The organism is Nocardia flavorosea NBRC 108225 (genome assembly GCF_001613385.1).
GTDB classification, from domain to species: domain Bacteria; phylum Actinomycetota; class Actinomycetes; order Mycobacteriales; family Mycobacteriaceae; genus Nocardia; species Nocardia flavorosea.
In genome coordinates this window covers 56952-112893 of the sequence record NZ_BDCG01000017.1, presented here as the reverse complement: position 1 = coordinate 112893, position 55942 = coordinate 56952, and the positions used below count along the sequence as shown (strand labels likewise).

49 protein-coding genes and 11 pseudogenes (2 of these 60 only partly in view) are annotated in these 55942 nt (G+C 67.1%); 26 read left to right on the top strand and 34 right to left on the bottom strand.

Translation table 11 applies throughout. The annotated features are described in order from the left end of the window. Positions 1 to 563, top strand: the 3' portion of a protein-coding gene (locus NFL01S_RS22765) for an FAD-dependent oxidoreductase (RefSeq protein ID WP_062978331.1). The gene continues 493 nt to the left of window position 1, outside the view; only the last 563 of its 1056 coding nucleotides appear in the window; its start codon lies off the left edge, out of view; the stop codon is at positions 561 to 563. Positions 564 to 639: 76 nt separating this feature from the next. Here NFL01S_RS22765 and NFL01S_RS22760 read toward each other — a convergent pair whose 3' ends face one another. After that, positions 640 to 1098 (bottom strand): SRPBCC family protein, encoded by a 459-nt coding sequence (locus NFL01S_RS22760; RefSeq protein ID WP_062978330.1) that lies wholly within the window; start codon positions 1096 to 1098, stop codon positions 640 to 642. Positions 1099 to 1302: 204 nt separating this feature from the next. Continuing rightward, positions 1303 to 3558, bottom strand: a complete 2256-nt coding sequence (locus NFL01S_RS22755; protein WP_062978329.1) for an MMPL family transporter — start codon at positions 3556 to 3558, stop codon at positions 1303 to 1305. Between the two features lie 175 nt (positions 3559 to 3733). On the opposite strand from NFL01S_RS22755, the gene NFL01S_RS22750 reads away from it, so the two are divergent. Further along, a complete protein-coding gene (locus tag NFL01S_RS22750; RefSeq protein ID WP_084493164.1) occupies positions 3734 to 4363 on the top strand; it encodes a TetR/AcrR family transcriptional regulator in 630 nt (209 codons plus the stop codon). A 187-nt stretch (positions 4364 to 4550) separates the two neighbouring features. Here NFL01S_RS22750 and NFL01S_RS36150 read toward each other — a convergent pair. Both NFL01S_RS36150 and NFL01S_RS22745 read right to left on the bottom strand, forming a co-directional pair. Beyond that, positions 4551 to 4694 (bottom strand): annotated as a pseudogene (locus NFL01S_RS36150) (hemin transporter); the annotation flags it as partial. 76 nt (positions 4695 to 4770) lie between these two features. Beyond that, positions 4771 to 5223, bottom strand: a pseudogene (locus NFL01S_RS22745) (RrF2 family transcriptional regulator); the annotation flags it as partial. Positions 5224 to 5244: 21 nt separating this feature from the next. Here NFL01S_RS22745 and NFL01S_RS22740 point away from each other — a divergent pair. Further along, positions 5245 to 6243, top strand: coding sequence for a DMT family transporter (locus tag NFL01S_RS22740; RefSeq protein WP_063916019.1), 999 nt, complete (start codon positions 5245 to 5247; stop codon positions 6241 to 6243). Further along, positions 6240 to 7097 carry an SDR family oxidoreductase gene (locus tag NFL01S_RS22735; protein ID WP_062978328.1) on the top strand — a complete coding sequence of 286 codons (858 nt, stop codon included), beginning with the start codon at positions 6240 to 6242 and terminating at the stop codon, positions 7095 to 7097. The genes NFL01S_RS22740 and NFL01S_RS22735 overlap by 4 nt, the downstream gene beginning before the upstream one ends. A 130-nt stretch (positions 7098 to 7227) precedes the next feature. Here NFL01S_RS22735 and NFL01S_RS22730 read toward each other — a convergent pair whose 3' ends face one another. The 5 genes and pseudogenes from NFL01S_RS22730 to NFL01S_RS22710 form a co-directional block, all read right to left on the bottom strand. Then, positions 7228 to 8745 (bottom strand): UDP-N-acetylmuramoyl-L-alanyl-D-glutamate--2,6-diaminopimelate ligase, encoded by a 1518-nt coding sequence (locus NFL01S_RS22730; RefSeq protein WP_307615732.1) that lies wholly within the window; start codon positions 8743 to 8745, stop codon positions 7228 to 7230. Positions 8746 to 8853: 108 nt separating this feature from the next. Continuing rightward, positions 8854 to 10074: an amidohydrolase family protein gene (locus NFL01S_RS22725; RefSeq protein WP_062978327.1), complete on the bottom strand. Its 1221-nt coding sequence runs from the start codon at positions 10072 to 10074 to the stop codon at positions 8854 to 8856. A 50-nt stretch (positions 10075 to 10124) separates the two neighbouring features. After that, positions 10125 to 11426: an amidohydrolase family protein gene (locus NFL01S_RS22720; RefSeq protein WP_157116826.1), complete on the bottom strand. Its 1302-nt coding sequence runs from the start codon at positions 11424 to 11426 to the stop codon at positions 10125 to 10127. Positions 11427 to 11463: 37 nt separating this feature from the next. Continuing rightward, positions 11464 to 12702 (bottom strand): annotated as a pseudogene (locus NFL01S_RS22715) (amidohydrolase family protein). Positions 12703 to 12826: 124 nt separating this feature from the next. Further along, positions 12827 to 13114, bottom strand: a complete 288-nt coding sequence (locus NFL01S_RS22710) for a pyridoxamine 5'-phosphate oxidase family protein (protein WP_245670834.1) — start codon at positions 13112 to 13114, stop codon at positions 12827 to 12829. A gap of 139 nt (positions 13115 to 13253) precedes the next feature. On the opposite strand from NFL01S_RS22710, the gene NFL01S_RS22705 reads away from it, so the two are divergent. The 3 genes and pseudogenes from NFL01S_RS22705 to NFL01S_RS37085 all read left to right on the top strand — a co-directional run. Beyond that, positions 13254 to 13670, top strand: coding sequence for a Zn-ribbon domain-containing OB-fold protein (locus NFL01S_RS22705; RefSeq protein WP_062978326.1), 417 nt, complete (start codon positions 13254 to 13256; stop codon positions 13668 to 13670). Between the two features lie 18 nt (positions 13671 to 13688). After that, positions 13689 to 14837 carry a thiolase family protein gene (locus NFL01S_RS22700; protein WP_062978325.1) on the top strand — a complete coding sequence of 383 codons (1149 nt, stop codon included), beginning with the start codon at positions 13689 to 13691 and terminating at the stop codon, positions 14835 to 14837. Beyond that, positions 14837 to 15182, top strand: a pseudogene (locus NFL01S_RS37085) (SDR family NAD(P)-dependent oxidoreductase); the annotation flags it as partial. The gene NFL01S_RS22700 and the pseudogene NFL01S_RS37085, both read left to right, overlap by 1 nt. Positions 15183 to 15301: 119 nt before the next feature. Here NFL01S_RS37085 and NFL01S_RS22690 read toward each other — a convergent pair. Further along, complete coding sequence (locus NFL01S_RS22690; protein ID WP_062978323.1) at positions 15302 to 16099, bottom strand: SDR family NAD(P)-dependent oxidoreductase; 798 nt, start codon at positions 16097 to 16099, stop codon at positions 15302 to 15304. Between the two features lie 205 nt (positions 16100 to 16304). Here NFL01S_RS22690 and NFL01S_RS22685 point away from each other — a divergent pair, with 205 nt between their 5' ends. The 3 genes from NFL01S_RS22685 (at position 16305) to NFL01S_RS22675 (ending at position 18757) form a co-directional block, all read left to right on the top strand. Beyond that, positions 16305 to 16655, top strand: a complete 351-nt coding sequence (locus NFL01S_RS22685; RefSeq protein WP_062978322.1) for a hypothetical protein — start codon at positions 16305 to 16307, stop codon at positions 16653 to 16655. Between the two features lie 28 nt (positions 16656 to 16683). After that, complete coding sequence (locus NFL01S_RS22680) at positions 16684 to 18180, top strand: acyl-CoA carboxylase subunit beta (protein WP_062978321.1); 1497 nt, start codon at positions 16684 to 16686, stop codon at positions 18178 to 18180. A 217-nt stretch (positions 18181 to 18397) separates the two neighbouring features. Beyond that, positions 18398 to 18757, top strand: a complete 360-nt coding sequence (locus NFL01S_RS22675) for an enoyl-CoA hydratase-related protein (RefSeq protein ID WP_210744849.1) — start codon at positions 18398 to 18400, stop codon at positions 18755 to 18757. Here the strand turns inward: NFL01S_RS22675 and NFL01S_RS37080 are convergent. The 4 genes and pseudogenes from NFL01S_RS37080 to NFL01S_RS37840 form a co-directional block, all read right to left on the bottom strand. Then, a pseudogene (locus NFL01S_RS37080) lies at positions 18718 to 18884 on the bottom strand (SDR family mycofactocin-dependent oxidoreductase); the annotation flags it as partial. The gene NFL01S_RS22675 and the pseudogene NFL01S_RS37080 overlap by 40 nt on opposite strands. A gap of 57 nt (positions 18885 to 18941) precedes the next feature. After that, positions 18942 to 20405: an aldehyde dehydrogenase family protein gene (locus tag NFL01S_RS22670; RefSeq protein WP_210744848.1), complete on the bottom strand. Its 1464-nt coding sequence runs from the start codon at positions 20403 to 20405 to the stop codon at positions 18942 to 18944. A 943-nt stretch (positions 20406 to 21348) separates the two neighbouring features. Next, entirely contained in the window at positions 21349 to 22560 is a 1212-nt protein-coding gene (locus NFL01S_RS22665; RefSeq protein ID WP_062978318.1) for an acetyl-CoA C-acetyltransferase, read from the bottom strand. Positions 22561 to 22793: 233 nt separating this feature from the next. Then, entirely contained in the window at positions 22794 to 22898 is a 105-nt protein-coding gene (locus NFL01S_RS37840) for a hypothetical protein (protein ID WP_503826396.1), read from the bottom strand. Here NFL01S_RS37840 and NFL01S_RS22655 point away from each other — a divergent pair. The 3 genes from NFL01S_RS22655 (at position 22868) to NFL01S_RS22645 (ending at position 27441) form a co-directional block, all read left to right on the top strand. Continuing rightward, complete coding sequence (locus NFL01S_RS22655; protein WP_281181545.1) at positions 22868 to 24025, top strand: NAD(P)-dependent oxidoreductase; 1158 nt, start codon at positions 22868 to 22870, stop codon at positions 24023 to 24025. The two genes, NFL01S_RS37840 and NFL01S_RS22655, sit on opposite strands and share 31 nt — an antisense overlap. Before the next feature lie 61 nt (positions 24026 to 24086). Then, complete coding sequence (locus NFL01S_RS22650) at positions 24087 to 25727, top strand: coniferyl aldehyde dehydrogenase (protein WP_084493159.1); 1641 nt, start codon at positions 24087 to 24089, stop codon at positions 25725 to 25727. A 43-nt stretch (positions 25728 to 25770) separates the two neighbouring features. Further along, complete coding sequence (locus NFL01S_RS22645; RefSeq protein WP_062978315.1) at positions 25771 to 27441, top strand: acyl-CoA synthetase; 1671 nt, start codon at positions 25771 to 25773, stop codon at positions 27439 to 27441. Positions 27442 to 27494: 53 nt separating this feature from the next. Here NFL01S_RS22645 and NFL01S_RS35680 read toward each other — a convergent pair. Next, positions 27495 to 27624, bottom strand: a pseudogene (locus tag NFL01S_RS35680) (acyl-CoA dehydrogenase family protein); the annotation flags it as partial. 69 nt (positions 27625 to 27693) lie between these two features. Between NFL01S_RS35680 and NFL01S_RS22640 the strand changes: the two are divergent. From NFL01S_RS22640 to NFL01S_RS22635, 3 genes are all read left to right on the top strand, one after another. Next, positions 27694 to 28836 carry a class I adenylate-forming enzyme family protein gene (locus tag NFL01S_RS22640; RefSeq protein WP_307615727.1) on the top strand — a complete coding sequence of 381 codons (1143 nt, stop codon included), beginning with the start codon at positions 27694 to 27696 and terminating at the stop codon, positions 28834 to 28836. After that, positions 28836 to 29189, top strand: a complete 354-nt coding sequence (locus NFL01S_RS37480; protein ID WP_307615785.1) for an AMP-binding enzyme — start codon at positions 28836 to 28838, stop codon at positions 29187 to 29189. Before NFL01S_RS22640 ends, NFL01S_RS37480 begins: the two co-directional genes overlap by 1 nt. A gap of 230 nt (positions 29190 to 29419) precedes the next feature. Continuing rightward, positions 29420 to 30073 carry a Uma2 family endonuclease gene (locus tag NFL01S_RS22635; RefSeq protein ID WP_062978509.1) on the top strand — a complete coding sequence of 218 codons (654 nt, stop codon included), beginning with the start codon at positions 29420 to 29422 and terminating at the stop codon, positions 30071 to 30073. An 82-nt stretch (positions 30074 to 30155) separates the two neighbouring features. On the opposite strand, the pseudogene NFL01S_RS22630 reads toward NFL01S_RS22635, so the two are convergent. The 8 genes and pseudogenes from NFL01S_RS22630 to NFL01S_RS22595 form a co-directional block, all read right to left on the bottom strand. Next, a pseudogene (locus NFL01S_RS22630) lies at positions 30156 to 31069 on the bottom strand (alpha/beta hydrolase). 77 nt (positions 31070 to 31146) lie between these two features. Further along, the gene (locus tag NFL01S_RS22625) at positions 31147 to 31494 is read right to left on the bottom strand and encodes a hypothetical protein (protein ID WP_062978314.1); all 348 of its coding nucleotides are present in this window, start codon (positions 31492 to 31494) and stop codon (positions 31147 to 31149) included. 239 nt (positions 31495 to 31733) lie between these two features. Continuing rightward, a complete protein-coding gene (locus NFL01S_RS22620) occupies positions 31734 to 32138 on the bottom strand; it encodes a PaaI family thioesterase (protein ID WP_062978313.1) in 405 nt (134 codons plus the stop codon). Positions 32139 to 32229: 91 nt separating this feature from the next. Next, positions 32230 to 34215: a long-chain fatty acid--CoA ligase gene (locus NFL01S_RS37065; RefSeq protein ID WP_245670833.1), complete on the bottom strand. Its 1986-nt coding sequence runs from the start codon at positions 34213 to 34215 to the stop codon at positions 32230 to 32232. Further along, positions 34208 to 35803 carry a class I adenylate-forming enzyme family protein gene (locus NFL01S_RS22610; RefSeq protein WP_062978312.1) on the bottom strand — a complete coding sequence of 532 codons (1596 nt, stop codon included), beginning with the start codon at positions 35801 to 35803 and terminating at the stop codon, positions 34208 to 34210. Before NFL01S_RS22610 ends, NFL01S_RS37065 begins: the two co-directional genes overlap by 8 nt. 346 nt (positions 35804 to 36149) lie before the next feature. Then, positions 36150 to 37637 (bottom strand): annotated as a pseudogene (locus tag NFL01S_RS22605) (class I adenylate-forming enzyme family protein); the annotation flags it as partial. Continuing rightward, positions 37637 to 38536, bottom strand: a complete 900-nt coding sequence (locus tag NFL01S_RS22600) for an enoyl-CoA hydratase/isomerase family protein (RefSeq protein ID WP_084493146.1) — start codon at positions 38534 to 38536, stop codon at positions 37637 to 37639. The gene NFL01S_RS22600 and the pseudogene NFL01S_RS22605, both read right to left, overlap by 1 nt. 100 nt (positions 38537 to 38636) lie before the next feature. Beyond that, complete coding sequence (locus tag NFL01S_RS22595) at positions 38637 to 39440, bottom strand: enoyl-CoA hydratase/isomerase family protein (RefSeq protein WP_062978507.1); 804 nt, start codon at positions 39438 to 39440, stop codon at positions 38637 to 38639. 124 nt (positions 39441 to 39564) lie between these two features. Between NFL01S_RS22595 and NFL01S_RS22590 the strand changes: the two genes are divergently transcribed. The 3 genes from NFL01S_RS22590 (at position 39565) to NFL01S_RS22580 (ending at position 41885) form a co-directional block, all read left to right on the top strand. Then, positions 39565 to 40242: a PaaI family thioesterase gene (locus NFL01S_RS22590; protein WP_371851841.1), complete on the top strand. Its 678-nt coding sequence runs from the start codon at positions 39565 to 39567 to the stop codon at positions 40240 to 40242. Positions 40243 to 40284: 42 nt separating this feature from the next. Then, positions 40285 to 41181, top strand: a complete 897-nt coding sequence (locus NFL01S_RS22585; RefSeq protein WP_062978310.1) for an enoyl-CoA hydratase/isomerase family protein — start codon at positions 40285 to 40287, stop codon at positions 41179 to 41181. Positions 41182 to 41261: 80 nt separating this feature from the next. After that, a complete protein-coding gene (locus NFL01S_RS22580) occupies positions 41262 to 41885 on the top strand; it encodes a DUF6461 domain-containing protein (RefSeq protein ID WP_157116819.1) in 624 nt (207 codons plus the stop codon). Between the two features lie 340 nt (positions 41886 to 42225). Here NFL01S_RS22580 and NFL01S_RS22575 read toward each other — a convergent pair whose 3' ends face one another. Both NFL01S_RS22575 and NFL01S_RS22570 read right to left on the bottom strand, forming a co-directional pair. Continuing rightward, positions 42226 to 42699, bottom strand: a complete 474-nt coding sequence (locus NFL01S_RS22575; protein ID WP_062978308.1) for an NUDIX hydrolase — start codon at positions 42697 to 42699, stop codon at positions 42226 to 42228. Then, on the bottom strand, positions 42683 to 43408 hold the full coding sequence (locus tag NFL01S_RS22570) for a hypothetical protein (protein ID WP_062978307.1): 726 nt from the start codon (positions 43406 to 43408) through the stop codon (positions 42683 to 42685). Before NFL01S_RS22570 ends, NFL01S_RS22575 begins: the two co-directional genes overlap by 17 nt. Before the next feature lie 241 nt (positions 43409 to 43649). Between NFL01S_RS22570 and NFL01S_RS22565 the strand changes: the two genes are divergently transcribed. The 3 genes from NFL01S_RS22565 to NFL01S_RS22560 all read left to right on the top strand — a co-directional run bounded on the left by NFL01S_RS22565 (position 43650) and on the right by NFL01S_RS22560 (position 44798). Continuing rightward, positions 43650 to 43913: a hypothetical protein gene (locus NFL01S_RS22565; RefSeq protein WP_307615718.1), complete on the top strand. Its 264-nt coding sequence runs from the start codon at positions 43650 to 43652 to the stop codon at positions 43911 to 43913. A 179-nt stretch (positions 43914 to 44092) separates the two neighbouring features. Next, entirely contained in the window at positions 44093 to 44281 is a 189-nt protein-coding gene (locus NFL01S_RS35675) for a hypothetical protein (RefSeq protein WP_157116818.1), read from the top strand. Beyond that, complete coding sequence (locus NFL01S_RS22560; protein WP_062978305.1) at positions 44262 to 44798, top strand: DUF6879 family protein; 537 nt, start codon at positions 44262 to 44264, stop codon at positions 44796 to 44798. The genes NFL01S_RS35675 and NFL01S_RS22560 overlap by 20 nt, the downstream gene beginning before the upstream one ends. Positions 44799 to 44907: 109 nt before the next feature. Here NFL01S_RS22560 and NFL01S_RS22555 read toward each other — a convergent pair whose 3' ends face one another. The 6 genes and pseudogenes from NFL01S_RS22555 to NFL01S_RS22530 form a co-directional block, all read right to left on the bottom strand. Next, a complete protein-coding gene (locus tag NFL01S_RS22555; protein ID WP_062978304.1) occupies positions 44908 to 45612 on the bottom strand; it encodes a TetR/AcrR family transcriptional regulator in 705 nt (234 codons plus the stop codon). Between the two features lie 27 nt (positions 45613 to 45639). Beyond that, positions 45640 to 46440: an enoyl-CoA hydratase/isomerase family protein gene (locus tag NFL01S_RS22550; RefSeq protein WP_371851844.1), complete on the bottom strand. Its 801-nt coding sequence runs from the start codon at positions 46438 to 46440 to the stop codon at positions 45640 to 45642. Continuing rightward, a pseudogene (locus NFL01S_RS22545) lies at positions 46434 to 47703 on the bottom strand (CaiB/BaiF CoA transferase family protein). The gene NFL01S_RS22550 and the pseudogene NFL01S_RS22545 overlap by 7 nt, the downstream one beginning before the upstream one ends. Next, on the bottom strand, positions 47703 to 48467 hold the full coding sequence (locus NFL01S_RS22540) for an SDR family NAD(P)-dependent oxidoreductase (RefSeq protein WP_062978302.1): 765 nt from the start codon (positions 48465 to 48467) through the stop codon (positions 47703 to 47705). Before NFL01S_RS22540 ends, NFL01S_RS22545 begins: the two are co-directional and overlap by 1 nt. Before the next feature lie 25 nt (positions 48468 to 48492). After that, on the bottom strand, positions 48493 to 49704 hold the full coding sequence (locus NFL01S_RS22535) for a cytochrome P450 (protein WP_062978301.1): 1212 nt from the start codon (positions 49702 to 49704) through the stop codon (positions 48493 to 48495). A 192-nt stretch (positions 49705 to 49896) separates the two neighbouring features. Beyond that, the gene (locus NFL01S_RS22530; protein ID WP_062978284.1) at positions 49897 to 50682 is read right to left on the bottom strand and encodes a coniferyl-alcohol dehydrogenase; all 786 of its coding nucleotides are present in this window, start codon (positions 50680 to 50682) and stop codon (positions 49897 to 49899) included. Between the two features lie 157 nt (positions 50683 to 50839). Here NFL01S_RS22530 and NFL01S_RS22525 point away from each other — a divergent pair, with 157 nt between their 5' ends. Next, positions 50840 to 52075 (top strand): cytochrome P450, encoded by a 1236-nt coding sequence (locus NFL01S_RS22525; RefSeq protein ID WP_062978282.1) that lies wholly within the window; start codon positions 50840 to 50842, stop codon positions 52073 to 52075. Positions 52076 to 52325: 250 nt separating this feature from the next. Here the strand turns inward: NFL01S_RS22525 and NFL01S_RS22520 are convergent, their stop codons facing one another. Continuing rightward, positions 52326 to 52739, bottom strand: coding sequence for a hypothetical protein (locus tag NFL01S_RS22520; protein ID WP_062978280.1), 414 nt, complete (start codon positions 52737 to 52739; stop codon positions 52326 to 52328). Between the two features lie 178 nt (positions 52740 to 52917). On the opposite strand from NFL01S_RS22520, the gene NFL01S_RS22515 reads away from it, so the two are divergent. Together NFL01S_RS22515 and NFL01S_RS22510 are read left to right on the top strand one after the other, a co-directional pair. Next, positions 52918 to 54330, top strand: coding sequence for a helix-turn-helix domain-containing protein (locus NFL01S_RS22515; RefSeq protein WP_245670832.1), 1413 nt, complete (start codon positions 52918 to 52920; stop codon positions 54328 to 54330). Positions 54331 to 54333: 3 nt separating this feature from the next. Beyond that, entirely contained in the window at positions 54334 to 55227 is an 894-nt protein-coding gene (locus NFL01S_RS22510) for a phosphotransferase family protein (RefSeq protein WP_062978276.1), read from the top strand. On the opposite strand, the gene NFL01S_RS37060 is transcribed toward NFL01S_RS22510, so the two are convergent. Continuing rightward, positions 55220 to 55474: a hypothetical protein gene (locus NFL01S_RS37060; protein WP_245670831.1), complete on the bottom strand. Its 255-nt coding sequence runs from the start codon at positions 55472 to 55474 to the stop codon at positions 55220 to 55222. The two genes, NFL01S_RS22510 and NFL01S_RS37060, sit on opposite strands and share 8 nt — an antisense overlap. Beyond that, positions 55454 to 55582 (bottom strand): annotated as a pseudogene (locus NFL01S_RS34660) (alcohol dehydrogenase catalytic domain-containing protein); the annotation flags it as partial. The pseudogene NFL01S_RS34660 and the gene NFL01S_RS37060, both read right to left, overlap by 21 nt. Positions 55583 to 55614: 32 nt before the next feature. Between NFL01S_RS34660 and NFL01S_RS22500 the strand changes: the two are divergent. Beyond that, positions 55615 to 55942, top strand: a pseudogene (locus NFL01S_RS22500) (acyl-CoA dehydrogenase family protein); its annotated part runs 752 nt beyond the window's last position; the annotation flags it as partial.

The window sequence follows — 55942 nt, the reverse complement described above, 5'->3', positions numbered from 1 at the left end:
CGGGCGATGTGGTCGTGTACGGCATGACAGAGCATGCGGTGCACTGCCCGACCACCCCCTCCGTCCTGCACTTCGACGCCGCGGCCGGTTCGAGTTCCCGGCCGGCAGCCACTGTCGGGCATATCTGGCGGCCGGGGACTGCCGCGGCCCTGTGGTTCCTGCGGATCACCCGGGCGCCGCTACCGGATGCGGAGACCGGAGTGCGGCCTGTCGGCGAATGGGCCGAAGCCGTCGTAACGGCAGCTCCTGGACCGGTCCGGGAGCTGACCGCGGAACTGGTGGCCGCGACCGGCCGGGTACATGTTTCCAACGCCCGCAATGTCCCACTCGGGCCGGCGCTGCCACCCGCGTCTCCGGTGGTGCTTGTCGGTGACGCCGACCACGCGATCACCCCCGCGGCAGGCGTCGGCGCCCGGGAGGGGATCGAGGATGTGGTGGCCGTGTACCGGGCGATCACCGCGGGGGAGTCGCCCGCCGAGGCCATGTCGGAACGCCGCCGCGCGATAACGCAGGAGCGGGACCGGGTGGCCCGCCGGATGCGCAGCACGGCAGCGGCAGGGTGATACCGGAAATCCACTCGCCGGGTCCGGAACCTCTGCGGCGACCGCCCGGTGCCGACGGCAGAATTCCGGTGCTGCTTCAGTGTTCCTCGGCGAGCCGGGCGAGGTTGTCGAGAGATGCCATCAACTTGCCGGTCGTCGTGGCCCGGGCTCGTTCGAGGCGTTTCGGATCACTCAATTGCGACCAGTCGTAGGTATGGGTCACCCGGCTGCGCGCCTCGCTCATGGGCTCGACCTCCCAGCGCCACAGGTGCCCCGGTGGCTGACGGTCGGGTTCCGCAGGCAGCCAGGCGATACGGCTGCCCTCCTCGAATTCGACCACTCGATTGTGGCGCACCGCGCCGGTCGTCAGCGTCATGGTGAACACCTCGCCTGCCCGCGAGACACGCTGCCCGGTGGGGGCTTCGGCCAGATTGTCGTTACCGTCCCACCGTGACTGCTGTGCCGGGTCGGCGATCAATTCGAAGATCTCGTGTGCCGGTGCCGCGATCTCACGACTCGCCGATACGATGCGCGATTCCGCATTGCTGTCTGTCATGACCCGATCGAATCACACCAGGGCAGTGGCCGACAGGACCGTTATCCACCATGCGGACACGCGGCCCGGGCGACGGGCCTTCCGGATGACTGTGCCGTCCGGTCTCGTCCTCGCAGTACTCACGCCGGCCCGCGTACCCGCGACCACCTCGCCTACACCATGAGGAGATTGCGGTTCGGATACACGGGCCGCGTGGCTACCCGCTCAGCTCCCGGTGAGCACTCGTTCCTCGAGGGGCTCCGCACGCTCGGTATCGAGCCGCCTGGCGAGTCCTTCGCCTTCGATATCGAAGGCGGGTACGAGCGGGGACAGCCATTTCGGCATCCACCAGATCCGCTCGCCCACGATCAGCATGACCGCGGGCACGATGAGCATGCGGACCAGGAACGCATCGGCCAGGACGCCCACCGCGAGGGCGAATCCGATGGATTTCAGGATCACATCGTCGACGAGCGCGAATCCGGCGAAGACTCCGATCATGATGATCGCGGCGGCGACGACCACGCGGGCACTGTGGGCGAACCCGTCGATCACCGCCTGCCGCGCGGGGGTCCCGTGGACGTAGGCCTCACGCATCCGGGTGACGAGGAAGACCTCGTAGTCCATCGCGAGCCCGAACAGGATTCCGGTGAGCAGGATGGGCAGGATGAACAGCACCGGACTGGTGGTGTCCAGGCCGACGAGTTCGTTCAGCCAGCCCCATTGGAAGACCGCGACCGTGGCACCGAGCGCGACACCGACCGAGAGCAGGAAGCCCAGTGCGGCCTTGACCGGTACCCAGATCGAGCGGAACACCGCGATCAGCAGGAAGATCGCCAGACCCACCACCACGGCGAGGTAGATCGGGAACACCTCGGTCAGTTTGCCGGCGATATCGACGCCGACCGCGGTCTGGCCGGTGACCAGGGCGCGGGCGCCGGTGTCGGCCGGTAGATCGGCGACTGTGGTGCGGATATCGGCGACCAGGTCCTTGGTGGCCTGATCCGACGGTCCGGAAGCCGGGACCACGGTGATGGTGGCGAACCCGACCGTTTCGAGCTGCTGGGCGAATATCTGACGGGCCTGGGGGGTATCGCTGGTGACTGCCGGGACGACGGTGGCGATATCGGAGTCCGCCTCGGCGGCCATGCTCTGCAGGTCCTCGGTGACCGTTTGCACGGCCGCCGCGGGATCGGGCGCATTCGCGGTGTCGACGACCACGACGAGCGGGCCGTTGGCCCCGGCACCGAAGTTCTCCGAGATCAGGTCGTAGGCGATGCGGGCATCGCTGCCGGCGGGTTTGCTGGAATCGTCGGGCAGCGCGAGCTGCATGGAGGCCATCGGGAGCGCGGCCACCGCGGCGACGGCGATACCGCCTGCGAGGGCGAGCCCTTTGTGCCGGGCGATACCTTCCACCCAGCGGCGGCCGTGCGTCCGGTATTCCGTTTCGCCGGTCTGCTGCTTCAGATAGCGCGGCTTGCCCTTCATGACCTTGTCGCCGGCGAAGCCGAGGATGGCCGGGAGCAGAGTGAGCGAGATGAATACCGCGATCGCGACGGTGAACGCGCCGGCCAGGCCCATCTGAGTCAAGAACCCGATATTGCACACCGCGAGTCCCACCAGGGCGATGATGACCGTGGCACCCGCGAAGACCACCGCCGAGCCCGCGGTGCCGACCGACCGGCCGGCCGCTTCCTCGAGCGAACGACCGGCGCGGACCTCGCTCTGGTAGCGGGACATGATGAACAGGGCGTAATCGATCCCGACCGCGAGGCCGAGCATGGTGCCCAGAGCGGGCGTCGTGGAACCGAGTTCGACGAATCCGGTGAGGGTGGTGATGGCGAGCATCCCGATACCGACGCCGACGAGCGCGGTGAGCAGCGGCATGCCCGCGGCCACCAGCGATCCGAAGGTGATCGCGAGTACCAGCAGCGCGACGGCGATACCGACCACCTCGGCCAGGGGCATTTCGAATTCGGTCAGCGCGTCACCACCGATGGCGACGTCCAGGCCGGCGTCTTCCGCATTGTGGGCGGCGGTTTCCAGCGCCGATCGGTCGGTGTCGGCGAGTTCGTTGGCGGTTTTGCTGTAGGTCACCGCGGCGTAGCCGACCCGGCCGTCGGGGGAGAGGGTACCGCCGGTGAAGGGGTCGGCCACCGATTGCACGTTCTCGGTCGACAGTTCGCGCAGTGCCGTGGCGACCGCCGAGTTGTACGCCGGTTCGGTGAGTGACCGGCCCGCGGGTGCCTCGAACACCACGCGCGCGGTCGCACCGTCCGGGGAAGCTTGCGGGCTGCGCTGTTCGATGAGCTCGAAGGCCTGGGTGGATTCGATACCGGGCAGTTCGAATTTATCGCTGGTCTTGCCTGATAATGTCGCCGCTCCGACCGCCAGAACGGCCAGCAGCACCACCCAGATCGCCGCCACCGCCCTGCGGTGCACGAACGACCAGCGGCCGAGCCGGAACAACTGCCACGCCATGCGCTTTCCTCCGAGCGATTATGTGGACCTTGTGGTCCGGTTATGCTCAGGGTAGAAGCGAGTGGACCCGAGGGTCCACTTCGCCGAGGAAGTTGTGGAGCAACTCACCCTGCTCCCGGGATGAGACGTGCGTCTCGATCCGGCAGGATGGAGCGGATTTCGTGGAGGCGACACCATGACCGGTCGGACGGCAGCGCAGCCGGACACCACGCGCGACGACGCGCACAACGATGACGCACAGAACTGGGCGGGTCGCCGGGCGGATGCCCGGCTGAACCACGAACGGGTGCTGGCCGCGGCCCGGGAAGTGTTCACCGAGCACGGGATCGGCGCCACCATTCCGCAGGTCGCGGCCCGGGCCGGCGTCGGCAAGGCCACGGTCTACCGCAGCTACCCGACCAAAGCCGATCTGGTGCGGGCGCTGGCACAGCAACATATCGAGTGGTTCCACGAACTCGCCGCCACCGCCGTCGCGGCGGCGCACGACGACGCCTACCACGCGCTCGAGGACCTACTGGAACAAGTGACCGCCCGCCTGGCCCAGGACCGGTTGATGGTCGAGGTGCTCAGCGGTTTCGAAGGACTCGACCAGCGGCTGGGGGATCGGCTCGAAGAGCTGCTGACGCTGGGACGCAGGCAGGGCAGCCTGCGCGCGGACGCCACCGGGATGGATGTGCAGATCCTGGTGTCCGGTGTAGCCCGCGCGCTCATCGAGCTCGATATCCGCGACCCGCAGGTGTGGCGGCGCTACGCCCGTCTCGCCCTGGCCGCGTTACGCCCCGATCCCGCGCCGCCGATACCTTGACCTACTCCGGCGCAGTTTTTATCGCCGGTATCGCGATCCGGCAGATCGGCGATGGTTTCGTGCCGTAGGAATCCCTCGCCGCCGCACAGGTAGTAATTGGCGTCAGTGGGTAGTTCGAGGTCGGCTAAGGTGAGCGTGCCGGCCCGGCCGTCGCCGGTGGGCTGTTCGTCCCAGAGCTCGAGGATGGTGCGAGCATCTCCCGCGGATGTGGCAGTGCCGGATCCACCAGATGGGTGGCGAAGGTGGCTATCGATGCGGCCAGCGCCCGCTGTTGCCCGCCCTGCGCCTGATTGCTGCGGTCGAACAGGCCGGTGAGCAGATCGAGGTGAGCGGTGGAACGTCCCGGGAAAGAGTGTGATTCGATTTTCGGTGGAACTGATTCCTACGGTTCGGCTGTCGACAAGATCGTCGAGGGTGTACCGGTCCAGATCCCGGTAGAAACTCTCCTGGGCGTCGGCCAGCATATGCCGTAACCGGCACGCTGCGGCCGGCGGGCAAGGGTTGGCGCCCACGCACTCCACGACCTCGCCGCGCCCTTCCAGGCCGCGCACGATCTGGCCGACGGTGGCCGTGCGCCCGTGATCGGTGAGGAAGATGCCCCCGGTGCGGCCGCCGTGGGAATCCACCAGGCCCAGTTCGGCGAGTTTGGTCACCGCTTTCGCGATGTGGTGTTCCGTCGCGTTCACCTGGCGGGCGTCGGGTTTGACGGTGACCCGTTCCGCCGCGGCTGCGGCGTGCTCCGGCGCGATCCCATAGGCCGGGCCGCGCCACGGTAACTCTCGAACGTTACGTCCGTTTCCCGCCGGAACCTCACGCCGCTCCGAGTTGAAATCGATGGTGGCGTAATCGCCTGCTACCACTCGTCGAAAGGAGGTCCGCGGTTGTCCGACCCACCGCGCTCACGCCTGCTGCCGCTGCAGTTCGTCGCCTTGTCCGTGGCATGGGGATCGAGCTTTCTACTGATGAAGGTCGGTCTCGACGGGTTGTCCCCCTTCCAGGTCGCGACTGCCCGGATGGTTTTCGGCGGTATCGCGCTGGCGGTGATCGTCGTGACTCTCCGAATCCGGCTGCCGGCGTCGATACGGGCCTGGGGACATATCGGCGTCGTCTCGCTGTTCCTGTGTGTTGTGCCGTTCACGTTGTTCGCCTGGGCCGGCCAGCGTATAGATTCCGGGCTGTCGAGCATCTACAACGCGACCACACCGTTGATGACGCTATGTGTCACGCTGGTGGCGCTGCGCGCCGAACGTCCGCGCCCAGAACAGCTTTCCGGTCTCTGCCTCGGCCTGACGGGAGTGCTGGTCGTGCTCCTTCCGGGACAGCTCGACGGAACACGGGCGGTAGGCGGTTCGGCTGCTCAGTTGGCCTGCCTGATCGCGACCGCCTGCTACGGCATTGCATTCGTCTACCTCCGCCGGTTCGTCTCGCCGCTCGGCCTCCCCGCCGTCTCGGTGGCAGCGGTCCAGGTCGGCGTCGGGGCAGCCTTGCTGCTGGCGATGACCCCACTCGTCGACGCACACTCGGTGGCCCTGACGCCTGCCGTTGTCGCGAGCACGGTCGCGCTCGGGGTGTTCGGAACCGGCCTCGCCTACATCTGGAATACCAATATCGTCGCAGGGTGGGGAGCCCCCTTCGCTTCCACCGTCACCTACTTGACCCCGGTGATCGGTGTGGGGCTCGGTGCACTTCTACTCGGCGAGAACCCGACGTGGTACCAGTTGACCGGCGCCGTACTCGTCGTGATCGGAATCGTTGTCGGTCGCAGGCAAGCCTGCCGGACCCGATCCGATCTCGTCGCCACAAGCACCGACACCGTGCGAACAACCGGCCGGGAAACGCGATACGACGAGGCGAACCGCTCGGGAAGGAGTGAGCGATGACAACAGAATTCCCCGGCGGGACGGGGCAGGCGGTGGGGCGTGAACCGTTCCCCCTCCGGAACAGATCCGTGCTGGTAACGGGGGCGAGCAGACGGGCCGGAATAGGCTTCGCCATTGCGTGCACCATGGCGTCCTACGGTGCGAACCTCGTACTGCACCACTTCCGGCCGCACGATCGGCAACAGGAGTGGGGTGCCGATGATCTGAACACTGTCGTTGGCGGGGTGCGCCGGCACGCACTGCCGGAAGCTTCCGTGGTCGAACTGGGCGGTGACCTCGCTGACCCCGCCGAACCCGAACGGCTGATGAACGCCGCTGTCAACGCCGCCGGTCATATCGACGTGCTGGTCTGCAACCATGCGTTGACCGGGGAAGACGGTGCGCTCGGCGAGATCACCGCCCAGGAACTGGACCGGCACTGGGCCATAGACGCCCGGTCCTCGATCCTGCTGGCCCAGGCATTCGCCGGTCAGCACGACGGCAGGCCGGGCGGGTCGGTGGTGTTCATGACCTCCGGGCAGGCACTCGGTCCGTTACCGGGCGAAGTCGCGTACGCGGCCGCGAAGGCGGCGCTGGCCGGGGTGACGACTACGTTGGCCGACCAACTCGCCGATCGGGGCATCCGGGTGAACACGGTGAACCCCGGCCCGGTCGATACCGGCTATCTCACCGCGGAGATGTGGCAGCTGGTCGAGCCCATGTTCCCGTTCGGCCGGTACGGACGTCCCGAAGACCCGGCCCGACTGATCGCATGGCTGGCAACCGATGAGGCGGCCTGGATCACCGGGCAGATCATCAATACCGAAGGCGGCTTCGGCCGATGGCGGCCCCGCGGACAGGGGCAGGGCGCCTGACCCGCCCCGGACTTCGAACCGACACCGGATCCGGCCTCGGCGCGGACTCCACCTGCCGGGCGCATGGTAGCCGTGAGCGGCGGCCCCGGGCGCGGTGTCGGAGTACCCGGCGGCGGTAATCCGGCGTGACCTATCGCAGTCGTTGGAGGGCCGGGTGCTGTTGTATCGCGCGGCGTAATTCGTCCCGGTCGTCGAATGCATGGGTTGTGTCGCCGAATGTTTGTACGGGGTCGTGTCCTCGGCCGGCGACGACTACGACATCACCGGGTCGAGCGAGTGTGGTGGCCAGGGCGATCGCGTCGGCGCGGCCGGGTTGGACGATGACTTCGGCGTGGCGGGCGGTGCGGGCCCCGGCGGCGATATCGCGGCGGAGTGCGGCGGCGTTCTCGGCGAAAGGGCTTTCGTCGGTGACGACGACGGTGTCGGCGAACAGGCCCGCCGTCATCCCCAGCGGTCGGCGTTTCCCCGGGTCGCGTTCGCCCGTGGCGCCGATGACGACGATGACCTTGCCCGTGGTCAAGGATCGGAGGTAGGGGAATTGCCGCTTCTGGCCCGCCGGATTGTGCATGTAATCGACGAATGCGAGGAAGGGCTGCCCGGCGTCGATCCGCTGCATACGGCCGGGTACGCAGTCCAGGCTTTCCATGCCCCCGATGGCCGCGTCGAGATCTGTTCCCCTCTGTGTGAGTGCGGCGATCGCGCCGAGCGCGTTATCGGCCTGGTGTGCGCCCAGCAGTTTCAGCTCGACCGTGGCGCGGCGACCGGGCGCGTGTAGGACGAACGAGGTGCCGTGCTCGTCGGCACGGATACGGTCGGCGTAGAAGTCGGCGGCCGGGGTCTGTGTCGAGAAGGTGCAGTACGGGATGTTCAATGTGGCTGTGAGGCGTTTGCCGTATTCGTCGTCGATCGAGACGACAGCGCAATCGCTGCGCTCGGGCGAGAACAGCGCGGCCTTCGCCGAGAAGTAGTCGTCGAGGTCGCGGTGGAAGTCGAGGTGGTCGGCGCTCAGGTTGGTGAAGATACCGACACGGAAACGGGTCCCCTCGACCCGATACTGTGCCAGCGCATGACTGGACACCTCCATCGCGACAGCGTCGGCGCCGTGGGCGCGCAACGCCGCCAGTGTGCGTTGCAGTTCTCCGGCCTCCGGAGTGGTCCGTACCGCCGGGTGCGCGCCCTGCGGTCCGCGGATGGTGATACCGCTGATCAGCCCGTTCTCTATGCTTGCTCCGCTCAGGCCGGCGCTGAGCAGGTAGCTCGTGCTGGTCTTTCCATTGGTTCCCGTAACGCCGAAGACGTCGAGGTGCCGGGACGGTTCGCCGTAGAGCCAGGAGGCGAGCGGGCCCAGTATGCGCCGCGGGTCGGTGACCACGAAGGTCGGGAGGTCCGCGCAGGGCCGGTCGCTGATCGCCGCGATGGCGCCGCGTGCGGCCGCCTCACCGGCGAAATCGGCGCCGTGATGGTTCGCCCCGGGCAGCGCCGCGTACACCTCACCGGCCGAGACCAGCCGCGAATCCTGGCTGATACCGGTGATCGTCGCCTCGCCGTCGGGGTAGGTCGTGGGCATGCTCAGATACGCGGCCAGATCGTGCAGTGCCCGCTTCACCGGCGGGTGTGGGCGATCGACACTCCTGAACTGCGAGGTCATGGGCCCAGTGAACCACCTCGCGGCCAGATGCCCGGGCAACCGTGCGGCATCCCGCGCGAACGTCGCCGAAAATCCGGCGGCGGCCCGGGTCGCTGCCGGCGTGGGTGGTCAGTCGGACCCGCCGAGGGGAACCTTCGCTCCGAGCAGTTCGAGAGCGTTGTCGCGCATCACCTTCCGGGTGTCCTCGTACGAGAATTCCGGGAACTGCGGGATATCCGCCGTGAATGTGGTGGGATCGGCGAGTCCCTCGCCGTGTGGCCAGTCGGAACCGAACAGCACTTTGTCGACGCCGATGGTCTCGGCGAGGAGTTTGACATCGTCTTCGTAATAGGGCGCGATCCAGACATTGTTCTTCAGCTGCTCCACCGGATCTTCGGTGAAGTGGTAAGGTGCGGTATTCGCCGCCTTCTTCAATCGTTTGATCAGCCGGTAGACGAAGTACGAGCCGTTCTCGATACTGACCACTTTGAGTTTCGGGTGGCGGGTGAACACCTGGTGCACGATTATCGAGGCCATCGTGTCGTGGATCGCGCGGTCGTCGAGCAGGAGCTGATCCAGCGGATCCTTCTTGCCGAACCCTTCGAAGGTCGCCTTCCCGCCCCACAGTGCCGCGATGGCGAGGTAGCCGCTGTCGGACAGATGGAAACCCACCGGTACGCCGGCTTCCGCCAAGCGCGCCCACACCGGGTCGTGCAGCGGATCGCCGAGGGAGCGGGGCCCGGTCATACCGGGGACCGGCGCGGGACGAACAAGCACCAGTTTCGCCCCGCGTTCCAGTACGAAGTCGACCTCGGCGACGGCGGCTTCGGGGTCGGCGAGGGAGATCATCGGCGCCGAGATGAACCGGCCGTCGGGACGATCGAAGCCCCAGTCCTCGTCCAGCCACAGGTTGAACGCGTGCAACGAGGCCATTGTGGCGGGAATATCGTGTTTGAGTGCCTCCTCCACGCCGCAGGCGAAGGTCGGCAGCATGAACACGGTTTCCAGCTTCTGCCGGTCCAGGACCTTCACCCTGGCCTCGCGGTTCTGGTACTCCGGGTGATCCGGTAGGCGGTCCAGTTTCATCAGTGAACCCGGATCGACGCCCTCGGGAATCTCTCCGCGGAACAGCAGATCGAGGCAGCCCGGTTCGACGATCGGGTCGAATGTCGGGTTGGGGACGAAGTGGTTGACCTTCTCGCCCATCAGCGCGAGCGTGCGTTTTCCGCTGGTCACCATCTGCACGCCGCGAGTTCTGAACTCCTTGGGCAGATGGCGAGTGAAGGCGTCCAGCGGTTCGTAGTAGTGGTTGTCGACGTCTACGGCGAGATAATCCAGCGTCGTCGTCATATTTCGTATCCTTTCGGTCCGGCCGTCGGTCTCGCGATCGCCGGATGCCGCTATTCGGTGGCGGTGTGCGCGGTCGCCGCGTCGATCTGTGAGCGGTAGGCGGCCAGTTTCTCTGTGGCAGTGGTCTGCTGGTGGCTACGTGCCTTGATACTGACGTCGTGGTCGGCCGAGGCGGCGCGCAGGGCGCCGACGGTTGCCTTTTCCTTCGGCACGTGAGTGAAGGGGTCGAACGAGTACCACTTCATGGCATTGAGGTGGGTCATCTTGTGGATCTCGTCGTCGGTGACGTTCTCGCTCTCGAACACCGAGCTGAGTTCTTCCGGTGCGCCCGGCCACATGGAATCGCTGTGCGGGTAGTCCATTTCCCAGGCGATATTGTCGATGCCGATCTCGTGGCGCAGCCGGACACCGATCGGGTCGCTGATGAAGCAGGTCAGGAAGTGCTCACGGAACACCTCGCTGGGCAGTTTGCCGCCGAAGTCCTGCATCGTCCAGGTGGAGTGCATATCGAAGGTCCGGTCGATGCGCTCCAGGAAGTACGGGATCCACCCGGTACCGCCCTCGGAAAGTCCGATCTTGAGGTCGGGGTACTCCTTGACCGGGCGTGACCAGAGCAGATCGGCTGCCGCGGAGACGATGTTCATCGGCTGCAGTGTGATCATCACGTCCGGCGGGGAGTCCGTGGCGGGGATGGAGAGTTTGCCGGATGAGCCGATGTGCACGTTGAGCACGGTGTCGGTGTCCACCAGGGCTTTCCACAGCGGATTCCAGTACGCGTCGTGGAAACTCGGATAGCCCAGCGCGGCCGGATTTTCGGTGAAGGTGAGCGCATGCACCCCTTTCTTCGATACCCGGCGCACCTCCTCGGCGCACAGCTCGGCGTCCCAGATCACCGGAAGCGCCATGGGGATGAAACGGCCGGGGTAGGCGCCGCACCATTCGTCGATATGCCAGTCGTTGTACGCCCGCACCAGTGCCAGCGAGAAGTCCGAATCCTCGGTGGCGAAAAGGCGGGCGGCGAAACCGGGGAAGGACGGGAAGTTCATCTGCGCCAGCACACCGCCGGCGTTCATATCCTTGACCCGTTCGTCCACGTTGTAACAGCCGGGACGGATTTCGTCGAGACCCTCCGGTTCGAGGCCGTACTCCTCCTTCGGGCGGCCGGCGACGGCGTTGAGCGCCACGTTCGGGATCACCCGATCCCGGAACTTCCACATATCGGCGCCGTTCTCCATCCGGACCAGGCGCGGCGCGTCGTCGGCGTACTTCGCGGGCAGGTGGTTGGCGAACATATCGGGCGGTTCGATGATGTGGTCGTCGACGCTGACGAGGATCATATCGTTCTTGTCCACGGAGGTACTCCCTTCGAGCCATTTACTGTAAGAAAAACTATAACGGTGCCGGTGCGGCTGTTGCCGGTGGTTCGGCGGCGGCGGGGTCCGGATTCCCGATCGGCAGCCCCAGGAACCGGCGGGCATTGTCGCCCAGGAAATCCCAGGTCCGCCGGTTGTCCATACCCTCGGCGTATTTCCAGTACGCCTTCGGCTCGGGCAACCCCTCCGGATGCGGGTAATCCGAGCCGAACATCACCCGGTCCCAGCCGACGGTGTCGACCACATCGGCGACCGAGCCCTCCCAGAACGGGCTCACCCAGATATTGCGGCGGAATACCTCGAGCGGGTCCTCCGGGAAGTTCTGCGGCATCTTCTCGGTCAGATCGGCCAGGTCGTGGAACAGCGGATGGATCCACGAGCTGCCGTTCTCGACGCTGGCGATGCGCAACCGGGGGAACCGGGTGAGGGTGCCGTGGCAGATGAGGCTGCCGATCATGTCCGAGATCTCCCGGTGGCCGAGGGCCAGCCAGCGGAACGAGCTCATGGCCATGAAGTTCTTCGTGGCGGGCGGTTCCCATTTGTTGACGTATTCGTCCAGCGGCGGCTGGCTGGCGTGCAGCACGATCGGCAAGCCCGAGTCCTCCACGTCGCGCCAGAACGGATCGAATTCGGGCAGGGCGGGCGAACGTCAGCCGTTCACGCCTTTCACCGGCGCCGGTTTGATCAGTGCGACCTTCGCGCCGTTTTCGAGGATGTACTGCAACTCCCGCCGGGCGCCGTCGACCTCGGCGCAGTTGATGACCGGGGTGCTGAATATCCGGTCCTCGTAGACGTAGCTCCAGTGCTCCAGCATCCATCGGTTCAGCGCGTGGATGATCGCCATGGTCAGCTCGGGGTCGTCGGCCGCGGAATGCTCGACCAGGCTGGCGAGGGTGGGGTAGTTGAGCGTCTCCCGGACGCCCTGGCGATCGAGTTCGGCGATCCGGTCCGCGGGGTTGCGGGTGGCGGCCGGTGCCTCGATGGCCTTGCCCTGCATTTCGCGCAGAGTCAGACCCTCGGTGTTCTCGCCGGCGAAGAACTTCTCGTGCGCGCCGGGTGCGGCGACCCGGTCGAAGGTCGGATTCGGGATGAAATCGGTAATCCGGCCGTTGATCGCGATCCGGGTGTGCCGCCCTATGCGGACGTACTGCACCGCCTGCCGGTACCGCTCGGGCAGGTACCTGGTCAGGGCATCGGCCGTCTCGTACATATGTGCGTCGGCGTCGAAGATCGGAATATCCGGGGTGCGAGTCATATCGGTGTCTCCTGAACGGCTATTTGGCGACGAATCTGGTGGTGTCGAGAATCAGGACGACCCGGTCCTCCACGTCCGCCGGGGGCTCGCCGCCGGTGTTGCCGTAGCGCTCGCCCAGTTCGGCTTAGAACTTTCCGTCCTCGTCGCCTTCCACGGTCACCAGCCAGCCGCGAATCTCCAGGCAGCGCGTCGGCGCATCCGGGTCGGTGAGCAGGAACGAGTAGTTCGGATTGGCCTGCAGGCTGGTGAACTTCCGCCGCGGGATCGTATGGCTCATACGCAGATGTGCGCCGTCCCAGGTGAAGCGCATCGGTGCCTGCTCCGGTGACCCGTCGGGTGGCACGGTCGCGACGACGCCCACGAGGGGCCGGTGCAGCAGGTCCTCGAGGTCACCGGGAATTTTCGAGCTCATGAATCCACCTCGCAACTAGCGGGTCGAAATGGTTACCGTTGATATTACCGTAAGCTACCATTGCATGGCCGGATGCGGTACGGGTCATTGCCCGGACGGCTAAACGGTAAGGCTATCGGCAGAAGCGAGGACGACAACGATGCAGCGAATGATCGCACCGGAGATATCGACGTGGCCGGATGGTGACTTCCGGCTCGTAGGCGGGGCCTGCGGCGACTGCGAGGCGACGGTCTTCCCGGTACAGCAGCTGTGCCCGCGGTGCAGCCGGCCGGCGGTCGAGCCCATCGATCTGCCCAACGAAGGCGTCCTGGTGGCCTGGACAACCCAGGGGTTCCTGCCCGGGCCGCCCTACCTCGGCGACGAGACGGCAAAGACATTCGTTCCGTTCGGTGTCGGGCTGGTGCAACTCGGCGATGTCATCCGGGTGGAGGGCAGGCTCACCGAGAACGACCCGCACAAACTGGAATTCGGTATGCGAGTCGGTCTGACCACCGTGCCGCTCGGCACCGATGCCGACGGCAACGAGGTCCTCACCTTCGCCTTCCAGCCGCTGTAGACGACCAGGAGTTTTCAGATGACCAACGATGTCGCGATCATCGGTGTCGGCCTGCACCCGTTCGGCCGCTTCGAAGGTAAGACTGCGATGCAGATGGGCGCGGATGCCATCCGGGCCGCATTGGGGGATGCCGGGCTGGAGTGGAAGGATATCCAGTTCGCGGTGGGTGGCAGCTGGGAAGTCGCCAATCCCGACGCCATCGTGAGTTTGATGGGGCTCACCGGCGTGCCGTTCACCAACGTGTTCAACGCCTGCGCGACCGCCGCCGGCGCCACCGAGGCCTGCGCCGACGCGATCCGGCTCGGCAAATACGATCTCGGCATCGCGATCGGCCTGGACAAGCATCCGCGCGGTGCGTTCACCGTCGATCCCACCCTCGTCGGGATGCCGAAATGGTACGGCGAGAACGGCCAGTACCTGACCACCCAGTTCTTCGGTATGAAGGCCAACCGGTACCTGCACGATCACGGAATTTCCCAGCGCACCCTGGCCAAGGTTGCAGCGAAGAACTACCGCAACGGCGTGCTGAACCCGAACGCGTTCCGGCGCAAGCCGATCGCCGAAGACGATATCCTGGCGGCGCCGATGCTCAACTACCCGCTCACGCACTACATGTTCTGTGCGCCGGATGAAGGCGCGGCCGCCGTGATCATGTGCCGGGCGGACCTGGCACACCGGTTCACCGCCAAGCCGGTGTACGTCCGGGCGGTCGAGATCCGCACCCGCAAATACGGTGCCTACGAGGTGAATACGACCTATGCGCCGGTGCAAGAGGACGTCGCGCCGTCGGTCTACGCCGCCCACGCCGCGTTCGAGTCCGCTGGTATCGCGCCGACCGATATCGACGTCGCCCAGTTACAGGACACCGATGCCGGTGCCGAAGTGATCCATATGGCGGAAACCGGTCTGTGCGCGCACGGTGACCAGGAAAAGCTGATCGCCGAGGGCGCCACCGAGATCTCCGGCTCGATACCGGTGAACACCGACGGCGGACTCATCGCCAACGGCGAGCCGATCGGTGCCTCGGGGTTGCGGCAGTTGCACGAGCTGGTGTTACAACTGCGCGGCACCGCGGGAGAGCGCCAGGTGCCGAACGAGCCCAAGGCGGGCCTGGCACTGCTCTACGGTGCGCCCGGTACCGCCGGCGCCACGATCGTCACGACCTGATGGGCTCCGGTGACAGCGCCCGGCCGTTGGCCGGGCGCACGCTGCTCATGTCGGGCGGGAGCCGCGGTATCGGGCCGGCCATCGCCGTCCGCGCCGCGGCGGCGGGCGCGAATGTCGCACTGATCGCGAAAACCGATGCACCGCATCGGAAACTGCCCGGCACCATCCACACTGCCGCCGCCGAGATCGAGGCGGCGGGCGGTGCGGTCCTGCCGGTTGTGGGCGATATCCGCGACGGTCGCGCAGGCTGTCGAGCGGACCGTCGAACGCTTCGATGGTATCGACATGGTGGTCAACAATGCCTCCGCGATCGATACGGCACCGACCGCCGAGCTGCCGGGGAAGGCGGTGTTGCGGCAGCTCATGGATCTGCCGGATATCGGACTCGGCTGTCACCACCGAGCGTGGCGCCGGGAGCATCCGCTGGCCGGCGGACCCGGTTCGCTGTGGCCGTACTCCCTCCGTCAGGTGAAATCCGAGCCGCCGTCGACGTTGATGTCGGCGCCGGTCATGTACGAGTTGCGCCGGGAAGCAAGAAAGGCGACCACCGGGCCGATTTCCTCGGGAAGCCCGGCGCGCGGCATCTGGGCGGGATGCCCGAAATATTCGCCGATTGCCGTCATGAGGTGGTAGGGGTCGGCGCTGTCCACGCCGATCGAGTGGGCCCAGTTCTGTAACGCCGGTGTCACGAAGGTACCCGGTGAGACCACGTTGACCAGGATCTCCTCCGGTGCCAGTAGCAGCGACAGGTTCTTGGAAATGCTGGTGACCATCGCCTTGGCGGCGGTGTAGGCCACCAGGCCCGTGCTCTGGCGCTGGGTGGAATGCGCGGAGAAGTGCACGATGCGGGCCCAATCGGCCCGGCGGAGCAGTGGCAGCGCGGCCTGGGCGCAGTGCACCATTGTCATCGCACCGTGGTCGATCGCCTCGCGCCATTGGTCCGGGGAGAGGGTGTCGAACGTGCCCTGGACGTTCGGTCCGACCGCATTGACCAGCACGTTCAGCCGACCGCCCCAGCGGTCGCCCAATTCGTCGAAGAGTGCGGTGACCGCGGCAGAATCGCGTACGTCCGCGGTCAGGCCGAACGCTTGTGGGCTGCCGCGCTCGGTGAGGTGGCGGGCGGCGTCCGCGACGCCGGTTGCCGATCGCCCGATCACCGCTACATGGGCGCCCTCCTCGGCGAGGCAGCGCGCGGTGGCGAGTCCCATTCCGCTGCTGCCGCCCACCACGACCGCGGTGGCGTCGGCGAGTCCCAGATCCATCGTCGTGCACTCCCGTTCGTTTGTCTGTACGCGCTTGTTGTGCGTACAGGTCCAGCGTGCGAAGTCGGGCCCGGCCCGGCCGCGCCCTTCTCAGAAAGAAGACTGTAAATACAACGGTATAAGTTACCGTACAGTGTGAAGCTGCGGCGCGGTATGCGGTGAACCGTCACCGGCCGCCGACCGCGACCGATAGGTGGTGGGTTCGATGGACAGGTACAAACACGGCGAGGCCGTCGGTTCCGAGGCCGCGGCAACGCCACTGCCCCGTGCTTCCGGGCAGGCGCTCGGTGATCTGTTGGCCACCAGTACCCGCGACATCGTGGAACATTTCGCCGCATGCCCGCAGTGTGGCTATTCCGTCCAGGCATCGGAGACGTTGATGAGGTTTTCGAAGGGAAATGTGCAACGGACCCTGTTCCGCACCTGCGGGCTGCCTTGTGGGTGGGACGAAACCACCGTCGAGGCCGCGGCGACAGTACATTCGACTACGACCGGACCCGCAGCCGGGCCGACCACACCGGAACTCGTATCCGCCGATCACAACCTGCTGCGATGAGCCGACCACTGCGCTGAGAGGGATAAGAATGACAGATGCGCGAGGCTGGAAGGAAACGCTGGAGGATCTCGACGGCCGCCGGGAGCGGTCGGCGGCCATGGGCGGTCCCGAGCGGGTGGCCAAACACCGGGCGAAAGGGAAGCTGACGGCGCGGGAGCGGATCGCGCACCTGCTCGATCCCGGGACGTTCCAGGAGTTCGGTTCGCTGGTCGGCGGTGAGATCGCCGCCGACGCCGTCGTCACCGGCTCGGGCCTGATCGATGGGGCGCCGGTCATGGTCGGCGCGGAGGATTTCACCACCGTGGCGGGAACCATCGCGCCGGGCAGCAACGCCAAACGCTATCGTCTGGCCGAACTCGCCGTTCGAAACAAGGTCCCGCTGGTGATGCTGCTGGAGGGCGCGGGGTTCCGGCCCACCGGCGCGCACTACGGACGGACCCCCACCGATCTGCTCGCCCAGGCCCGGTGTTCGGGCCGGGTACCGATGGTCACCGGGGTACTCGGCGCCTCGGCCGGCCACGGCGCGCTCATCGCCCCGGTATCGGATTTCGCGATCATGAGCCGGCAGGGCGCCATTTTCACCGCGGGCCCGCCGGTAGTCCGGGAATCGACGGGCGAGGACATCAGCAAAGAAGACCTCGGCGGCCCGGGCGTCGCGGTGCCGAGCGGCCTGATCCACAACCTGGCCGACAACGACGAGGACGCACTCGACGATATCCGGCGGTATCTGTCCTATTTCCCCTCCAGCGCATGGTCGTATCCGCCCGCGCTGCTCTCCGACGGTTCCACCGAACCGCGGCCGACCCCCGAACTGCTGGACATCATCTCGCGGGACAACCGCAACACCTACGACATCCGGGCCGTCCTCGACGCGGTGTTCGACACCCCGGACTGGTTCGAGGTCCAGCCCGGCTACGGCACCGCGATCGTCTGCGCCCTCGCCCATCTCGGCGGGCATCCGGTGGCGGTGGTCGCCAACCAGCCGCAGGTACTCGCCGGCTCCATCGACGCCGCAGCCGCCGACAAGGCCGCGCATTTCATCTCGGTGGCGGATTCCTTCCACCTGCCACTGGTATTCCTCGCCGATAATCCCGGCATGCTGCCCGGCAGTGAATCCGAACGCGAAGGCGTGCTGCGCGCGGGCGCCCGGATGTTCGTCGCCCAGACCACGGCGACCACGATCAAACTGCACGTTACGCTGCGCAAGGCGTACGGGTTCGGTTCGATGGTCATGTCGCTGATCGGTTTCGACGATCAGACAGCGACCTTCGCCTACCCCGGCGCGACCATGGGGGCGATGAGCGCGGCGGCCCTCGGGCTGGCCTCGGGCGCGGACGAAGATATCGCTGCGCAGTTGCGGGAGAGGGAACTACTGGCGTCCTACCACTCCGCTGAGCATATGGGTTTCGACGAGCTCATCCGCCCGGACGAGACACGCGACGCCCTGCTCACTGCCCTGCGTCGCGGGATCTTCGCGCGACAGGAAGTACCGCAACCGGTGACACGCTCGGCAATCGTTCCGTGAGCCGGATGCGGCGCCGGACAACTCGATATCCCGTCGCCGTATTTCGCCGCGGTGTGGTTATGGCACAGTTTCGGGCAGCGACAAGCTCCTACCGCGAAGGACGAACCATGGCCGACCACCGACCCCGGATGACCGATGCCGCTGCCCCGGGGACCGTGTCGTGACCGGTCTGGACGCTGTCGCTGTCGAACGGCGCGGCCGTGTGCAGATCATCACGATGACGCGGACGGCGAAACGCAACGCTATCGACCCATCGATCACCGCCGGTCTGGACGCCGCGTTCAACGAATTGGAAGACGATCCCGATCTGTGGTGTGCGGTGCCCACCGGCGGTGCGGAGTTCTTCTGCGCCGGCGCCGACTTGGCCACCGGCCCCGGGGAACCCACGCCCCTGGGCGGAATCGCTGGGCTCATCCAGCGCCGCCGCACCAAACCCCTCATCGCGGCGGTCGAAGGTTTTGCGCACGGTGGCGGCTTCGAACTTGGGCTGAGCTGCGATCTCGCCGTGGCCTCGCGGACCGCGCGATTCGGTTTGCCTGCGGTTTCCTCCAGATCCTCCGGTCGCGCCAGCGGGTAGGTGTTGCCCTCGAGATCCGCGCAGATATCGAGCGCGATAACACTCGCCCCGCCGCGGCGAGTTCGACCGCGTGTGACCGTCCCTGCCCGCGCGCGGCGCCCGAGACCACCGCGACCTTGCCATCCAGTTTTTTCCCGGACCGTCCTTCCGATTGTTCTGTGATCGTGTCTGTCTGTGTGAATGGTCAGTCGCGGGCCGCGACCCGATGACCGATGGTCTTCGTTTCGAGGTACTGCTGGAAGCCCTCGAGACCGCATTGCCGGCCCACACCGCTGTTCTTGTAACCGCCGAACGGGGCGTCGGCGCCGTAGTACATGCCGCCGTTGACCCCGACGGCCCCGGTCCGGATCCGGCGCGCGATACCGATTCCGCGGTCGGCCGAGGCGGAGAGCACCGCGCCGGCGAGACCGTATTCGCTGTCGTTGGCGAGCCGTACCGCCTCGTCGTCGTCGGTGAACGGCGTCATCACCAGCACCGGCCCGAAGATTTCCTCCCGCGCGATGGGCAGGCTCGGGTCCTCGCAGACGAATACGGTCGGTTCGACGTAGTGGCCGTCGGCCAGATGGGGCGGCAGATCTTTCGGCGTGCCGCCGCCGATGACCAGGCGGGCGCCGTCGCGGACCGCCCGGTCATAGGCATCGAGTACCTTGGCGCGCTGGGCCGCGCTGATCAACGGCCCGACCATGGTTTCCGGCAGCGCCGGGTCGCCCACGGGGACCGCCTGGAATGCGGCCGCGACACCGCTGATCATCTCGTCGAAAATCGATCGGTGCACCAGCATGCGGCTCGTCGCGGCGCAGGCCTGCCCGGCGTGCACGCAGACACGGGCCGCGCTGCGCAGCGCGGCCCGGGGATCGGCGTCCTCGCAGACGATGAGGGCGGATTTGCCGCCCAGTTCGAGAAATGTCCGCTTCATGGTGTCGGCGCCGCGGCGCATGAGCATGCGGCCGACCGCGGTCGAACCCGTGAAGGAGATGAGATCGACGCGCGGATCGGTGGCCAGCAGTTCGGCCACCTCGTTCGACGGGGTAGGGACGACATTCACCACACCGGCGGGGAAATCGGTGCGCTCGGCGACGAGCCGGCCGAGCCGGGTCGCGTTCCACGGCGTGTTCGGGTCCGGCTTCAGCACCACCGTATTGCCCGCGGCCAGCGCCGGGCCCAGCTTGTTGAGCACCACCTCGACCGGGAAGTTCGATGGGCAGATCGCGGCGACCACCCCCACCGGCTCCTGGACGACCGTGCGTACGTTGCGGTCACCGAACAGTCCACCGCCGAACAGCTCACGCTCCCACTGGAATTCATCGATCAAACCGGCCGGGTAACGCAGCGCTTCGGCCAGCGGCCAGTCCAACTGGGCGATCCGCGTGGTGGCGATGGGGCAGCCGACCTCGGCCACTAGTTCCTCGCGTAGGAATTCGCTCTCGGCTTCCAGCGCCTGCTGTAGTTGTTCCAGGCAGCGCTGCCGCAGTGCCCGGTTCGTGGACCAGTCGGTCTTGTCGAAGGCGTGCCGGGCCGCGGCGATCGCGCGGAGCATATCGCCGGCGCCGGACGCGGCGGTACTGCCGAGCACCTGTCCGGTGGCGGGGCCGACGTTGTCGAACGCCTCGCCCGAGGCGGCCGATACCAGCTCCGCGCCGATGAGCATGCGGGATTCGGCCCGTTCGCCTGCCCGGTGGCCCAGTTCCGTACTGGGGGCGCTGTTCTGCCCATCGACCTCGCTCACATCGTCCTCCTGTCCCGCAGGCGCACCGGGCCCGCGGATTCCATTACCGTATAGGTAACCGTATATATTACGGTATGGCAGCTTCGGTAAGAGTTGTCTCGGCGGATTCCTGGGATAAGACCGCCACTGACAGTGGATTCCCGGTGCGGTTCGCTCTATGTCACGCCTTTTGCGTCGTTTGCTCTCCTGTTTCCGGAACAGGCTCCATGGTCTCAGTGACTGTAAAATCTACAGTAGGTGTGTTCGCCGGTGCGGTGCGGACTCGAGACGTTCGGCAGATGATGATCCGCGTGGGTTCCCGGGCACCGGCCGACGGTCCTGCCGGACGACTTCGCCAACGCGCTGAACCTCCCGGCGCAGGCGAAGGTCCGGCCGGTGACGGTGCGCGGCGTCCCGTCGGGCAGGTCCGCGCGGTGGATCTGGCGCGCGGCGGGGTGGTCGCCGTCGCCGAGCCTGCCCCGCCACGCGCCGTCCCGGGCCGGCTACCGGGAACCGTACCTGTACACCTTCTGCTCGAACAACGACCCGTCCATCCTGGTCCGCGGTGCCCACAACGCGCCCCGCCCACCCGGTGAGCAGGCACCGACCGGTCCGCCACCCGGAGCCCCCGCCGATCGGACGGCGACTGCCGCCCGGACCAGTGGAGCAGGCGACGGGGCGCCGAGCGCTCGCACTGGTCGCAATGATCGACGCTGCCTGCGCCGGCGCTTACCGGTAAATCGCCGGTCCGGGGCCATATCGGGATAGCGCCGGCGCCGGGCGGCAGTTGCCCGGTCAGGGCCGGTTTTGCAGCAGACATATCCGGCGTCCGCTACGGGGCTGTTCGGGTCGATCGAATCGTCGGCCGGTTGCGGTGTGGACACGGTCAGGCCACCTTCTCGAAGATTGCGGCCAGGCCCTGACCGCCGCCGATACACATCGTCTCCAGACCGTATCGCGCGTCTCGGTGGTGCATCTCTCGGGCGAGGGTGGCCAGCATTCGGCCACCGGTGGCGCCCACCGGATGGCCCAGCCAGATTCCGGAACCGTGCACATTGGTCCGTTCGAGGTCGGCGTCACCGAAGTTCCATTCGCGCAACACTGCCAGTGCCTGGGCGGCGAAGGCCTCGTTGAGTTCGATCAGGTCGATATCGGCGAGAGTGAGACCGGCCAGGCCGAGTGCCGCCTCGGTGGCGGGGACCGGGCCGATCCCCATCACCTTCGGTTCCACGCCGGCGGCGGCCCATGAGGCGAGCTTCACCAGTGGGGTGAGGCCGAGCTGTTCGGCGCGGTCACGGGTGGTGACCAGGCACATGGCGGCTGCGTCGTTCTGGCCGCTGGAATTACCGGCCGTCACCGTCGATTCCGGGTCGAGTTTCGCGCGCACCGGTTTCAGCCGGGCCAGCGCCTCGACCGTGGTGTCCGCGCGCGGATGTTCGTCTCGTTCGATGACGTTCTCGCCGTCCCGGGACCGGACCGTGGTGGGCACGATCTGCTCGGCGCCGGCGCCGCTCTCGGCCGCCGCAATGGCGCGCTGATGGGAGCGCACGGCCAGGCGGTCCTGTTCCTCGCGGGGGATTGCGTAGGTGCGGCGCAGATTCTCCGCGGTCTCCAGCATCCCGCCGGGTACCGGATAGTGCTGCCCGCCCGCCGTTTCGCGACCCCGCACCAGACTGTCGTGGATCCGGACGCCCCCACGAGCGCCGCCCCAGCGCATATCCATGGAGAAGAACGAGGCATTGCTCATGCTTTCGGCGCCACCGGCGACTACCAGGTCGTGCGATCCGCTGCCCACCTGCAGCACCGCCTGGATCACGGCCTGCAGGCCGGACCCGCAGCGGCGGTCGATCTGCATACCACCCACCGTAACCGGCAGCCCGGCGTCGAGGGCGATGACCCGACCGATGGCCGGGGCCTCGCTGGACGGGTAGCAGTGGCCGACGATGACGTCCTGGACGAGCGCCGGGTCCAGCCCGGTGCGGCTCAGCAGGCCGCGCAGCGCGGTGGCGCCGAGGTCGACCGCGCTGAGACCGGCGAATATCCCGCCGTAACGCCCGATCGGGGTGCGGACCGGTTCGCAGATCACTACTTCACGCATGGGTTCAGTCTCCAAGAGCAGGGAAATCGGCGTGCAGAACGGTATGGGTCCGCGGGTCGCCGCCGGGGCCGGCTGTGCTGGTGAGGGCGCCGGCGAGGTCGGCACCGGAATCCGTATGACGGCCGATGCGCGCGCTACCGGGGCAGAACAGTGGGAGAGGTGGCGGTGCTTTAACCGTGCCGGCCCGGTACCGGGCCGGTCGAGGCGGATGGTCTCGGCGAGTGCGAGGGTCATCAGCGGGCCGTGCACGGCCAGCCCGGATACCCCTTCGCCCCGGTATCGTACGGCCAGTCGTAGTGGATCCGGTGTGTGTTCGCGGTGGCGGCGCTGGACCGCATCAGCAGTTTCCCAACCGTCGTCGGGCGAAGGCCCGCATCACGCGCACGGCCGCGCCGACCGCGCTGGTTCGGCGAGAAGCCGACTGGAAATACGTATTGTATCTATTATCGTAAGCGCAACGGTATTGTCGGTGAAAGGGTGGGTCTCGCCGGGGTCGGCGTCGAGTTGCGGCGTGTGCCGGTGGAATTCGCGAACTGACCCCCGGGCTGCGCCGACGGTGCTACTGTTGGTGTTACTGGATGTGTCTCTGTCCGGATATCGCCCCCGCCGGGCCGTGCGGTGGCGAGCTCGGGCCGATCGCGAGCGAGGAGCGTCGATGTCGCAGGTCGTCGGGTTTGTCGGGGCAGGCCGTATGGGGGAGCCGATGGTGTACCGGCTGGTTGCCGCGGGCCACCGGGTGCAGGTGTACGCCCGGCGTGACTCGGTGCGGAAACGGCTGCGCGAGGGCGGGGCGACGGTGGTCGATTCCGCCGACGCGGCCGCATCGTCGGCCGATATCGTGATCGCCTGCCTGTTCTCCGATGCCCAGCTCGTCGAGGTCCTCGCCGGGTCCGACGGGGTGCTCGCCGCGGCACCGCGCGAGGCAGTCGTGGTCTCGCACACCACCGGGACGGTGAGCACCGTGACCGATCTGGTCGCAGGCCATCCCGGCGGCCCGGCGCTGCTGGACGGGCCGGTGAGCGGTTCGGCCGACGATATCGCCGCCGGAAAACTCACCGTGCTGCTCGGTGGTGACGCGGACGCGGTCGCGCGGGCCCGGCCGGTGCTCGAATCGTATGCCGGCACCGTTATCGCGACCGGTGCGCTCGGCACCGCGTTGAGCGTCAAACTGGTGAACAACGCCCTGTTCGCGGCGAACGCCCAGATGGCCGCCGCCGCACTCGAACTGGGCACCCGCCTCGGGATCGGGGAGCAGCAGCTGCTGGACGCCTTGGCCGTATCCAGCGGCCGGAGCTTCGCCGCCGGTTCGATCGGCCGGACCGGCGGGCTGACGACGTTCGAACAGGTAGTGGCGCCCTTCCTGCGCAAGGATGTGGCGGCCTGCCGGGCGGCGACGGCGGATCTGGGCATCGATATCGGCCGGCTCGGCGCCGTGATCGACGGCGGTCCCCTGGACCTCGGCTGACAGTGCGTACGTCAATCCTTCTCCACCGCCCGGCGGGCGAGAGCTACCTCGGAGCGTGTCGATGAACCACAGTATCCCGGAGATATCCGTGGCAGGGGCCGAGACCGCACCGGCGGCCGAACGCCGCGATCCGGCCGCGGTCCTGGCGGCCCAGCGGCAGGCGTTTCTGCGCGAAGGCCCGCCGAGTGCCGCGGTCCGCCGGGACCGCATAGACCGGCTGGTCGCCATGGTCCTGGACAACACCGACGCCTATGTCGACGCGCTCCTCGCGGATTTCGGTACTCGCTCCCGGACCGGCACTCTGTTCGCCGAGATCATGGGCATGCTGACCGCCATCGAATACGTCCGTTCCCACCTGGCTCGCTGGATGCGCCCGCGGCGGCCGGACCGGACGGCGCGCCTGTACGGAATCCGCGCGGAGGTCCGGCCGTCCCCGCTCGGTGTGGTCGGGATAGTCGGACCCTGGAACTTCCCGCTCAACCTGGTGATCCTGCCCGCCGCGACCGCATTCGCCGCCGGGAACCGGGTGATGATCAAGATGTCGGAGATCACCGCGCACACCGCGGAACTCACCCGGCGGCTCGCGGAACAGTACTTCGACGAATCCGAGCTCGCGGTGGTCACCGGCGGCCCGGAGGTGGGCGCGGCCTTCACCGAACTGCCGTTCGACCACCTGTTCTTCACCGGTTCCACCCGGGTCGGCCGGCTCGTACAGCGGGCCGCGGCGCACAACCTGGTTCCGGTGACACTGGAGCTCGGTGGAAAGAACCCGGTGGTTGTCGCCGCCGACGCCGATCTCACCCGGGCCGCCGAGCGGATCGCCCGGGCGCGGATGGTCAACGGCGGGCAAGTCTGCGTCTGCCCGGATTACGTGCTGGTGCCGCAGGACCGGATGGAACCCTTCGTCGACGCCCTGGCCGGTGCCTGGCGGCGGATGTTCCCCGAAATCATCGGCAATGACGACTACACCGCGGTGGTGAACACCGCGAACTACGAGCGGGTCGTCGGGCTGATCGACGATGCGCGCGAGCGTGGCGCTCGTGTGGAGTCGATCGGTCCGCCCGGCGAAGCCCTGCCCGATCCGGAGCTGCGCAAGATCGCGCCGACGATCGTCCGGGAGGTGACCGACGAGATGGCCATCGCCTCGGAGGAGGTGTTCGGCCCGGTCCTCACCGTGTTGCCCTACCGGGACCTGAACGAGGTCATCGACTACGTCAACCGACGGCCCGCGCCGCTGGTCGCCTACTGGTACGGCCCGGACCGGGCCGATTTCCGGACCTTCGTCGCGAATACCCGCAGTGGTGGAGTGGCGCGCAACGAATTCGCCATCCAGATGTTCCCCGACGACGCACCGTTCGGCGGCGTCGGTGAGAGCGGGATGGGCGCCTACCACGGCAAAGCCGGATTCGACACCTTCAGTCACCATCGCACGGTGGTCGGCACCGATCTGCCCGTACCGATCACCAGCCTGGCCGCCCCACCCTTCGGCCGGTGGACGGGGCGCCTGGTCGGTCTGGCACTGCGCAACGCGCGCTGGCGCACGCACCGGCGGCTGCGCTCAGCCCCGGTGCGCTCGACGACCGGCAACCCCACCGCGTCGGCTGCCCGCCACCGCACCACACCCACAGCCGACGGCCATGTCACCACATCTCCGGTGGCCGAGCCTGCCGCGGGCAACCCGGCCACCAATCACCGGACGTGATCCGGGCTGCGCCATCGCGCCTCAGACGAACGAGGAGTCACCGTTGTCCCCAACTTCTGCGACCGGAACCGAACCACAGTTCACACTCGTATCCGCCGTCGATACCGCCGCCGCCGTGATCCCGGACCGGGATCTGATCGTGCAGGGCGAGCGCCGGCACACCTACGCGCAGGTCGCCGACCGTTCCCGGCGCCTGGCGGCCTATCTGCACGCCCAGGGGCTGGGATGCAGTACCGAACGGCCGGATCTGGCGAACCACGAAGTCGGCCAGGATCTCCTGGGCATCTACGCCTACAACGGACCCGAATTCGTCGAGAGCATGATCGGCGCGTTCCGGGCGCGGGTGGCGCCGTTCAACGTCAACTACCGCTACGTCGAGAACGAATTGCAGTACCTGCTCGCCGATTCCGGCGCCACCGCGGTGGTCTACCACGCCGCGTTCGCGCCGATGCTCGCCGAGGTACTGCCGGACCTGCCCGGCCTGCGGGTGCTGATCCAGATCGCCGACTCGTCCGATAACGACCTGCTCGACGGCGCCGTCGACTACGAAACGGTGCTCGCCGCCACCGAACCCGAACCGCTACCGGTCGAACCCTCCCCGGACGACCTCTACGTGCTCTACACCGGCGGCACCACCGGAATGCCGAAGGGGGTGCTGTGGCGCCAGCACGATATCTATATGGGAGCCTGCGGCGGCCGCGATGCGAGCAGCGGCGCCACGATCGCCTCCCACGACGAAATCGCGGAACGGGCGCGCGCCAATCCGGGGATGAAACTCATGGTGATCCCGCCGCTGATCCACGGCGCGGCACAGTGGGCGGTGCTCACGGCCATGACCACCGGCCAGACAATCGTGCTGCCCTCGGTCACCGACCGCATCGACGCCGACGAGATCGTGCACACCATCGAGCGGGAGAAAGTTTCGGTCGCCATGGTGGTGGGGGATGCGCTGGCGCGTCCGGTGCTGGCCGCCGTGGAATCCGGTGGCGCGGACGTGTCCTCGATGGTGGCGCTCGCCAACGGCGGTGCGGTGCTCAGCCCGGCCGTCAAAGAACGCTGGATCGCGGCGGTCCCGGGTCTGGCAGTACTCGACGGTGTCGGTTCCTCGGAAACCGGCGCGCAGATGCACCACGTATCCGCCGCCGGATTCGTATCGACCGGGAAATTCTCGGCGGGCGCCGATACTCGGTTTGTCGCCGAGGATCTCGGATCCGTACTCGAGCCCGGCCACGACGGGATCGGCTGGCTGGCGCAACGCCGGTTCACCCCGCTCGGCTACAAGGGCGATGCGGAGAAGACCGCCGCAACGTTCCCGGTGATCGACGGCGTGCGCTACGTCCTGCCCGGCGACCGCGCCCGTCTCCTCGCCGACGGCTCGGTCGAACTGCTGGGCCGCGACTCCATGACCATCAACTCCGGGGGCGAGAAGATCTTCGCCGAGGAGGTGGAGATCGCGATCTCCTCGCATCCGGCCGTGGCCGATGTGCTGGTGGTGGGCCGCCCGAGCGAGCGCTGGGGCCAGGAAGTGGTGGCCGTCGTCGAACTCGTCGAGGGCGCTACAACCGAGGCCGACGAACTGATCGCCCATGCCGGGCAGTCCCTCGCGCGCTACAAACTTCCTAAAGCCGTGGTGTACCGGCCCGAGATCATGCGCAGTCCTGCGGGTAAAGCCGACTACCGCTGGGCCCGCGAGCAGGTGACAGGCCAGGCCTGACCGCCGCCGCCGGCTCGGCCGCCGCATGTCCCGGCGGCGGCCGAGCCGGGGGATCAGGCCGGCGGTGTGCCCTGTCGCCGGGCATTCTTGACCAGGCCGCCACCGATGATCAACCGCTGGATTTCGCTGGTGCCCTCGTAGAGTCGCAGGAGCCGGACGTCGCGGTAGGATCCGCTCTACCGGCCGGTATCGGTCAGCTGATGCTGTTCTACCGGCCGCCCGCGCCGGCCGAATCGTGATCGGGGTCCAGGTATGACCGGCACCCGCCATGAGGAAGACCCCGGCAGCGCCTTCGCCGCCCATCTGGCCGGCCGGATAGCGGAATATGGCGAGCGTCCCTGTATCGAATTCGAACAGCGCTGGTACTCGGGCACCGAGATCGCCGCCTGCATCGATGCCGTCGACCACGCAATGACGCCGGCCGGGAGCGAGCCCGGTGCGCGGGTAGGGATTGTCGTGCGCAATCGGATCCCGCACGCCGCGTCGGTACTCGGTTTCGTCGCGGGGCGGCGGCCGGTCGCGATGATCAATTCCTATCAGTCGCCCGGTTCGCTGGCGGCCGAAGTCGAGCGACTGGGGCTGAGCGCGGTACTGGCCGCCGCCGAGGACTGGACGGAGCCGGTCCGGGCCGCGTGCACCCGTATCGGCAGCGCGGGCATCTCCCTGACGGCAGGGCCACAGTGGGTCGAGACCGTGGTAACCGGTGACCCGTCCGCCCGCCGGCCCTGCCGGGAGGAAGCAGGCCTGCACATCCTGACCAGCGGTACCACCGGTCCACCCGAACGTGTGCCGATCGGCACCGCCGCACTGGCACACACCGTGCTGAGTATGACCGGCGGATTACCCGCCGCGCCCCGCGATCCGCCGGGGTTGATGTTCTGGCCGTTCGGCAGTATCGGCATCTGTCAGTTGCTCGACGCGCCCTACCAAGGAAAAGCGGATGATCCTGCTGGAGAAGTTCGCGGTCGAGCCGTGGGTCAGGGCCGTGAAGAACTACCGGATCCGGCGCACCGGAGTCCAGCCGGCCAAACTGCGCATGCTGCTCGACGCCGACGTGGCGCCGGAGGACCTGTCCTCGCTGGAGTACCTGCCCGGCGGATCGGGCCCGCTGGACCCGGAACTGCGCGCGGAGTTCGAACGCCGATTCGGCGTTGCCCTGCTGTGGCATACGGGGCAACCGAGTTCGCCGGTTCGGTGTGCGCATGGACACCCGATCTGTACCGGGAATTCGGCGCCGTGAAGGCCGGCAGTGCGGGCCGGCCGCTGCCGGGTGCCGAGGTGCGCATCCTCGATCCGGAAACCGGGGACGAGGTACCGGCCGGCGAGCGCGGGGTGCTCGCGGCTCGTGTCGAAGCGGTCGGACCCGATTTCCTGCGCACCACGGATCTGGCGTGATGGATGCCGACGGTTTCGTCACGGTGTACGTCCGGGCGGACGGCGCGATCAACCGTGGCGGTTTCAAGATCCTGCCCGAGTCGGTGCGCGTGGTCCTGCTCGAGCATCCCGCGGTCCGTGATGCCTGTGTGGTCGGCGTTCCGGACCGCAGGCTCGGGCAGGTGCCGTTCGCGGCGGTGGAGTTGCGTCGCGAACGTGGGGAACCGGACTCCACCGAACTACGCGAGCTGGTCCGGGAGGCGCTACCCGGTCACCACATGCCGGTCGACATCGCGATCGTCGACGAGCTGCCGCGAAATGCCGCCATGAAGGTGCGGGCGGACGCCGTCGCCGCCCTCTGTCAGGAGAACTGACCGGACGATCGCCATCCACCCATCCGTATGTCTATCGAGGGCTCGCCATCCGGCTGTCTGCCGCCGGGGAGCTGTCGGCATTGGTGTCAGCCGTCGCCAGACGGGCCCCGTAGTCCCCTGTGGCGGGCGCGACAGGACGCGACAGTATGACGGTACTGGCGGCCAACCGAGGAAAGGTGCACCGGAGCGACCCGCCGGTCGGGCGTGGTGCGGTGGCTTACCATGGCGATATGTCCCTGCCGGAGACCGACCGCCCCGACCTTCCCGAGTACATGACCTGGGAGGAACTGGAGCAACTACCCGAAGAGATCGCGGAGCAGATCGAGCTCTGGGACGGTCGGGTGGTGTGGCTGCGTCGCGGTCCGGGCGAGCATCAGATGTTCACGGCACGTATGCGGAACGAAATCGAACGTTGCGCGCGCAAGCGCATGTCGGAAGATCCCGAGACCTGCTGGACCGTGAACTTCGAAACCAACGTTTTCCTCCGAAGCAGCGGGAAGTCCGATTTCCTGACACCGGATTTTCTGGTGTACCACTGTCTCGAATCACCGTTCGCAGATGTCCGGGCCACCGATACGCTGCTGGTCGGCGAAGTATTGTCGCCGTCGAACAAACAGGCGGATATGGAGGCGAAGAAGGGACGCTACGCGGCTGCGGGTATCCCCTGGTACTGGGAGGTCACCCTGGCGTCCGGGCGCAGTGCGATATCTGCCGTCCGCGCGTACGCCCTGCAGACCGGGTACGCATCCCTGCCCGATGATGTCCATCCGCTGCATCCGACCAATTACCTGCTGGTCGACGAGTGGACACCTGCCGATGAGCACGGCATACATATCGGCCATCCGTTCCCGATCCACATCCCGTGGACCGCGCTCGAATACTGAACCGTGCCGTGACGTGTAGCCGCTGCGAGGTCAGCGAGGCCTGAGGGTGCCCGGAACGAAGACGATGGCGGCGACATACGGGTCACTGTGTCGAGTTCAGGTGTCGGCCGAGCCAGGTGTGGATATCTTCGAGCGCGGCCTGCGCCATCGGGGTCGGATGTCCGGTGAACCCGTGGGGCGAGTCGGGGTAGACGCGGAGATCGATGTCCGCGCCGGAGGCCGATAGCCGAGCGGCCATGGCCAGGTTGTCCTGAAGCAGGATATCGGCGTCGCCGACGACCATGAGGATCGGCGGCAGGCCGGTCAGGTCGGCGTAGATCGGAGAGATGTCGGGGTTCGTTCGGTCCGGGGCCGTGCCGGCGTATGCCTCGAGGAAATACTCGTCGGCGATGAGACGGCCGGCCGGTGTCTGTGCGCTCAGATCGTAGGTGCCGAATTGCAGCACAGCACAATCGAATGCCGCGACGCCCCGATCACGCAGGCGCAGCAGTGTCGTCATCGCCAGTGTTGCGCCGGCCGAAAAGCCCCCGATAGCGAGCTTCGCTGTGCCGAAACGGTGCTGGGCGTGCTCGGCGAGCCAGAGTGCGGCGGTTTCGCAATTGTCCGGCGCGGCCGGCCAGGGATGTTCGGGTGCGAGCCGATAGTCCACGCTCGCGACTGCGATACCGAGTGCGTCGGTGAGCCGGCGGTTGCCGAGGTCGCTTGCGGCGGCTGACCCCATATAGAAACCGCCGCCGTGGATCTCCAGGAAGACGCCTTTCACCGCGTCCTCGGGAGCGTGGAACCGTAGCGGGACGCCGCGTCCGTCGCGGCGACCAGTTCTTCGACAGCTGGGGGACTCGCCGGGGCCGGCTCGGGCAGGCCGGCCCGGATTGCGCGAAGCTCCTCCGGACTGTTCGGACCCCGTCCGGTCGCGCGGTTCTCATGGAAAGCGCGTGACTCGTCGGTGAGAAGCCGGAGGCGAGGGTCGACCAGCTGGGCCAGCCCGAGGTGCATGGATAGCCACGGTAGAGCAAGATCGACGGTCACAGGATGGCTCGACCGGTCGTTGTGAGTGCCGCGCAGTGGGTGATTCAGCCCCAGGTGGCCTGGTCGGGCACGGTCGAGGTGGGCAGCGCATAGAAGAAGTGGCCGGGCGTCAGTTCGTTCATGTCGTGCCAATTGCCCCATGGATCGCGCTGATAGAAGTCCGGCATCCCGGTGCCCCAGTGGTAGCAGACGATGCCGCTGGTGCCGAACGGGCTCCAATAGACGTCGGTGCCGGGGCGTGGTGCCCCGAGTGGTGTGCGGAACAGGTGGTTGCACGGCGTGATCACCGGGTTGTACATGGAGGGCTGGGCGGCGGCGGACGGGGCGAGTGCGGTGAGTCCCGCGGCGGTGATCGCGGCGGCGGCAAGCCCGTTGCGGACCGTAGAACGCATCTATCGTGCTCCTCTACTGGGCGGAAAAGGGTCCACTCTCCTGTGCCGGCAAATACTCAGCTACTGTTACGTGCTGACGGCCGACGTGTAGGTAGCATCCTGCCATCGCCGCCGGAACCGAAGGCGGAGTCGATGACGACGGTGTTGTCCTCGGTGCCGCCGAAGACCTCGCCGGCTGGGCGGTATCGGAAGCGCGATCAACCGTGCTGGGCGTGTGCGGAGAAGGACTTCGGAGGGCGTCAGTTGCCGGTGCGGGTGTTGTACCCGACGATCGCGAAGCTCACCGTGGCGAGGGCGGCGAGGTGGTTCTCGGGCATGTTCCGCACCTCGACCTGTACGACGATCGAGCGCTTCCCGGCGTGCACGATGGTGGATACCGCGCGGGCCGTACCGGTGGTGACAGCGCGGAAATAGCGGACGCTCAGGTCCGAGGTCACCACGCCGCCGACCGGCAGGCTATCCAAAGCCAGTGTGCCCGCGGCGATATCGACGAGGGTGGCAACGAGACCACCTTGCAGGCCGCCCGAGTTGTTGACGACGTGAGGTGCCACAGGCAGTTCCCAGGTCATCGCACCTGATTCGTCCGGTTCCTTCCGGAAGCCGATGTGGTCGAGTAGATCGCCGATCGCCTGGGTGGAAGTCATGGTCGGTCCTTGTCGAGGTATCGTCGAATGCATCCCGTTCCGGGTGCGCGGGTCGATTGCGGTGACGTATGCGGTACCGGAGGAGAAGTGTTCAGTGCGGGGGCGCGGTGGCGGTGCCGGCCTCGACACCGCGGTCGGTCAGCAACTTTCGCAGCGCGGCGAGATCCACCTTGCCTGTGGTGCCGCGCGGGATATCGGCATCGGAGTCGAGCAGCAGCCAGGTGGACGGCACCTTGAACGAACTCAGGATCTCCTTGGTCGCGGCGCGCAGCCGATCGACGCTCGGGCTGCCCGTGACGAGCACGGCCGCGGCCACCCGGGCGGCGTCGCTGCGGTCGATATCGGTGACGAAAGCGCCGGTGACGCCGTCCAGCGAGCGCAGCGCTTTTTCGACCTCACCGGGGTAGACGGTCGCGCCGTTGACCTTGAACATATCGTCGCGCCGGCCGTGATAGAAGAGGAAGCCCGCGTCGTCGAGGTGCCCGAGGTCGCCGGTGGGGTAGTAGCCGTCGGGGGTGAACAGATCCTCGCGGGCGCGGCCGCAGATACCGCGCAGGATATGCGGTCCGCGCAGCTGGATCTCCCCGATGGTGCCCGCGGGCACCGGGTGACCGGCCGGATCGGCGATGCGCACCTGCATCCCGTCGAACGGCCGGCCGCAGCTACCGTGCGCGGATTCGGGCATATCGGTATCCGCGGGGTAGCCGCAGTAGGGGCCGAATGATTCGGTCATCCCGAACAGGTTCGCCCGGGCGCCGGGCCGCGCACGCTGCCCGGGCGGTAGTAGGGCCTCGAGGCTGCCGGGCCGCAGCGCGGACAGATCGGTGCCGAGGGTTTCCGCCCGGCGGGCGAGGGCTTCGGCCTGGTCGGGCCAGCCCCGGAACAGGGTGACCCGTTCGCGTTCGAGTAACTCCAGGGTCGATTCCGGCCGCGGTATCTCCTCGGTGACCAGGGTGGCGCCCGCCGCGAGCGCGGAAAGGATGCCACCGCCGAACCCGCCGACCCAGAAGAACGGCATCGGGAGGTAGAGGCGGGTCTCGGCGTCGATACAGCGGGCGGTGAGCCCGGAGCGCACGGCGGCCAGCGCGTTACCGTGCGAATGGATAACGCCTTTGGGCAGGCCACGGCTGCCGGAGGTGAACATGATGAGCATGGGGTCGGCCGGGCGGACGGTGGCGGTCAGCGCGTCGGCGACCTCGGTCGCTGCCGGTGTTACCGCGAACTGCGCAGACGCACTGTGGATATGGGCAGGTCCGTGCGCCGACCGCGTACCGGAGGAGATCTTCACGCCGGAGCCGGCCTCGATCGGGTTCCGGGCTGGATCGAGGCTGTCCCCGGATAGCGGCGGCGGTGCGGAGGCCGGGTCCGTTCGCATGTGCCGGCCGCCGTCGGGGGTGTCGGCGGATCCGGTGGTGGCCGGCGGCTGTGTGCGCTGACCAGGGGCGAGCCCATACGCAGGCCCGGGGCCAGTGCCGGTGTGCGGCGGTTCACCGGTGCCGGGGTCCTGAGTGAGCTGTGCGCCCAGGTCGTGTTTCGGCTCGGATTCGGCGGGCGTGTGCAGGTCCCGGGTGCTGGTGGAGTCCGCCCGGAGCCCGGAGACGATGAGGTTTCCCAGTGATTCGACGGTGTATATGCTTCGGAGAGCGGGCAATTCGCTGTGGTAGATCGGCGTGGTGTCCACTGATTCGCCGAGTACGGAACGGAGTCCGTCGAGGTAACGGTGGCCGCGGAATTCGACGGTGGTGATGAGTACTTCCACGGCGGCGGCGCGTAGTTGGGCGATCAGCTCCGGTGGTTTCAGCAGTGTGCTCATCGGCACCAGCACCGCGCCGAACCTGGTGAGCGCGAGCGCGATCCGCACCCAGCCGACACTGTTGGGGGCTACCAGCCCCACTCGGGTGCCCTTGGTGATTCCGGCGGCCACGAACACGGCGGCCAGCCGGCGGGCGGTGGCGTCGAGGTCGGCATAGGTGGTGCGCGTATGCGGGTCGATCACCGCCGGATGGTTTCCACGCTCGGCGGCATGACGGCGCAGCAGGGTGTCGATGGTGGCGGTCGCCGCGGTGTGCTCAGGCATCGAAGATCTTTCCGAGTCGCTGGATGTCCACTTTGCCGCCGGGTAGCAGCGGCACCTCGCCGGGCCGCAGGGCGGCGAATCGCCGGGGGACCTTGTAGGCCGACAACTCCTGCCGGAGGCTTTCGCGCAGCGCGGTATCGTCGACGGTGGCGTCGGGGGTGACGAGTACGGCGACCACGATCTGGCCACGGTCGGGGTCGGGCAGGCCGAGTACATGTGCGGGCGTGCCGGTGATCTTCATGATCGCCTTCTCCACCTCGGCCGGCGAGATATTGGCGCCCGCGGTTTTGATCATGGCTCCGCGTCTGCCGAGGAAGTAGAAGAACCCGTCGTCGTCCACGCGCACCAGATCACCGGTAGGGAACCAGCCGTCGGCGTCGAAACACTGCTCCCGGCTGCGACCGTGGTAACCCTGCATCACATACGGTCCGCGGATGTACAGTTCGCCGGTCGTGGCGTCGGTGCCGGTGTCGGGGTCGACGATGCGGGTGTCGAAGCCGGGGGCGGGTTTTCCGAACGAACCGCGCCGGTGTTCCGGCTGATCGGAGTCGTCGCCGCTGAGCAGGACCACGCTGCCCGCCTCGGTCATCCCGAGCATATTGTGCCGCAGCTCCGCGTCGGTGGGTCGCGCGTCGGCGGGCATGATCGCATAGAGGTTGCCGCGGCGCATCGAGGACAGATCGCGGGCGACGAAGCTCGGATGCCGGGCCAGATGCGCGACACCGGCCGCGAAACCGTTGGTGACCGTGGGCGTTTCGGCTTCCAGCAGATCGAGGGTAGCGCTCGCGTCGCCGGCGTCGGAACACACCAGTGTCGCACCGGCCAGCAGGGTTGCCAGCAGCGCGAAACCGAAGCCGCCGATCCAGAAGAACGGTGAATTGCAGAACAGCCTGTCTTCCGCCGTGAGGCATCGGATTTCGTTGAGGTTGCGCTGATGGGCCAAGAGTGCGCCGTGGGTGTGCACGACACCCTTCGGCGCGCTGGTCGAACCGGAGGTGTAGATGATCGATAGCGGATCGGCGGCGGTGACGTCGCGTTCCATCGCCGCGAGGAGGTCCTCGCCGACGGTGTCGGCGAGCCGGTCGAGTTCGCCGATATCGCGCGGTCCGGTGCCAGGGCGGTGGCTTATCGCGATATGTCGCAGCTGCGGGGCCTCCGGGCACAGCATCCGGTCGGCCACGCGCGGTGCCGCCCGGGCGAACGCGCCGGGTAGCGCCTCGGCCAGCCGCGCTACGTAGTCGTGACCGCGATGGCCGTCGATCGACAGGAGGATCCGGATATCACTGTCCACGAGCTGGCGGCTCAGTTCACTCGTGGTGGCGAAGGTGGAGAAAGGTACCACCACGGCCCCGATCCGGGCCGCGGCGAACGCGGCGATCACGAAATCGGCCCCGTTCGGGTACAGCACTCCGATATGCGTGCCCTTACCGGCGCCCACTGCAATCAGCCCGCGGGCGAGCCGGGCGGAACGAGCCTGCGCTTCGGCGTAGCCGAGTCGCTCGTGGTCACAGATCAGCAGCGGGTGCCGGCCACGGACGCTCGCCTGCCGGTGCAGCAGTGGGGCGAGGGTGTCGTTATCGGCCGGCACGGTCGCTCCCGTCGAGGTCGACCGGCCGGTGTCGGGTGGTTTCGGCGTATCCGGCAGCCGTGTGTCCGGCCTGGTTGTGTCCGGAGAAGGCATGATCGGCGACCACGGGCCCGGTGGGGTCGGCAGTCTCGTGGTCGGCCGGACCGGCGGATCTGTGCTCGCTCGGATCGGTGGCTTCGTGCTCGGTGCGGCCGACGGTCCCAGGTTCGGTGGGGTCAGCGGTGTCGTGCCCGGTGACATCGGCCGGCGCGGTGGGGCCGGAGAGCGCGTGCCCGGTGGAGTGGGTGGGCGCGTCGGCCGCCGCAGGAGCGGTCGCGTTGCCGCTCGGGTGAACCTGTGCGTGCCGCGACGCGGCGGTTTCGAAATGATTGCGCACCGCGCGGAGATCGGGCTTGCCCGAGGGAGTTCGGGGAATCGACTGCACCACAACCAGTTCGGTCGGAATCTCGTAGCGCGCCAGCCGAGTCTGCAGGAACGTGGTCAACGCGCCGGGCGAGGCGTCCGCGTCCGGGTGCAGTTCCACCATCGCCACCGGGGTCTCACCGAGCCGTGGGTCGGGCCGGCCGACCACCGCGGCACCGCGCACCGCCGGATGGCTTTCCAAGGCACCCCGCACATCGTCGGGCATGATCTTGAAACCGCCGCGGATGATCGCCTGGTCCGCGCGGCCCAGGATCCACAGGAACCCGTCGGCGTCGATCCGCGCCAGATCGGTGGTGCGGACCCAGTCCGCGCCCGGTCCGAGCTGTCCCGGGATCACCTCGAGCACCCCGGCCTCGCCCGCGCCGAGCACCGCGCCGTGCTCGTCGACCACCCGCAGCCGGGCGCCGCCCGTTGCCCGGCCCACACTGCCGCGCTTCGCCGTCCAGTACTGTTCGTGATCGGGCAGCGTCCAGCCGGCCACCCCACCGCCGAATTCGGTGGCGGCGTACGAGGTCAGCACCGGGATGCCGAATTTCTCGTAGAAGGCGTCGGCGTCGTCGGCCGACAGCGGTGCCGTTCCGGAGGTGACGACGCGGATTCCCGCGAGGTCCTCGCGGCACAGTTCCGAATGCAGCACCATCCGCAACGCCGCCGGTACCAGCGAGACCGCGCCCGGCCGGTGCGCGCGCACCGCGCGCACCCAGGATTTCAGCTCGAACCGGGGCAGCAGGACGAACGGCCGGGCCTCGGTGACGCACTGCAGCACCCGGAAGACACCACCGATATGCACCAGTGGTGCGTTGACCACGGCGACCCCTTTACGGGGCCGTGCCGGGGCGTCGGCCGCTGCCGGATCGGTCCCCATGACGCTGCGCGCCAGCATGTCGTAGCTGATATCCACCCGTTTCGGCGGTCCGGTGGTGCCGCTGGTCAACATGCGGACAGCCACGCCCGGCCGCGCCGCTTCGTTGTTCTGCGTGGTCGCCGTACTCCGGACCTCCGGCAGCGCGTCCGGACCCGGAATCGAGACGACCGTGGCCTCCGGTGCCGGTACCACCAGCGCATCGAGGTCGCCGGGTGCGCCGATGAGCAGCGGCAGCCGGAGTGCGGCGATATCGTCGCGGGTCCGGTCGTCCCCACGCGACGGGTTGATCACCACCACCGTATCGCCGGCGAGCAGGACCGCCAGGAGCGCGGCCACGTGCTCGGGCCGGTTCTGCAGGAGAATCCCGACCGGACGCGGCCCCTGGTCCGATTCGATGATGGACCCGATGCGCTGGGTGAGCCCGCCGATCCCTCCCCACGAATACCAATGCTCGTCGAATTCCAGTGCGGGTGAATCCGGTTGCAATGCCAGGACATGGGCTATCCGCCGGCTCAGCGGGTTGGAGTGTACTGCGGTATCGGTCATCAGCGGATCCTCGGTTCGGTCGCGGTGGGCGAGGAGGCGGCCAGTTCGGATTTGCCGATCGGATTGCCGAGCCGGGTGTAGATGAGTCCGTGGTCGAGCGCCGCCCGGTAGGGCTTGTCGAGTGATTCCCAGATCGCTTTGACCGTGCCCTGGGTGGCGGCGGGGGGTTTGGCGGCGATGGCGGCCGCGATGCTGTGGGCGCGGGCCCACAGGTGTTCGCGGGCGACGACCTCCGACACCAGACCGATCCGCAGCGCGGTCTGTGCCGAGACCCGTTCGTCATTGCCCATCAGCGCCATCCGCAATGTCTCCCCGAGCCCGATCCGGCGCATGAGCCCGACCGGTTCCAGCGCCGACACCAGGCCGGCGGACACATGCGAGTCGAAGCAGGTCGCCTCGTCCGAGCAGACCACCACATCGGATTCGTTGACGAAGTAGAACGCCCCCGCGGTACACATCCCGTGCACCGCACACACCACCGGCTTCCACATCTTCTGCCATTTGGGGCTGAGCAATTCGCCGGGATCCTCGTGATGCCAGACGCTGGCCGGTTGCCCGTAATCCGATTTGACGTCGAGTCCGGCGCTGAATGCCCGGTCACCTGCCGCGCGAACGACGACCGCGTTGACCGAGTCATCTAGTTTGATCGTGTGCCACGCGCGCTGGACTTCCTCACACATCGTCCGGTTGAACGCGTTCAGGCGCTCGGGCCGATTCAGGGTGAGTGTCGCGACGCGGTCGGTCGGGTCGACTTCGAGCAGAATCGTTTCGAACTCGCCGCTGTAGTCGCGTGGTGGTGCGTCGGCCGCCGGACCGTTACTGGGCACCGCAGATGCCTCGGTCCGATCGCCGGCCCGGCCGTAGCCGGAAGCCCCGGCTTCCCGGGACGCGGCGCTCATCGGAAAGGCTCCGAGGAAACGATATAAGGCACTGCTGCCTCCCTCCGAGGTTGTCGGTGTGGTCTGAGTCGGAAATCCCGGCTTCGGCTGCTGGGAAGGGTTAACGGCATTGCCAATCGGGTGTGCGCTTCTCGATGAATGCCTTGGGGCCCTCGAGCGCGTCCTCGGTACGGGTGACGCGTTCCCGGAACGATTCGGCGAGCATTTCGGCTTCGTGCAGCGGGACGTTCAAACCTTTGACGATCGCCAAGCGCGTCCCCCGGACAGCCAGCGGCGCATTGGAGTTGACGATGGCGGCGATCTCCTGGGCACGTTCGAGCAGCCGATCGTGCTCCACGACCTCGGTGACCATCCCCAGTTCGTAGGCGCGCTGGGCACTCATCCGCTCATGTTTACCCATCAGCGCCATCCGCAGCGCGACCGTGCGCGGCAGCACCCGGGCCAGGCGCACGACCTCGCGTCCGGCGACCAGGCCGATACTGACATGCGGATCGAAGAAACTCGCCCGGTCCGAGGCGATGACGATATCGCCCGTGGTCACCCAATCCAGCCCGGCGCCGCAGCACACGCCGTTGACCGCGGTGAGCACCGGTTTGGTCATGGTCCGGAACGGGGGCGTGCCCTCCTGAGGCGCTTCCCACTGCTCGTAGGTGGACAGGTACGGCCGTTCGTTGATCACCTTGCCGTCGCCGGGGATGGCCTTGACGTCGGCGCCGGTGCAGAACGCGCGGCCCGCGCCGGTGACGATGAGCGACCACACCTTGTCGTCGTTCTCGGCCTCGTCATAGGCGGAGCGCAGCTCGGTGATCATATGCGGGCTGAGCGCGTTGAGTGCGTCGGGCCGATTCAGCGTGATGGTGGCCGTGTGTCCGTCGACTGCGTAGCCGATGGTGTCGAACGGCATGGTTCCCTCCTGGGCGGACGGGGCACTGGGATGCCTACTGATATAGATACAGTAGACAATACCGTTGATCTTCTGCCAAGGTTTGTGCAGACCTATCGGCGACGAAAGCAAGGTTTCGATGGCCGTGAACGACAAATCCGACCCCGCCGCCGAGGGTGCCACCACGGCATCCCTGCGCTTCGGCGAACAACCGCTCGCCCAGACGGTGGCCGCGGCCGGTGCCTTGCGCCGCATCGCCGGCTTACTGGTTTCCCTGGAACAGCCGCACCCGGCGGTCGACACGATGATCGAAAACCTCGAGCGGTGGGAGCGCGAACTGACCGTTGCGGCACCCCCGGACTCAGCACCCCGGGTCGGGCCGGACGCGAGCGATACCCAGCGCGTCTACCTGGACCACGCCTTCGATATCGGCGCCTACAACCCCTGCTTTCCCGAGTATCGTTTCGATTTGCTCGGCCCCGAACGCGCTGCCGGCCGGATCGCTTTTCCCCTGGTGCACGAGGGTCCGCCCGGTCTTGTGCACGGCGGCTTCCTCGGCGTGTTCTTCGACGCGGCGGTCCAGCACCACAGCTGCGCCGTCGGCGTCACCGGGAAAACCCGTTCGATGAACATCACCTACCGCCGGCCGACCCCGCTGCTGGTGGAGTTGCGTTTCGAGATCGATCGTGTCGTGGACGAGTCCGGAATCCGATCGAAGGCCCGGCTGCTGCGCGAGGACAAACTGCTGTGCACGGCAGAGGTCGAGACCGTCGCGGCGAAACTGACCGGTACTCGCCTCGGCCGCCGCCACGTGCCCGACTGATCTGCGGCACGTACCGCACCTGTGAAGAGAAGAGGACCCCTGATGACCGACTCCAGCGCCGCAGACGGCCGAGTGCACTACGACGTGGACCCCGGTGGCCGGATCGTCACCATCACACTCGACAATCCCGCGCGGCGCAATTCCTACAACGCCGCCATGCGCGACGAACTGGCCCGCCACCTCGACCGCGCGGCCGAAGACGACGACATTACCGTCGTCCTGCTGCGCGGCACCGAGGGCGTATTCAGCACCGGCGCCGATATGAACAACGCCTACGGCTGGTACGGCGACCGCGCAGGCGCCGACGGCAAACCGGCGAAAAGCCGACCCAGTCAGCGCCGCCGGCTGACCGTGGACCGCAAATCGTTCGGCTTCTACCACAACCTCATGGGCTACCCGAAGGTCACCGTGGGCGAGATCAGCGGTTACGCGCTCGGCGGCGGATTCGAAATGGCGTTGATGACCGATATCTCGGTGATCGCCCGCGACACCCGGATCGGCATGCCGGCCACCCGCTTCCTCGGACCGGCCCTGGGCAGCCTGCACCTGTTCTTCCACCGTCTGGGCCCGGTACTGGCCCGGCGCATGCTGCTGACCGGCGATATCCTCCAGGCGGGCGAGGTGGAACATCTGGGGGTGTTCACCGAGACCAGCGACCCGTCCGGTGTCACGGCCCGGGCCCGGTACTGGGCCGAGAAGGCGGCGAAAATGCCCGCCGACGGCGTGGTCATCGCGAAGGAAGCGTTCCGGTTGGTCGAACAGAGCCAGGCGTACCAGGGGGAAGAGGTCGCGAGCTACCTGTTCCACGCGTTCGGCACCAATCTCCAGTTCGCCCCTGGGGAATTCAACTTCGTCAAAAGCCGTGCCGAACACGGCACCCGCGAGGCCTTCCGGTTGCGTGACGAGCACTTCCACGTCCCGGAACCGGATATCTCCTGAGTTACCCGCACACCCGGGCTGGGTCTTTCCGGCCAACGGCTCATCCTGGTTGTCGGTGACTCATGGCAGTGTCAGCCGCTATGACTACGTCAGCTGATGACGGCGCTGCCATGGCCGGTGGCCTCGGGTGGATGTACGGTAGGGATCTGCCGCTGCTCAGCCTCACCTTCGCTCGTCAGATCAACGCCCGGGAACTATTGGAGCGGATGGGCGTCGACCGAAACACCGTGGCAGTGCGCGAGCAGGATGACTTCCACCACGAACTGCGTGATCTTCTCTACGCACCCGACGGATATGTGGTCAGCGCCGGACATTACGGAAGCTGGGCCTGGGTGTGGGAGCACGGTAGCTGGAAGGGCCTGGAAGATCCAGGACTGGTGCTGCGCGCCTCGATCGGAACCGCGGCAGTGGTGCTGAACGCCAACGAGAAACCGGGAGTGGTGTTCCGGTACGCCGAGAACGGCCGCCTTACCACCGGACTCGACACCAGGACCGGCTTCGCGCGGACCGGCGGTGACCCGCACCGCTTCGACACCGAGTTGCAGGGCCTCGGCGCCCGGCCCGAAGAAGACGAATACGGCCCCTTGGGGTCCCGCGAAATCTTCTACAGGCTTGCCGAGAAGCTCGGCGTCGGGTTGCCTCTGGATGACCTCAACGAACGTCCCGTCCTCAGCGGCCGGCTCCTGCCTCCACACTCGCAGTAGCCGGCGACTGACTCGACACCCACGCCGCTGTTCCTCGTTTCCGAGAGCGGTCGGCCGATCAGTCGGATGGGCCGGCGAGCTCGGCAGACGAGGTCGCGGCGAAGTCGATCTGGCGGCGTGCGTTGGACAGCGTGGTCACCACACAGGTGCCGACCGGGCCGTGGCGGTCTGCTGCAGCAGGCCGGCATCGGCAACGGCGATCCACGACTGGATCGGCACAGGCACGGAGGACTGCTCATCCTGCCTCGGCCTGGGAACAGAAATGTGTATGTCCTGCCTGGGCGGTCCTACGTGCTATGACTGCGGCGGCAGCGGTTCGATTCCGTTGTGAGGCATGGTGTCATCCGAGATACGGTTTCGGTCTTTGTTCGGTGTGATGCCGTAGCCGGAGTCGTACCGTCTCGTGCACCGGGAGTGTTTCCAGCTGAGCCGGGGTCAAGAACTCGACATCGGTCGATTCCGAACTGACCGCGATGGTGCCGCCGGTCACGCGGCCGTAGAACGTGATGTTGAATTCTTGTCTGACCTCGCCGTCTGGGTACGCGATCACATGGTCGGGGTCGGTGTATATCCCCAGGATTCCGGTTATTTCGATGTCGAGGCCGGTCTCTTCTTTCGTTTCCCGGATCACGCACTGTTCCAGCGTTTCGCCGATCTCCATGGTTCCACCGGGAAACGACCAGTTCCCCGAGTCGCTGCGGCGTTGCATCAGCACCGCGCCGTTGTCGTCGACTATGAGTGCCGAGCCTCTGGGGACGAGGCTGTTCGCCTCGGGCGCATCCTGGTCTCGGTAGTAGTCACGCCGTGATGCCATCGGAGCCTACCTCTTGCAGGTACGGGGTCACTGCTCCCCAGATCTGTTCGGTTTGGTCTTCGAACGAGGCGAACATACCGTGGGGAGACAGTTTGCGCAGATGCAGCGCTGGGTGCTGGTAGCCACGGGCCCGGACCAGGTAGGGGGTCACGATCATCTGGTCGTCGAACCTGAAAACCGAGTTGTACAGGTGCGTGGTGTGCAATCCGATCCGGCATCCCGGCGCTGTGGCGAGCGGGCCGAGCATACTCAGCGCATTCCGGATGCGTCCGGGTAGCGTCCCCTGCATCTGTTCGAGCGCATCGCGTTCCGCGACATGGGGACAATCCGGATCGGCGAACGCGAGTCGGACAGTGGCACCGTTGCGGCACTTGCCGGCGATCAGGTCGGAGGCATCCGGCATCAATTCGAGTACGAACGGATAGGCGTATCCGATGATGTCTATCCGCTGAGTTGCGCTCGTCAGCAGGGAGATCCAGACGTCGTTCGGGATATCGGCACGGTGCGCGTAAGCGGCTACGACCTCGGCTGTAGCAGGTGCTCCCGCGCTGAGGTCCGGCCGAGTCCGGGGCCACAGGGTGGACTCGGATTCGTGCAGCACACGGGCAACGTCGGCCCTGGTCCGCTTGTGCGGCACCCGCCCGGCCAACCACCGATTCACGGTCTTGGCGTCCACGCCGACCGCGGCGGCGAGTGTGGCCGAATCCATCTGTCCCGAAGCATTGCCGATTCGAGGCGCTGGCTCATGCCCGAACCATACCGGGACATTCAGATGGTTTGAAGTGTCCGAAGAAACGTCCCGGACGTAGTTCAGGTGTCCGTCCAGTGTCCATACGTTGATTCGCGACCCCCGTGGTGTGTGTCGGCGCCGCGCCACGGGGAGTCTGCCAACGATGTGAACCGAAGGGAAGACGATGCGGCCGACAGCATTCGGATGGGTAGATGACGACGTGAGTACCGCGCCCGATTGGGACCGGGCGCAGGTCCGGCGATTGGCCGACCGTCTCGGCTACCGAATCATCTGGTCCGATGTGCGTTCAGTGCTCTCGGTCGTGGACCAGGTGCGCAACGCCGGGGTCGACACGGTGATACTGCCCGCGCCGGAGCACCTCGGCGCGCTCGAACTGAACCGGGTGATGAATGTGGCCGACGTGGAGACGGTCCTACCCCGGTTGTCGTTCGCCCGGTGGTACGCGGCCGGGACTGCGCGGTGACAATGCTCGGCTTGGCGGTGGTGATCGGGCTGCCGGTCGCAGTGATCGTGTGGTCGGTGTTCTGGCCGGTGAACCGCCGGTAGCGCAGCGCAGCCACAACAGCCTCCCGACGCCAGCACAACCTCTAGCGCTTTCCTGCCGCATCAAACGTGAGCTGTGCGCTCTCGTGGGTCCGGCGAATGACTGAACTTCCGGCACCATTGGACGACAGCGAGATCGCCGACAGGGCTCGACGCACATTCCGGCTGTCCGGCCGCCCGATAGTCGAGGGTGCAGTCCTGGACAAGCTGATCCTGGAGGACAACGAGACAGCCATCGAAGTACCGAGGGCTGAAAGGACTTACTACGGTGGAACTCCGCTCGGATGACGACTGGTTCGAACTCTTGGAAGGAGCGCGACGGTCTGCGTTCCATCTCGAAGTGCGGGATTGCTACGCCGAACCGGAAGAGTCGGAACCGCTGCGCCGCTACCTGAACGGCGAACTGGAACCCGAAACCGACCGCTATGACAAAAGCGACTGGATCGAACTCGTCGAGACATTGACGGCCCGCGGCGTGCTGATGAGGCGGGTCAGGGTGATCACGGAACCACTGTCGGGGTATCACCATTGGCTGCTGACGGTAGCCGGTTCGAGCGTAGACGCCGGCGAGGACATCCGGTACGCGCCGCGGCATCTGGTTGAGGACGTGCCGGCTGACGACTGGTGGCTGTTCGACGATGACCGGGTGGGGTTCAACCTGGTCGACGACGCCGGTAAACCGGCGGGCGCAGCAGTGACCGCGGACCCGGGTATCGTCGCTTACTGCCGTGCCACCCGAGACCGGTTGTGGCGGTTGGCGACACCGTTCACCGACTATGTGGCCGCGGTGAACGCCCGGCAGTGACCGACTCTGTCCAGGACGCCAGGGAATCTCTCGGCCAGCGGCTTCGGGAAATCCGCCGCGACGCCGGGGTCACCGGCCGGGAGCTCGCCGCCCGCGAAGGCTCCAGCGTCTAGCGATTGGCGTCGATCAGCCGGCTCACGTTGTCGAGAATGCACTGTAGGCCGTATTCGAAATTGTGCTCGTCCGGTGCACCCGATTTCCGGCCCTTCGACATCGCCTGGGAGAGCAGCGGGGTCTTCTCCGGGTCGATCCGGATCTCTTCGTAGTAGGCGCGGGCCGAATCGCCTAGTTCGGAGTTCTTGTCGTACAGCCGTTGCAGGACCACCGAACCCCGGATGTGCAGGTTCACCGCTGAATAGGTGTCGAATGCCTGATCGACGGTCAGCCCGGCCTCGACCAGGGCCGCCACGGCGCGCTCCATACCGCGGGCGCCGAGGCGGGCGGCGGGTGCGCTGAGCGAGGAGCGGATGAGGACCAGATCGCACAGGATCGGGTTCCCGAGGAAGGCGTAGCGCATGGTGCGGGCGTGGTGGGTCAGCGAGTCGCGCCAGTCGGCGGGGTCGATGAATGGGGTGTCGAAGACGTGCCGACTCAGCGCGCGGTCGGTCATGGCGTTGAGCAGATCGTCCTTCTTACGGAAGTACCAGTAGATACTGGTGACTCCCACATCGAGGTGCTTACCGAGCATCGGCATGCTCAACCCGTCGATCGAGACCTGCTCGGCGAGTTCGAAGGCACCGTCGATGATGTCCTCCGGATTCAGCGAGCCACGCTCCCGCCGCCGGCGCTTCACACCGGTCGCTCTCCTGTTCACAGTGGCACCTCATTTCTTCGTTGCGGGTCACGCACTCGCACCGGGCGTGGTGTACACCGGATCGCGTTTCTCGCTGAACGCCGCGAACGCCTCGAGGACATCGGGGCAGGTCAAGTTGATTCGCTGGGCGTGACCTTCGCCGAGTAGCGCTTCGCGCATGGTGCGGTCGGCGCCGTCGTTCAGCAGGGACTTGGTTTGCGCGAGTGCGGTGGGCGGTCCGGCGGCCAGCCGGGCAGCCGCGTCGGCGACGAAATCGTCGATGCTGTCCTCGGGCTGGACCCAGGTGACCAGGCCGAGCGACCGAGCCTCCGCGGCATCGATGGTGTCGGCGAACATCGCGAGCCGCTTGGCCTGCTGCAGCCCGATCAATTTGGGCAGCAGCCAGGAGCCGCCGCAGTCCAGCGAGAGGGCCCGGCGGGTGAAGATCTGGCAGAACCTCGTATCCGGGGTGGCGGCCACGAAATCGCAGCCGAGCGCGAGATTCCAGCCGGCGCCGACCGCGACACCGCGCACCTTCGCGATCGACGGCACCGGCAGGTCGTGCAACTGCAGCACCGCCTCGTTGATCGCGCGGATCTCCGTGGCGGGATCGGGGAACTCGTCCATCCCGGAGGCGTCCGCGATATCGGCGCCGGAACAGAAGGATCCGCCCGCACCGGTGAGGACGACCGCACCCACCTCGCCGCCGTAGGTGACGTCACGAAGTTCGTCGCGCAGGGCGGACCACATCGCGCGGGTGATCGCGTTCTTGCGGTGCGGCCGGTTGAACGTCAGCGTTCGCACGCGCCCTGTCTGGTGGCTGAGCAGAACAGGCTCATCGGTCACGATACGGTCCTTTCCACTACCGCCCCGGCGGGAACCGCGGGGCCTATCGCGCCTCGACCGCGCAGTGCGGCGAGGGTGCCGGTGTCGAATCCGGCTTCGGCCAGCACCGTGTCGGTGTGCCGGCCGAGTGCGGGGATCGCGCCCATCGGCGGGTCGTAGCCGGCGAGGATCGGCGGCGGCAGCAGTGCGGTCACCGGACCGGCGGGCGTCTCGACGGGACGCCAACGCTGCCGCTGCGTCAGATGGAGATGGGCGAGGACTTCGGTCGGGGTGTTGTACCGGGCGTTGCCGATACCGGCCGCGTCCGCCTGCTGCTGGATGATGTCCAGATCGTGACCGGCGCACCACTGCGCGATCGCCGCGTCGAGCTCCGCGCGGTGTTCGACCCGGCCGGTGTTCGACCCGGCCGGCGTTCGACGCGAACCGGGGGTCACGGGCAAGATCGGGACGGGCGAGCAGCTCGCCGGCCAGGCGTTGCCATTCCCGGTCGTTGGTCGTGCCGAGGACCACGATCTGCCCGTCGCGGGTGGGGTACGCACCATAGGGCGCGACCGCCGGTGATCCCATCCCGATCGGTTCCTGGTCGACTCCGGTGTGGCGAGACCAGGTCAGCGCATAGCCCATCAGCTCCGCCATCGTGTCGAACAAGCTCACCGAGGCGGAGGTGGGGCCGGGGGCCGCCCGGCCGGGAGTGTCGCGGGCGTAGAGCATCGTCACGATCGCCAGCGCCGCGTAGATCCCCGTCGAGACATCGGCGATCGGCGGGCCGGGCTTGGCGGGCGAGCCGGGCGTGCCGGTGACCGCGCAGGCCCCGGATTCGGCTTGTACCAGCAGGTCGTAGGCCCGCTTATGGGAGAGTGTGCCGCCTGTGCCGTAGCCGTCGATCGAGATCGAGATCAGGCCCGGATGCCGGGCGGCCAGCTCTTCTGTGCCGAAGCCGAGCGCGGTGACCGCCCCGGGCGCGAGATTGGAAACGAACACATCCGCGCTGTCGAGCAGGCGATGCAGGGCGCCGGCGCCCTCGGGGTCCTTGAGGTTCAACGCGACCGATTCCTTGCCGCGATTGGCCCAGACGAAATGCGCGGCGAGCCCGTGCACCACCTGGTCGTATTCGCGGGCGAAATCGCCACCGCGCGGATTCTCGACCTTGATCGCCCGCGCCCCGAAATCGGCAAGGATCCGGGTGCACATCGGGGCGGATACCGCTTGTTCCAGCGATACGACGGTGACCCCGCTGAGCGGACCGGGAACGGACTCCGCCGCCATCACATCACCAGGCCGCCGTCGACCGGCAGGATCTGACCGGTCACGAAGGAGGCGGCGTCGGAGGCGAGGAAGACGAACGCTCCGGCAACCTCTTCGGGTTCGGCCCAGCGCCGCATGGGAATGCGGGCCAGCGTCTGTTCGGCGAACTTCGGGTCGGTGCGGATGGTGGCGGTCATCGGCGTCGCGGCGGCCGGGGCGAGCGCATTGACCGTGATCTGTTTACGGGCCAGTTCCTTGGCCAGTGATTTCGTCATGCCCACGATCCCGGATTTGGCGGCCGAGTAGTTCACCTGTCCGAGTGTGCCGACCAGCCCGGCCGACGAGGTGACGTTGATGATCCGGCCGGTGCCGTCGGTGGGCAGATAGTCCAGCGCGGCGCGCGCGCAGCGGAAAGCCCCCAAGAGGTGGATATCGAGCATCTTCAGCACCGATTCCTCGGTGGTGTTCGCGAACATCGCGGGTTCGGTCACCCCGGCGTTGTTGACCACGATATGCACTGTTCCACCGGCGAGTTCGGCGGCGGCAGCGGCCGCGGCGGCAGCAGCTGCGGGATCCCGGACATCGAGATCCGCGGCGACCGCGCGCCCGCCGTCCGCGGTGATCTTCTCCGCGGTGACCGCGGCGGCCGCCGGATCGATATCGGTGACGAGCACCGCCGCGCCGTGGGCGGCCAGTGCCGCGGCGACCGCGGCACCGATGCCCCCGGCGGCGCCGGTGACCAGCGCCGAGCGCCCCGACAGGTCGAACAGGTACCGGCCGGCCATGGTGGGCTCCTTCCCGGGCCGTGGCTCAGGCGACGACATCGAAGGTCACCGGAAGCACATTGGGCGAACGGAACGGCTGGCCGAAGATATGCGGATCGCCCTCATCTTTCAGTTCGAATCCGGTCAGGCGGGTGAGCAGGCGGTCCAGCGCGACCCGGGTCTCCATCCGCGCCAGGTGCAGGCCGAGGCAGGTATGGCCGCCCGCGGTGAAACTGATGTGCGGGATGCGGCGGCGGTGGATATCGAATTCCTCCGGGCGCTCCCAGCGGTTCTCGTCCCGGTTGGCCGACCCCAGGCACAGGTCCAGCACCGCGCCTCGGGGGATCGCGACGCCGTCGAGTTCGGTGTCCTCGGTGACATACCGTTGCACCAGGGTGAGCGGGGTTTCGTAGCGCAGCCCCTCCTCGATCGCCGGGGTGAGCAGGCGGCGATCGGCCTGCACGGCCGCGAACTGGTCCGGATGCTTCAGCAGCAGGTAGAGCAGATTGCCGGAAGACCGGTAGGTGGTTTCCAGGCCGGCCGGCAGCAACAGTCGCAGGAACGAGTAGATCGCCTCGTCGGTGAGTTTCTCGCCGTCGATCTCGGCGGTCACCAGATCGCTGATGATATCGCCGGTGGGATTGCTGCGGCGCTGTTCGATATGTCCGAGGAAATACTCCTGCAGGTCCTTCGACGCCTCCAGTGCGCGCCCCACGTTCCCGGCGTAGCTGATGATTGCCACCGCCGCCTTGCGGAAGAACGGCAGATCCTCCTCGGGCAGGCCGAGGAGCCGGGCGATCACACGGGTCGGGAATTCGAAGGTGAACTCGCGGACCAGATCGGCATTGCCGCGTTCGGTGAATTCGTCGATGAGCGCGTCGCAGATCGGCCGCACGATTTCGGGCTCCCAGGTGAGCAGCGATTGCGGTTTGAACGCCGCCGAGACCAGGCCCCGGTGCGCTTTGTGCCGGGCGCCGTGCATCGCCAGAATGGTCGGCCCCATGAACACGCCGATCGTGGAATCGTAGAGCGCGGTGTTGAACACCTGACTGTTGCGCAGGGCGGCATTGACCGCGTCGTAGGAGAACGCCGAATAGCTGTCCTTGGGCCGCAGCGATTCCGGGGTTCTCGAATAGTCCATCACCGTCCCGTGCGAAACCCCGCTCTCGGCGCGCCTGGCGGCGAAGTACGGGTAGGGGTCACGTAGGTCGAGGGCGTCCCCGGCCGGTGTCGATTCGTCCTGAACAGGGCTGTTCACAGCTCCACCTCTAGCGTCGTCGGGACCTTGCGGAATCCACGTTATTCAACTTACTGTAATGCGTACAGTAAAAGGCTTCATCCGCATCGGCAATCTCCTGTGGTGCGAGGGCTTTCCTCATCGGTCGGCGATGGGTGCGGAACGTGCCGCCTGCCGAGGGTTCGCTGCGGGCGGCACATTCCGGCGCCGATATCAGAGTTGGATGGGCGCGCCCGCCGCCATCGGCGCCACGAAGCCGCCGTCTACGTGCACGTCCTGGCCGTTGATCCAGCGCGCTGCCGGCGAAGCCAGGAAGGCGATGACCGGGACGATATCGTCGACGCTCGCGTGCCGTCCCACCGTGGCCTTGACCATATCGAGGACATCTTTGCCCATGCTGGTCTCGAAATCGCCGAGGATCGGCGTCTCGGTGGGCCCGGGGCTCACCGTGTTGATCCGCACCCCGTATTTCTGCCACGCCGCAGGCGCCAGGCGCTTGGCGTGGATGATCGCGGCCTGCTTCGAGGTGCTGTACACCGGATAGGCGGGGTCCTGGGTGTCCTGCCAGGCCCGGACCGCCTCCGCGTCGGTCGCGTCGAGGAGGCCGGCGAGTTCTTCGAGTCGCTGCTGCCAACCGAGTGCCGCGACCGATGCGACGGTGACGATCGCGCCGCCCTCACGCAGCCGCGGGAGCATCCCCTCCGCCATCAATCGCATGCCGAGGTAGTTCACCGCGAGCACATCGTGGGCCGGGGCGGTGCCGGGCACGCCCGCGACGTAGGCCAGCGCATCCCATTTCGAGCCGATGCGATCCAGTAGCCCGTCGATCGCCGCGGCGTCGCGCAGATCGCACTGTTCGTGCCGGGAGGCCTGGGTGTCGCTCGGGCGGAGATTCACCGCGAGGACGTAATCGCCCTGCCTGTGATAGTGCTCGGCGGTCTCCGCGCCGATGCCCGATCCGGCGCCGACGACGACGATCTTGCGTTGTTCAGAGGACATGACTACCACCGCTCCAATGCCCGGTACGACTTATAGAATGCTTGACAGTATGCCTGACTATAAATCACTCTGGTGGGCGGCACAACGCGCCGGGCCGGCCCCTGGGCGACGGGTCCGACCAGGAGTAACACGAAGATACGGAACGGAAGAACCGCATATGAGCATGCCGATCGTCGACGATGCCGCGAAGGTACTTGCGGACCCGGCCGCCTACACCGACGAGTCCCGATTGCACACCGCACTGAGTTCGCTGCGGGCGAATGCACCGGTGTCGCTGGTGGACGTGCCCCCCTACAAACCGTTCTGGGCGATCACCAAACACGCCGACGTGATGGCCGTCGAACGGGCGAACCAGGTGTTCACGAACTGGCCGCGGCCTGTACTGATGCCGGCCGCCTCGGACGAGATGCAGGCCGCGGTCGGCATCAAGACGCTGATCCACATGGACGATCCCCAGCACCGGATCGTCCGCGCGATCGCCGCGGACTGGTTCAGCCCGAAATCCATGCGCGCCATGGGGGAGCGGATCGAACAGCTCGCCGTGCGCTACGTCGACCAGATGCGTGACGCGGGCGGGGAATGCGATTTCGTCCAGGAAGTCGCGGTCAACTACCCGCTGTATGTGATCATGTTCCTGCTCGGCGTCCCCGAAGCCGATTTCCCGCTGATGCTCGAGCTCACGCAGGAACTGATCGGCAGCGACGACGACGAGTACAAGCGCACGATGTCGGAAACCGAGACGATGACGGCGCTGGCGGAAATGTTCGCCTACTTCAAGACATTGACCGATTCCCGGCGGGCGAACCCGACCGACGATCTCGCCTCGGTCATCGCCAACGCGACCATCGACGGTGAACCACTGTCCGATATCGAGACCATGTCCTACTACGCGATCATCGCCACCGCCGGGCACGACACCACCAGTGCCACGATCGCCGGCGGGATGCGGGCTCTGATCGAACATCCCGCACAGCGTGAAGAACTGGCCGCCGACCTGGGTCTGATGTCCCGGGCCACCGAGGAGATGATCCGCTGGGTCACTCCGGTGAAAGCGTTCATGCGCACGGCGGCGCAGGATGCGAAGGTCAACGGCGTGCCGATCGCGGAAGGCGAGTCGCTGCTGCTGTCCTATGCGTCGGCCAATCGCGACGAAGAGGTTTTCGACGACCCGTTCCGGTTCGATATCCACCGCGAACCCAACAAGCATGTGGCGTTCGGGTTCGGTGTCCATTTCTGTCTGGGTGCGGCGCTGGCCCGGATGGAGGTCGGGAAGTTCTTCGCCGAACTGCTGCCGCGGCTGAAATCGGCCGAACTGGCCGGTGAACCCGAGTTGATCGCGACAACGTTCGTCGGCGGGCTCAAGCACCTGCCGATCCGCTACGAGCTGAGCTGAGGGTCGTGGCCCGGCCGGTCCGCGGCGGTGCGTCGAGCACACCGCCGCGGGGCCGGCGCAACCGCTTCGGTACCGGCTGCCCGCTGTGGGCCCGATGCGCGCTGCTCGATGACCACCTCGCCGCGAAGTTCAGATCGCCGAGCCGGTACCGGGGGTAGCGCTCATCGCTTGTCCCGACGTTCAGGCAATACCACCGCCAGGATCAGCACAGCCGAAGGCAGACCGATAGCGATGACGAAGCCCAGCGTGATCATTGTCGACGCCTTGTCTGCGCGGTGACTGCCGACCACAAGGGATATTCCTGTGTGCCGGTGATGAGATCGGCCGCCTCGGTGACCACCCACCACGGAGTACTGGCCTCGAGCACGCCGAGGTGCGGGATCACGACCACGTCCGCGAGGTGTTCGAGCGCGTGCTGGACCGCGATGAGGGCGGCCAATACGGCCGGCGCATCGGTGTGCACGGTGTAGGCGACGTTCAGCCGGTGTCGGCGCATCAGTTCTTCGTATGCTGCAGGGTCGTGTTCACTGTGCAGCAGGGCAACGGCCCGCCGCGGCTTGTCCGGATCAATCATGGTGTAGCCCCTCGTGATCAGTCGCCGGTGAAGGAGGTAGATCCGGCTGACGGTGATTGCCTTCAGCGTCGCGACGTTCGGACTGTCCACCAATCTCCGTGCGGGATATCCCCAGCGGGGATTGCGTGTTTTTCCACGGCGATCGTGTTCGATTCAGGCGGGCTCGACCGAGCGCTACGGTGAACTGAAAAGCGTCCGGCCCAGCTGAAAGCGTCGATTCATGAGAGAACGACAGCAGTGCCGCTCCTGCGGGAACGGAGCCGCGATCGTGACTGCCGCGAGCTTGTGCGCGGGATGTGCGCGAGCGTCGGGTTTCCGCCACCCCTTGCCTTCCGGGTTTTTCACCAGCCCATCGATGCGGGCTGCGCTGTCCGAACACAACTTCGGCATCGTGTTCGCTGCGATTCGCGAGTGCACCGGCCTCTCGCAGAACCAACTCGGGGCGCTGCTCGGGTTGAGCCAGGCACGGGTATCGGAGGTCGAGGCCGGATCACGGCGGTTGACAGGCGCGAAAACGGCCGCGCGAATTTCGTCGGTCTTCGCTGTTCCCGCGCAGCTGCTCGGCTTCCACGTGGACTCCGCTGAGCAGGCGGCCGGTAGCCTGGCGGGCGAGGAGGTGGACTGGGTGCACCGCAGAGATTTCGTCACCCTGGCAACCGCTGCCGCGCTCGGATCACGTCTGCATCCCGAACTCGAACGACTGGCCGACGTTCTGCCCGATCGGCTGGCCCCCGTCTCCAGACCCCGCATCGGCGATGCCGATATCGATGCGATCGAAGCCATCAGCGACGGATTCCGCCGCTGGGATCTCGCCCACGGCGGGGGCCTTTGCCGCAGCGCCGCACTCAGCCAGCTTCACCAGGTGGCCGCCCTGAACGATGCGGTATGCACGTCCTTCGTCCAAGGCCGGCTGCACATCGCCACCGCAGAGCTGGCGAGCATGGCCGCTTGGCTCGCCTACGACATCGAAGACCACAACGCGGCTCGTCGTCTGTGGACCTATGCCCTGCACACCGCCCAGCGCGCCGAGGGCAACCCCCGCTCCACCGACCTGATGGTTGTGATCCTGCTCGATATGGCCCATCAGTCACTGCATCTGCGTCGGCCGAAAGATGCCCTCGCTTTCTGCCGGTTGGCCGCAGCGACATCCTCCGGTCGCCGTTACCCGGTATCGCCCATCACCGCTGGTTACATCCATACGGTCGCTGCGTGGTGCTGGGCCACGCTGGGCGAACCCGAACCGACTCGCCGGGCACTGGGGGCTTCCGAAGCCGGGTACGCGGAGGCGAGCGTCGGCACGGACCTGGCTTGGGCGTGGGTCGTCACCGACGCGGAAATCGCCGCTCAACACGGTCATTCGCTCTATCTGCTATCGCTGAAGCACCAGGAATTCGGCGAAGCCGCAGCAACGAAGCTGACTGTGGCGGCGGAAGGTCATTCGGCCGAGCACGAGCGCAGCCGGGCCGTGGTGCTGCCGACCTTGGCTGCCGCGCATTTCCGGGCCGGCGACATTGATGCAGCGGTGCACATCGGACAGACCGTGGTTACGGCGGTCACCGCGCTGTCTTCGCAACGCTGTTACGCCCGCCTCCGGGATCTGGATACTGTTGCCGCGCGTCACCGCTGCGTCCAGGAAGTGCTGGACCTGCGCGCCGATATCGCCGCGGCTCTGGCGGGGTGAGCGATGGTAGTAGACGGTGCGCTACCCGGCCGCACAGAGCTCGAAAAAGCCTGTTCGGTGTTCGGTGTGAAGTCGAGTGCGGCCGAGCTGCTACATCGGCGGTCGAATGCTGTGTGGCGGGTAGACGATGTGGTCGTCCGCCTTGCCCCGGACACACCGCTGCGCCGCACGCGCGCCGCCACGAGCATCGCGGTCACCCGATGGCTCTCGTCCACGGCGGCAGAGCCGATAGCGCTGAATCCGCTACCCGGCATACAACCGGTGCTGACCGGCAGTGCGGTAGCGACATTCTGGCCCTATCGACCCCCTGCTGCCCAACCCGCTGCCCGCGATGTCGCGAAACTGGTTCGTCTCCTTCACCAGCAGCCGGTGCCACCGTTCCGGATCCCGGAGTATCGCCCGCTACGACGGCTGCGGGAGGCATTCGAGGTCGACGCCGCGCGAACGCGCCCGGTTTTGAGCAAGCCGGACCGTGCCTGGCTCCGCCGCCGAGCCGACGAGCTGATCGCCCAGTTCGATACGATCCGGTTCCCCCTCGGCCACGGCCTGGTGCATGCCGACGCCCATGAGGAGAACATCGTGCTGGACAACGGCAGGTGGGTGCTCATCGATTGGGACAACGCTTGCTTCGGCCCGCGCGAACTCGACCTCGTCGGCACGCTGCCCGACCATTTCCACACGCCGCAGGCCGACCGCGCGGCATTCATCCAAGAGTACGGCTATGACCTGCTCGAATGGTCCGGTTGGCGATTGCTGCGAGATATCACCGAATACCACTCGCTCGGCGCCTACATACGACTCGCGGCTGCTACACCCCGAGCCGCACACGAACTCGGCCGCCGCGTGGAATCACTGCGCACCGGCGACCGCGATGTCGTCTGGGAGACGATCAGCTGAGCCCGCCGCGAACCGGCGCGACCGCTCCGGTATCGAGTGCACACTGTGGCGCTCTGAGGCGCCGGCCCGTCCGGGCGGCGATACGGGGCAACGACGTGCCGTCAGTGGTCGGCGTCGGTGAATCGGATCTCAGCCAGGCCCCCAGATCGTGCTCCGCGGAGCGCCCGAGTGCGACGATGACCTTCTTGAACATCCGGCCGTCGGTGGCTTCGGCTATGGCGCCTTCCTCGCCGAGTGCCACCACCACGCCGGCGCCTTCGTGTCCGCCGAGGATCGGGAATCCGCTCATCGCGATATCGCCGGTGCGCAGATGATGATCGGATCGGCACAACCCGGCGGCCTCCATCCGGATGCGGCCGGCGCGAGGGCCCGCTGGACATCGGGCTCGACAACTTCGACGAAGACGTCCACCTGGCGATGGGCGCCGAGGGCTGGCTGACTGCGGAACTGAGCAAACCGGCCGACGGCGGGCTGAACCGGTTGCGCCGCCGCATCTGGGATCTGGAGAAGCGGCGCGCGCGGGTGCCGTGGGTGACCTGGGGTACCACCGCGATCGTGGTCGGTTCGGTGCGCGACTACGGTTCGCCCGAACTGCAGGAAGAGGTGCTGCCGAGGGTGGCCAGTGGCGAGGTGCGGCTGTGCCTCGGCTACACCGAACCCGAGGGCGGATCCGATGTCGCGACCTGTAAAACGCGCGCGGTACGCGACGGGGATC

Bases quoted from the DNA above. Each gene is read 5' to 3' on its own strand.
- NFL01S_RS22755 (WP_062978329.1), bottom strand. From the start codon at position 3,558: ATGGCGTGGCAGTTGTTCCGGCTCGGCCGCTGGTCGTTCGTGCACCGC.
- NFL01S_RS22625 (WP_062978314.1), bottom strand. From the start codon at position 31,494: ATGCGTTCTACGGTCCGCAACGGGCTTGCCGCCGCCGCGATCACCGCC.
- NFL01S_RS22685 (WP_062978322.1), top strand. From the start codon at position 16,305: ATGGACAGGTACAAACACGGCGAGGCCGTCGGTTCCGAGGCCGCGGCA.
- NFL01S_RS22725 (WP_062978327.1), bottom strand. From the start codon at position 10,074: ATGACGACGACGCTGGATTATCTCGCCGTAGACGTCGACAACCACTAC.
- NFL01S_RS22760 (WP_062978330.1), bottom strand. From the start codon at position 1,098: ATGACAGACAGCAATGCGGAATCGCGCATCGTATCGGCGAGTCGTGAG.
- NFL01S_RS22705 (WP_062978326.1), top strand. From the start codon at position 13,254: ATGCAGCGAATGATCGCACCGGAGATATCGACGTGGCCGGATGGTGAC.
- NFL01S_RS22675 (WP_210744849.1), top strand. From the start codon at position 18,398: ATGACGCGGACGGCGAAACGCAACGCTATCGACCCATCGATCACCGCC.
- NFL01S_RS22670 (WP_210744848.1), bottom strand. From the start codon at position 20,405: ATGCTCATCGGCGCGGAGCTGGTATCGGCCGCCTCGGGCGAGGCGTTC.
- NFL01S_RS22530 (WP_062978284.1), bottom strand. From the start codon at position 50,682: ATGTCCTCTGAACAACGCAAGATCGTCGTCGTCGGCGCCGGATCGGGC.
- NFL01S_RS22510 (WP_062978276.1), top strand. From the start codon at position 54,334: ATGGTAGTAGACGGTGCGCTACCCGGCCGCACAGAGCTCGAAAAAGCC.
- NFL01S_RS37480 (WP_307615785.1), top strand. From the start codon at position 28,836: ATGGATGCCGACGGTTTCGTCACGGTGTACGTCCGGGCGGACGGCGCG.
- NFL01S_RS22730 (WP_307615732.1), bottom strand. From the start codon at position 8,745: ATGACCTCGCAGTTCAGGAGTGTCGATCGCCCACACCCGCCGGTGAAG.
- NFL01S_RS22620 (WP_062978313.1), bottom strand. From the start codon at position 32,138: ATGACTTCCACCCAGGCGATCGGCGATCTACTCGACCACATCGGCTTC.
- NFL01S_RS22595 (WP_062978507.1), bottom strand. From the start codon at position 39,440: ATGCCGTTCGACACCATCGGCTACGCAGTCGACGGACACACGGCCACC.
- NFL01S_RS22735 (WP_062978328.1), top strand. From the start codon at position 6,240: ATGACAACAGAATTCCCCGGCGGGACGGGGCAGGCGGTGGGGCGTGAA.
- NFL01S_RS22540 (WP_062978302.1), bottom strand. From the start codon at position 48,467: ATGGCCGGCCGGTACCTGTTCGACCTGTCGGGGCGCTCGGCGCTGGTC.
- NFL01S_RS22570 (WP_062978307.1), bottom strand. From the start codon at position 43,408: ATGGATTCGGCCACACTCGCCGCCGCGGTCGGCGTGGACGCCAAGACC.
- NFL01S_RS22700 (WP_062978325.1), top strand. From the start codon at position 13,689: ATGACCAACGATGTCGCGATCATCGGTGTCGGCCTGCACCCGTTCGGC.
- NFL01S_RS22680 (WP_062978321.1), top strand. From the start codon at position 16,684: ATGACAGATGCGCGAGGCTGGAAGGAAACGCTGGAGGATCTCGACGGC.
- NFL01S_RS22580 (WP_157116819.1), top strand. From the start codon at position 41,262: ATGACTACGTCAGCTGATGACGGCGCTGCCATGGCCGGTGGCCTCGGG.
- NFL01S_RS37840 (WP_503826396.1), bottom strand. From the start codon at position 22,898: ATGCGGTCCAGCGCCGCCACCGCGAACACACACCGGATCCACTACGAC.
- NFL01S_RS37065 (WP_245670833.1), bottom strand. From the start codon at position 34,215: ATGCCTGAGCACACCGCGGCGACCGCCACCATCGACACCCTGCTGCGC.
- NFL01S_RS22665 (WP_062978318.1), bottom strand. From the start codon at position 22,560: ATGCGTGAAGTAGTGATCTGCGAACCGGTCCGCACCCCGATCGGGCGT.
- NFL01S_RS22640 (WP_307615727.1), top strand. From the start codon at position 27,694: ATGACCGGCACCCGCCATGAGGAAGACCCCGGCAGCGCCTTCGCCGCC.
- NFL01S_RS22575 (WP_062978308.1), bottom strand. From the start codon at position 42,699: ATGGCATCACGGCGTGACTACTACCGAGACCAGGATGCGCCCGAGGCG.
- NFL01S_RS22585 (WP_062978310.1), top strand. From the start codon at position 40,285: ATGACCGACTCCAGCGCCGCAGACGGCCGAGTGCACTACGACGTGGAC.
- NFL01S_RS35675 (WP_157116818.1), top strand. From the start codon at position 44,093: ATGACTGAACTTCCGGCACCATTGGACGACAGCGAGATCGCCGACAGG.
- NFL01S_RS22600 (WP_084493146.1), bottom strand. From the start codon at position 38,536: ATGAGCGCCGCGTCCCGGGAAGCCGGGGCTTCCGGCTACGGCCGGGCC.
- NFL01S_RS22650 (WP_084493159.1), top strand. From the start codon at position 24,087: ATGAACCACAGTATCCCGGAGATATCCGTGGCAGGGGCCGAGACCGCA.
- NFL01S_RS22635 (WP_062978509.1), top strand. From the start codon at position 29,420: ATGTCCCTGCCGGAGACCGACCGCCCCGACCTTCCCGAGTACATGACC.
- NFL01S_RS22750 (WP_084493164.1), top strand. From the start codon at position 3,734: ATGACCGGTCGGACGGCAGCGCAGCCGGACACCACGCGCGACGACGCG.
- NFL01S_RS22690 (WP_062978323.1), bottom strand. From the start codon at position 16,099: ATGGATCTGGGACTCGCCGACGCCACCGCGGTCGTGGTGGGCGGCAGC.
- NFL01S_RS22525 (WP_062978282.1), top strand. From the start codon at position 50,840: ATGAGCATGCCGATCGTCGACGATGCCGCGAAGGTACTTGCGGACCCG.
- NFL01S_RS22710 (WP_245670834.1), bottom strand. From the start codon at position 13,114: ATGAGCTCGAAAATTCCCGGTGACCTCGAGGACCTGCTGCACCGGCCC.